We start from the raw sequence: 56,694 nt of genomic DNA on the forward strand, positions 1-56,694 counted from the left end.
CGTTTCTCGGCATCAACAGGGTGCGCAATGCGTTTTGTGGCGGGGCGACAGTTTCGCCGGAAGTGCTGTTGTTTTTCTGGATCCTGGGCGTGCCACTTTACCAGATCTACGGCATGACGGAGAGTGCGGGCGTGTCCCACACGCAGCGGCCCGGCTCCACCACGCTTGGACGATCCGGACCGTTGATTGCAGGCCTGGAACAGAAGGTTGCCGCAGACGGCGAACTTCTGCTGAAAGGCACCAGCGTCTTCAAGGGATACCTTTTCGACGAAGGCGCCAGCGCGCGCGCCTTCACCGATGGTTGGCTCCACACGGGCGACATCGTCGAGATCGAGCCGACCGGTGAAGCCCATGTTCTGGACCGGAAAAAGGACATCCTGATCACTTCGGGTGGCAAAAACATCACGCCATCCCTGATCGAAAACGCGCTCAAGGACTCGCCATTTATTCGCGAAGCCATTCTGCTCGGTGACGGGCGCAATTTCCTTTCGGCGTTGATCCAGATCGACCTCGAAACAACGGGGAAGTGGGCCCAGCTCGCCAATATCCAATACACGACCTACCGGACGCTCGCGCAAAACGATCAGGTCCGCAGCCTGATCGAGGGCGAGGTCAAGCGGGTAAATGACAAGTTCGCCCGGGTCGAGAACGTCCGGAAATTCGTGATCCTGGAAAAGGAACTCGACCACGACGACGGTGAACTCACCGCCACGATGAAAGTGCGCCGCCGCATCATCGAAGACAAATTTCGCACCGAAATCCAGTCGATCTATGGAGATGCAGCCTGATGGATTTCCTGCTTCTCCTGATTTCCACAGGTCTTGTTTCCGGCGCAGCCTACGGGCTCATCGCGATGGGCTTCGCCCTGATCTTCAAGTCGACCGGCGTTGTGAACTTTGCCCAAGGCGAGCTCGTGATGCTGACCGCCTACATCTCCTTCACGATCTACTCGACCTTCGAGCTTTCCTTCTTTCCGTTGATGCTGGTGACGATCCCGATTTCCATGCTGATAGGCCTGGTTCTGGAACGCGTGTTCATCCGGCCGATGCTGGGCGAGCCAGTGTTCGCGATCGTCATGGTCACGGTGGGGCTCGCCGTGATCCTGCGCGGCATCACCATCATGATCTGGGGCCCGGATCCCTTCAACTTCACCGCCGGGCTCAGCACGAATGTCGTTTATCTAGGATCGATCCCCTTTTATCCGGCGCAGCTTTATCTGATTGCGGCGCTCGGGGTCATGACCCTGCTTGGCTGGGCGTTCCTTCGCTTCACCCGCATGGGAATCGCCATGCGCGCGGTTGCCGCCAACGAAACGGCTGCGCTTCTCGTCGGCATCAGTGTCAGCCGCATCCATGCAGTGGCCTGGATGCTTTCGGCCGCCATTGCTTCAGTGGCGGGTGTGCTTTTCGCGGCGAACTACAAGCTGGCACCCGACCTCTGGTTCCAGGGACTGAAATCCTTCCCGGCCGTGATCCTCGGCGGCATGGATTCCGTGATCGGTTCGGCCATGGCAGGGCTCATCATCGGGGTCATCGAGAACCTGTTCCAGGGCTATATCGGGCAGGGCCTGCGTGAGATTTCCGGCTTCATCGTTATCATCATCGTCCTGATGGTCCGGCCCTACGGATTGTTCGGCAGCAAGGACATCGAGCGGGTCTGATGCGGACAGGACATTTCAAGGAAGCCACCGGCCAACTGGTGGCGCTCAGCGACAGCAGAGTGGTCTGGTTCTTCGTTGCCCTGCTTTTGGCAGCATGCGTGGCAGCTCCGTTTCTGCTCGGCAACTATCAGGTGACGCTGATGGTCTCCGCACTGATTGCGGTGATCGGCGCAGTGGGGCTGAATATGCTCACCGGCACCACCGGGCTGATTTCGCTGGGGCAGGCCGGTTTCCTTGCGGTGGGGGCCTACACCAACGCCATCCTGATGATGGACTACGGCTGGCCCGTTTGGCTGTCGTTGCCGGCCGGGGGCTTAGTCGCAGCCTTGATCAGCATTCTGGTGGGCGTCCCCTCCTTGCGGCTGAAGGGCCTCTACCTCGCCATCACGACTCTCGCCTTCGCGTTCATCATCAACCACATCATCCTGTATGCCGAGCCGCTGACGCATGGACCCAACGGCATTTTCGTGTCGGGGGCGAAGGTGCTCGGCGTGGATCTCCAGCGCGGCAAGGCGCTCTATTACCTGACGCTTGGCACGACTGTTCTCGTGGTGCTGGCGGCTCTCAACATCCAGCGCTCGCGGGTCGGCCGCGCCTGGATGGCAATTCGCGATCACGATATTGCGGCGCGTGTGATGGGAGTCGACCTCGTGCGCTACAAGTTGCTTGCCTTCATGGTGAGCTCCTTCATCGTCGGGATCGCCGGTGGCCTGATCTCGTTGCAGATCCGCTTCGTGAACATCGATGTCTTTGCCCTGATCTTGTCCATTGAAGCCTTGGCGATCATCATTCTGGGTGGTTTGGGATCCATTGCAGGGGCCGTGCTCGGCGCCTTGTTCCTGTCGTTCCTGCCGGAAGTGATCAGGCTCTTTTTCGAGACTTTCGCAGACTCAAGCTCGAACTTCTACACGTCCTATGTCTACGAGATCCGCGGCATAGCCTACGGGGTCGTGATCGTTGCCTTCCTGCGGCTGAAGCCTGAGGGCCTCATCGGTCTTTGGCGTGACATCCGCAAGTACTGGAGCAATTGGCCGCTCGCCTATTAACCGGCTGAGAACCGGGGCGAGCTTTTCGGGAGGAGAACCATGAGAAACAAGCTTCTAGCACTGACCGCCTGCTTGCTGGCGTCCACCGCGAGCTATGCCGCGGACCCGGGCGTCAGCGACACTGAGATCAAGATCGGTGACGTCAACATCATGACGGGACCGGCGTCCTTCATCGGACGAGCGGTGGCCGTCGGCTCCAAGATTGCCGCCGCCGAGATCAACGAGGCGGGAGGCGTCAACGGCCGCAAGATCACCATCGTCACGGAAGACGACGGCTATATCCCCGCGCGTTCTTTCCAGGCTTTGACGAAGCTGATCGAGGTCGACGAGATCTTTGCGCTGAACGGGACGTCGGGAACGGCCAACGTTCTCGCAATGATGCCGCTGATCGAGGAAAACAACCTTCCCACTGTTGTAACAACCGCTCCGAACGAGCTGGTTTATGATCCGGTCCGCCCCTCGGTGTTCACGATCGGCGGCAGCTATTCGGATGCCTTCTACGGTCAGCTGAAGTACATCCACGAAAACCTTGAGCCGGAAAACCCCGTCTACGGCTTGATCCGCCAAGACGACGACTTTGGCGGGGCGATCGAGCACGGCTACGAGCGTGCGATCGAGGAGTTCGGTGTCAAGGACGGCTTGCGTGTGCGTTTCAAGAAGGGCACCGCGAACTTCGCAGCCGAAGTGGCGCAGATGAAGCAGGCCGGGGTCAACGTGCTTGCCAACGGCGGCATCATTGCCGGCGCTGCAAACATCCTTGGCGAAGCGCGAAAGCTTTCCATGGACATGCAGGTGGCCAGCGTCTGGAGCGAGGACATGCCACCCTCGGTGAACCTTTCGGCGCCGGCAGGCTACGATTACCTCGTCGCCGACTATGTGGCGCTGAATGGCCCCGACTACGACCGATTCATGGAAAAGGCGCGCAAATACGCGAGCGAAGAGGAAGTGGCGGCCATCAACCGCTATACTCTGGTGACCTATGTCGGCCTGAGTGCCTTGGCCGAAGCGATGAAGCAGTGCGGCCAGGAACTGACCCGCGACTGCACCATCGAAAAGCTGCGCGGCTTGAAGAACTTCGACACGCAGGGCGTCGCAGCGCCGATCAGCTTCGACAATGAGCAACAGCTTTCCGGCACGGCGCTGGCGATCTACCAACTGAACGCTGCTGACAAGAGCTTCAAGCGGCTGACGGATTTCACCGACTATTGACGCAATGGGGCCCGGCCACCGCGGCCGGGCTCCGATCCCAAACTGGAGACGAAATGGCGATCCCTGCCGACTGGCTCGACCGTATCCGCTTGCCAGTCGTGGCAGCTCCCATGTTCCTGATCTCAGGACCCGACCTTGTTGTTGAAACCTGCAATAGCGGCGTCGTGGGTTCGTTCCCAGCGCTCAACCAGCGCACCGCGGCGGGCTTCGCCGACTGGCTGACGCAAATTGAGGAGCGGCTGTCTCCCCAGGCGGCACCGTTTGGCGTCAACCTGGTGGTTCACCGCAGCAATCCGAGATTGGAAGCCGATCTCGCCATCGCGATTGACCACAAGGTGCCGCTCGTAATCACCTCGCTCGGGCTCAACCGTGACCTGATCACAGCGGTGCAGGCCTATGGTGGCCGGGTGTTTCACGATGTCACGAACCTGAAATTCGCCGCCAAGGCAGCTGAAGCGGGTGTAGACGGTTTGATCGCCGTAACATACGGCGCCGGTGGCCATGCGGGCCTGATCAGTCCTTTCGCCGCCCTGCACGAGATCCGGCAGATCTTCAGCGGAACGCTTCTTCTGGGGGGCGCGGTCTCCACGGGCCGCCAGATCGCCGCCGCCCGATTGATGGGCGCCGACATGGTGTACATGGGGACCCGCTTCATGGCGACCGCGGAAAGCCTGGCGGTGGAGCGTCAGCGCCAGATGCTGCTCGACGCGCGCGCGGCAGATATTGTTTACACCCCAGCCGTCAGCGGCATTCCCGGCAACTTCTTGCGGGCGAGCCTTGCCGCGGCAGGTCGTGATCCCGATGACCTGACGCCACCAGGCGAGCTTGATTTCGGAACGGGCGAAGCAAAGGCCTGGCGCGACCTCTGGGCAGCAGGGCAAGGCGTCGGCGCGGTTGACGACTGTCCGCCCGCTGCCGAACTCATCGCACGCTTGCGGAGCGACTACCTTTCCGCGACGAGCGGCGGTTCAAGCCTCGCCGGCTTTTGAGCGTCAGTCTGTCGAAGCGGGCGGGTTCGGCACACCTTCTGTGCCAGCTGGCGCGACCTGCTCGTTGGGCGCGTTGGTGTTCGTATTTTGGTCGTCGCTACGCTGCACCGGCGCCGTGTCAGGGTCTATGGCTGTGTCGAGGCTGCTGTGGATGATCCAAACTGCGCCGATCAATACGATGGCCAATACCAACGCCCACAATTCACGACGACGCATTGAAGATCTCCTTGCCTGGTGTCCTTTAACACGATGCAGGCAAGGAGGTTCCGCGCGGCGAGCCGTGTGATCCGGGGATCAGATGCAGCGGCCGCCGTCGACTTCCATGGCCACGCCGGTGATCATGCTGGCTTCATCCGAACACAGGAAGGCGGCAGCGTTGCCCATGTCTTCCGGCGTCGAGAAACGGCCGAGCGGAATGGTGGACAGGAACTTGGCCCGCACATCGGGTGTGTCCTCGCCCATAAAGGTCTTAAGGAGGGGCGTGTCGCCGGCGACCGGATTGATCGCATTCACCCGGATCCCGAACGGCGCCAGCTCGATTGCCATGCCGCGCGTTGCGGTGATCAGCCAACCCTTGGAAGCATTGTACCACGTGAGGTTCGGCCGCGGGCTCACACCACCGGTGGACGCGACGTTGAGGATTGCACCGTAGCGCTGTTCTTTGAACACCGGCACGATCGCTTTCGCGCCGAAATAGATCGCCTTCATGTTGACACTGGCAACACGGTCGAAAACGTCTTCCTCGACAGTATCGAGCGGCTGGGGAAGGTGCCCCACGCCGGCATTGTTGACAAGGATGTGGATCCCCCCGAAAGCACTGCGCGTCGCTTCCAAGATGGCTTCAAACCCGCCCTGCGTCGCGACATCGGCCTCAAAAGCTTTGGCACTCTCGCCAAAATCGCGGGCGACACGCTCTGCACCCTCTAGATTGCGGTCCGCGATCAGCACTTTCGCGCCTTCGGCAACGAATTTGCGAACGATGCCTTCACCGAAACCAGACCCGCCACCTGTCACCACGGCGACCTTGTTTGCTAACCGCATCTCGAACAACTCCTTGTCTGTCGGCTTGAGCGGAGGCTTAGAAGCGAGGCGCCGGAGCTTGTCAACGGCAGCCGCGGAGGCCGCATCATGGCAGGACGTCCTGAGTCGGCCATGTTGCTGCCGCATTTCATTAATGCAGTGCTAAGGTCCTTTGTGCAGAACAAGGAAGTGCAGTCGCCGCAGAGGGGCGGTTGGGGTCCACGAGCCGGATAACGGCCTGTGTAGCGTACGTGGAGAATGGGGTCTCATGTCATTTGCCGATCGAGGCGTCGGTCGTGTTGTGCGCTTTGCTGCCATCGCTGCTCTAGCCGCTGCACTTGCGTCCTGCGCAGCACCTCAGAAGCAGACTGGTCAAACAAAGAAGCGCTCTAAGGAATATTTCGCTGAGTCCGCTTATGGCGTGAAAGCCAGTCCGCGGGTCAGCAACTTGCGCACCAAGCTGCCACGCGGCGGCGGCCGCGATCAGGTCGGCAAGCCCTACATGGTCAAGGGTCGCTGGTACCACCCCAAGGAAGAGCCGGGCTATACAAAGGTCGGGGAAGCCTCCTGGTACGGGGACGCGTTTCACGGCCGACTGACGGCCAACGGCGAAATCTACGACATGACCCATCTGACGGCCGCACATCCAACGATGCCGCTGCCGAGCTACGCGCGCGTCACGAACATGAAGAACGGCAACTCCGTCATTGTTCGCGTCAATGATCGCGGGCCGTTTGAACGGGGCCGGGTAATCGACCTGTCCCGCAAGGCGGCGGAAATGCTCGATTATGCCCATGCCGGCATGGCCGAGGTGAAGGTCGACTATGTCGGCCGGGCACCGCTGCACGGGAAGGACGACAACTTCCTGATGGCCTCGTACCGCCCAGGTGGCGGCAAGACGATGGACCCCAGCGACGGCCTGCCGACAGGCGTCATGATCGCCATGATGGGTTCGACGCCCACCCAGGCTTCGCCTGCCGCAGCCCGAAGCCTGCCGGCATTTGCGGGTATCGCCACGGCATCCCTGACCCTGCCGGATTTTGGGCCGATGGCGCCAGATCGGCCGGCCTCCATTCAGATGGCCAACACCCCGCTTTCCACTCTGTCCTACGCACAGGAAAGGGTTGAGAAGGCGGCGATCGCCTTCAGGGCCTTCGACACCAAAGCGGTGGCGGCCAAGGTCGTGGCGCAAAGCTGGAAAGAGAACAATGGGGGCGCAGGTTACGTTGCCGTTGGCACCTATGGTACCAAGGCGGAAGCCATTGCCGCCACGAGCGCCCTTGCATCGCTCGGCGAAGTTGCCTTTGATGTGAGCGACGCTGGCGTTGCCGTGAGTTTGAAGCCGAACCGGCAGGACGATCTGGACGATCTTCTTCAGGCCGCTTGGCGGCATGGTGCTTCCGATGCCTTCGTTGTACGAGACTGACGGAGCCCCCGCATTTCTTCGCTAGGCTCGGCTGCAGGTGGAGGAAAAATGAGGTCGATCGGCGGGTGGCGCGGGGCAGGGGTCGGTTGCACGCTGCTTGCCTTGGCGGTGGCGGGCAGTGCCTTTGCAGCAAAGCCGGAACCTGAAGCCGCGGGCTTCGACACGGTGGCACCGCAAGCCTTTATGGTGGATGCCGCGACCGGCACGGTGCTCTTTTCGCGTGATCCCGACAAGCTGATCCCGCCGGCTTCGCTCGTGAAGCTCATGACCATGGAGGTTGTCTTTCACGCCGTGAAAACGGGCCAAGCCAGGCTGGAAGATGTTTACACCGTCAGTGAACATGCTTGGCGCACCGGCGGCGCCCCATCCGGAACTTCAACCATGTTCGCCGCGCTGAAGTCGCAGCTCACGCTGCATGAGCTGATCCAGGGCGTTATCGTCCAGTCTGCCAACGATGGGTGCATCATCATCGCGGAAGGGCTCGCGGGTTCGGAAGCGGCTTTCGTCGAATTGATGAACAAGCGGGCTGCCGAAATCGGGCTGACCCGATCCGTTTTCAAGAATTCCACAGGCTTGCCGGCGGAAGGGCAGGTAGTCACCTTGCGTGAACTCACCCAGCTCGGCGAGCATATCTGGCGCACCTATCCCGACTTCTACAAGATCTACTCACAACCGGATTTCACCTGGAACAAGATCTTTCAGCGAAACCGCAACCCTCTTTTGCGGCTGGAGATCGGCGCGGATGGCATGGGCACCGGCTATACGGAAGCAAGCGGCTACGCCATTCTTGCCTCCGCCGAGCAGAACGGGCAGCGGGTCTTCGCGGCGCTGGGCGGCATGACTAGTGAAGCCGAGCGCGCCGCAGAAGCACGGCGGATCATCGACTATGGGCTGAATGGCTTCGACCAGTCACCCTTGTTTGCCGCGGGCGAGGAAATCGGAAGCGCTCAGGTGTTTGGTGGAACCGTGGCGGAGGTGCCCCTCAAGACGCCGGCTTCCATTAGCGTCTTTGTTCCTCACACGCAGCGGGACGCCGTACAGGTTCGTGTTCTTTACGACGGACCTTTGCAGGCGCCGATTGCGTCCGGCGACGTCGTGGGAAGTCTCGAGGTTCATATCGGCACCACATTGGCCAAGAGTTTTCCCGTTTTGGCTGCGGCCGACGTTCGCAAGGGTACGCTTCAAAGCCGGGCTTCGGATGCCCTGAAGGAGTTAGCCTTCGGCTGGTTGCGTTAAGCGGCGCTGGCGAAGACGCTTGCGCTCTTCTAAGAAGCGCTCAGGCCGATGACGGCCTGAGGTGACGCTTCTTGGCTCAAGGCTTTTTCATCACGTTCGAGGGCGGTGAGGGTGCCGGCAAGTCCACGCAGATCGAGTGGCTCGCTCAGCGCCTGCGCCATCTCGGCCGGGCCGTGGTGGTGACACGCGAACCTGGAGGCTCGCCTGGCGCAGAAGCCGTGCGCCATGTTCTGCTCTCAGGTGCAGCCGAACCGTTTGGGCCGAAAGTGGAAGCCATGCTGTTTGCCGCAGCGCGGGCCGATCACGTGGATACGGTGATCCGACCGGGCGTTGATGCCGGAAAGGTGGTGCTGTGCGACCGCTATCTCGACTCATCCCGTGTGTATCAGGGCATGACCGGAGGCCTCGATGCCGACTTCATGCGCGAACTGGAAACAACAGCCGTTGACGGAATGCTACCGGACCTGACGCTTGTCCTGGATCTCGACCCGAAACTCGGCCTCACGCGCGCCAACCAGCGGCGCGGTAGCAATCAAGCCGACCGGTTTGAAAAGGAAGCACTCGCGATCCACCGCGACCGGCGAAAAGGATTTCTGTCAATCGCCGAAGCTGAACCCGAGCGGTGCGTGGTGATCGACGCCTCCAAGGATGTGGAACTCACGTCGGAACTGATCTGGGGAGCGCTTGAGGAGCGGCTTCCAAGTCTCACGAAGCGCCAGGAGCGACGTTCGGATGTATGAGCGGCTTGCCCCTTTGCAGCATGACTCCCTCGATGACGTGCCTGAGCCTTCGGAAACGATGACGCTTGTGGGCCATCATGAGGCGCGCGCGCTTCTTGATGCGGCGATCGGCGGAAACAAGCTTCATCACGCAATCCTGCTGACGGGCCAGCAAGGCATCGGCAAGGCCACGCTGGCCTTTCATCTCGCTGCCCGGCTCCTCGGAGAAAGCAGTCGCGCGGGGGACTGGTGCCGCGCTGGTGGCTCACCGCTGTTTCGGCAGATCGCAAGCGGTGCGCATCCCGGCGTTCTGCACCTTACGCGGCCCTTCGACGAAAAGGCCAAGAAGTTCAAAACGGTGATCACGGCCGACGAAATCCGACGCGTTAGCCGCTTTCTTTCGCTGCGCACTCATGACGACGGCTATCGGATAGTAATCATCGACCCGGCGGATGACATGAACCGCAGCGCGGCCAACGCCCTTCTGAAGAGCCTTGAGGAGCCACCCGCCAAGGTTCTGTTTCTGCTGATTTCGCACTCTCCCGGCCGGCTTCTTCCGACGATCCGCTCGCGCGCGCAGACCATCAAGCTGCATTCGCTCAGCGACACGGAAGTCTTCGAGGTGCTTGACGCGTTCGGAGCATCCGGAGCGCAGGACCAGGTAGCGCGAAGCGAGATTGCGCGGCGTGCAAAGGGCAGTCCACGCGCGGCCCTGATGTTGACCCTGCATGGCGGTCTGGAAATCGCGGAAGCAACTGAGAAAGTGGTGGCCGGCAATCCGCACGATATCGCCGGCATCCACCGATTGGCCGATGCAGTGAGCGGGCGCGACTCCGGCATGCAGTTTGCCATCTTCAACACCTATGTGCTTGATCGGCTTTCCGAACGCGCCGCGGAACTCGCCCAGCAGGGCATGGGTGAAGCTGCCGCCAAGGTTGCCGACGCTTGGGACAGTGCCAACCGCCAGATCGGCGAACTCGAGGCCTACAATCTCGACAAGAAGGGGCACGTCCTGGCGATGGTAAGGGCGCTTCGGAACCATCAGGCGCGATAGCGCGCTGGCCATCGCGCAAGCGATGGTCTAGACGCTGGCTTTCCCATTTTGGCCGCATCAAGAATGTCCGAAACCTATTACATCACCACCGCGATTTCCTACCCGAACGGCAAGCCGCATATTGGCCACGCCTATGAGCTGATCGCGACCGATGCGATGGCGCGCTTCCAGCGCAAGGACGGCAAGGACGTCTTCTTCCTGACGGGAACGGATGAGCATGGCATCAAGATGCTGCAGACCGCCCGCAAGGAAGGCATCTCGGCGCGCGAACTGGCCGACCGCAATGCGGCTGAGTTCCAGCGCATGGCACAGGTGCTGAACGCCTCCAACGACGATTTCATCCGCACCACTGAGGAGCGGCACATCAGGTCTTCCCAGGCGATCTGGAAGGCCATGGAAGCCAATGGCGACATCTACAAGGGTGGCTACGCCGGCTGGTACTCCGTGCGGGACGAAGCCTATTACGGGGAGGAAGAAACCGAGGTTCGGCCGGACAACGTCCGCTACGGCCCCCAGGGAACGCCGGTGGAATGGGTTGAGGAAGAAAGCTACTTCTTCCGGCTTTCAGCCTATCAGGACCGATTGCTTGCGCTTTACGAGCAGAACCCCGGCTTCATCGGGCCAGCTGAAAAACGCAACGAGATCATGAGCTTTGTGAAGTCGGGGCTGAAAGACCTTTCGGTGTCCCGCACCACCTTCGATTGGGGCATCCCGGTTCCGGGCGACGAGAAGCACGTGATGTATGTGTGGGTGGATGCGCTCACCAACTACATCACGGCAGCAGGCTACCCTGATCTTCAGGCGTCGCGATGGAAATATTGGCCCGCCGACGCCCACATCATCGGCAAGGACATCACCCGCTTCCACACGATCTACTGGCCAGCCTTCCTGATGTCGGCCGTCGTGCCGCTGCCGAAGAGGGTCTTCAGCCACGGCTTCCTGTTCAACCGCGGGGAGAAGATGTCGAAGTCGGTCGGCAACGTGGTCGATCCGTTTTCCCTGGTGGAAGCCTATGGTCTGGACCAGGTCCGCTATTTCTTGTTGCGCGAAGTGCCGTTCGGCCAAGACGGAAACTACAGCCACGAGGCGATCGTCAACCGCACCAATGCGGACCTGGCCAATGACCTTGGAAACCTCGCGCAGCGTTCCTTGTCCATGATCGCTAAGAACTGCGAGGGCAGGGTGCCGACGCCTGGGGACCTAAAGCCCGAAGATCAAGCAATCCTTGCACAGGCTAACGCAGCCTTGGCAACGGCACGACAGGCCATGGCCGAACAGGCGACCCACCATGCGCTAGCGGCCATCTTTGCCGTGGTTGCGGATGCCAACCGCTATTTCGCCGGGCAGGAACCCTGGGCGCTCAAGAAAACGGATCCAGCGCGGATGGAAAGCGTGCTCTACACGACGGCTGAAACCATCCGCCGCGTTGCGATCCTTTGCACCCCATTCATGCCGGATTCCGCCGACAAGCTGCTCGACCTCCTCGATATCCCGGCAGACAAGCGCGTCTTTGCGGAAGTCGGCGACCATGGCTCCTTGCGGGCCGGTACGCCGTTGCCGCAGCCGCAAGGCGTGTTCCCGCGCTATGTGGAGCCGGAGGCGAAGCAGGCCTGATGCTGGTTGATAGCCATTGCCATCTCGACTTCCCCGACTTCGAGGAAGAGCGAGACGCGGTTGTTGCCCGCGCCCGGGCCGCAGGCGTGCGCACACTCGTGACGATCTCCACGCGCGTTCGCCAGTTCGACCGACTCCGCCGGATTGTCGACGCCTACGATGATGTCTGGTGCTCGGTCGGCACGCATCCGCACAACGCCGCGGAAGAAGCGGACATCTCCGTCCAAGAGCTGATCCGGCTTTCGCAGGAGCCGAAGGTCGTGGCAATCGGCGAAGCCGGCCTCGACTATTTCTACGACCGTTCGCCGCGCGAGGTGCAGGCCGCTGGGCTGCGCAACCACATCGCGGCCGCGCGGGAGACCCAGCTCCCGCTGGTGATCCACGCGCGCGATGCGGATGAAGACATGGAAGCCATTCTGCGCGAAGAAACGGGGCAGGGCCCGTTCCCCTTCATCTTGCACTGCTTTTCCTCGGGTGCAGCCTTGGCAAAGGCTGGCGTGGAGCTTGGCGGCTATATTTCTTTTTCCGGCATTCTTACGTTCAAGAAGTCGGATGCCTTGCGAGCAATTGCAGCCGACACCCCGCTCGATCGGCTGCTGGTTGAAACCGACGCACCGTTCCTCTCGCCGCAGCCGTACCGTGGGCAGCGCAACGAGCCATCCTATGTGACAAACACGGCGAAGGTGCTTGCCGACGTTCATGCCCTGTCGCCTGAAGCCATGGCAGACCTGACGACCGAGAATTTCTTCAGGCTTTTCACCAAGTGCCGCAAGCCGGCGCAGGCTTCCTGACCAATGCCGGACCGGCTGCGCCTGACCATTCTTGGCTGTGGTTCCTCGCCGGGCGTTCCGCGCCCCAACGGAGATTGGGGCAATTGCGATCCGAGCAATCCAAAGAACCGCCGACGTCGGTCCGCCGCACTGGTGGAGCGCATAGCTGACGCGGGCATCACCCGCGTGGTGATCGACACAGGCCCTGACTTCCGCGAGCAGATGATCGCCGCAGAAGTGGATGCCATCGACGCGGTGGTCCTGACGCATGCACATGCCGACCACATCCACGGCATCGACGACCTGCGCAGCTTCTTCCTTGATACACGCGAACGCATCGACGTCTATTCTGACGCCTTCACCTTCAGCCGCGTGGAGCAGGCTTTCGGCTACTGCTACGCGACTCCACCGGGTTCAAGTTATCCGCCGATCCTGCGCGACAGGCGCGTCGAACCTTTCGTTGATTTCACCATCGAGGGGAAGGGCGGTCCGATCACCTTCAAGCCCCTGCCGCAGGTGCATGGCGACATCATCTCCTTGGGGCTCAAGGTGGGCCGGCTGGCCTACTGCTCCGATGTCAGCCATTATCCGGATGAAACGGCTGCCGAGCTCCACGAGCTCGACTGCCTCGTGATCGATGCGCTTCAATATCGTAGCCATCCGAGCCATTTGTCCCTTTCCGAGTCGCTTGGCTGGATCGAGCGTCTGAAGCCGAAACAAGCGGTGCTCACGCACATGCACATCCCTTTGGATTACGAGCTCGTGCAACAGGAAACGCCGCCGAATGTGCAACCCGCCTACGATGGCATGATCATCGAGATCGGCGCGGATACGGCTTAAGGTTGCGACTGATCTCATCAATCCGACCTTTGGCGTATTGTCACGCGGGCTTTGGCGGGCCACGGTGCTGATCTCTGCATATCAACCCGCTCTGGGAGGAGCTCCATGAAAAGATTCGCGCTCGCAACCATCACCCTTGCCCTCGCTTGGAGTTCCACGGCGCTTGCCCAGGAACTGAGCGACGACAAGGTGAAGATCGGTATTCTGAACGACCAGTCCGGCGTTTACGCTGATTTTGGCGGCAAGAACTCTGTGGTGGCCGCCCAGATGGCGATCGAGGATTTCGGCGGGACCGTTGCCGGTAAGCCCGTCGAACTCATCAACGCCGACCACCAGAACAAGGCCGACATCGCAGCCAATATTGCGCGCCAATGGTTCGACACGGAACAGGTCGACGCGATCATGGATCTGACCACGTCGTCTGTCGGTTTGGCTGTTCAGGCGCTGGCAGCCGAGAAAAAGAAGATCACGATCAACACCGGCGCTGCCACGGCGGAACTGACAGGCAAGCAGTGCACACCCTACGGTTTCCACTGGGCTTATGACACACATGCGCTCGCCGTCGGCACAGGCGGCCAGCTCGTGAAGGAAGGCGGCGACAGCTGGTTCTTCATCACCGCAGACTACGCTTTCGGTCACTCCCTTGAGCAGCAGACCGGAGACTTCGTAAAGGCCAACGGCGGATCCGTGGTCGGCGCCGTGCGCCATCCGCTGGCAGCGACCGACTATTCGAGCTTCCTGCTTCAGGCTCAAGCGTCGGGCGCAAAGATCGTCGGCCTCGCCAATGCCGGCCAGGATACGGTGAATGCCATCAAGCAGGCGGCAGAATTCGGCATCGTTGAAGGCGGCCAGCGGCTTGCGGGCCTTCTCGTGACGCTTGCCGAAGTGCACGGCCTGGGCCTCGAGTCGGCTCAAGGTCTCGTTTTGACGGAAGGCTTTTACTGGAACCGCACCGACGAAACTCGGGAATGGGCGCAGCGGTTCTTCGAGCGCACGAATGCAATGCCGAACATGGTTCACGCAGGCACTTACTCTGCCGTGCTTTCCTACCTGAAGGCCGTTGATCAGGCGAAATCGGACGACGCCGACACGGTTGCGAAGACCCTCAAGGCAATGTCGATCGACGATGTCTTCGGGCAAGGTGGCAAGGTCGGGCCGAACGGCCGCATGATCCATGACATGTATCTGATGCAGGTGAAGAAGCCCGGCGAAAGCGATACGCCTTGGGACTACTACACGGTGCTCGCCACGATCCCAGGCGACGAGGCTTTCATCAAGCCTGCGGAAAGCGGCTGCCCGCTCGTCAACTGAGGCCAACGACACAAGGACTGGCCGCGCGGATCCGTTCGCGCGGCCTTTTCTATGGCTGGACGGACATTCAGCGATGGCGACAAGTTCCATAATATATCTTATGCGACTTTTACACGGTGTTGTGGATGGCTGATTGCCGAGGCTTGCCCGAACACGCTAGACACGCCGCATGAAGCCCTCTCGTGACATCACCCGCCTTCTTGAGATCATGGCGGCTCTTCGCGAGCCGCAGACCGGATGCCCTTGGGATCTGGAGCAGTCCTTTGAGACCATCGCCCCCTACACGGTCGAAGAGGCCTATGAGGTTGCGGATGCGATTGCCCGCGACGATCTGGATGACCTTCGTGAAGAACTTGGCGATCTGCTGCTGCAGGTCGTTTATCATAGCCAGCTGGCCGCGGAGCTCGGCGCCTTTACCTTCGGCGAGGTGGTGGAAGCCATCACAACCAAGATGATCCGCCGGCATCCGCACGTTTTCGAAGTCGCACGGGCTGCCGACGGGACCATGGCCAAAGGTCAATGGGAGCGGATCAAGGCAGAAGAAAAGGCCGAAAAACGTGCGCGGCGGTTAGCTCGTGGCCTCACCGCCGAGGACAGCGGTTCAGGCTTTCTGGACTCCGTCCCCGTCGGCATGCCGGCCTTGACCAGAGCACTGAAGCTTCAGCAAAAAGCCGCCAAGGTGGGCTTCGACTGGAGCGAGGCTGAGCCGATCCTTGCCAAGATCGAGGAAGAAATTGGAGAGTTTCGCCAGGCCCTATCCGCCAACGACAAGGCGGCTCAAAAGGATGAGTTCGGCGACGTTCTGTTCTCGCTCGCCAATCTCGCGCGCCACCTGGACATTGATCCTGAAGCGGCGCTGCAAGGCACAAACACGAAGTTCCGCAGCCGTTTCCATTTTGTAGAACAGGCGCTGAAGGAAGACGGCCGCTTGCTGGAGGACGCCAGCCTTGACGAGATGGAAGCTCTCTGGAAGCAGGCGAAAACGCGCTAGTCGGGGTCGCGCATCCAGGCTTCAATTTCGTTTTTGCGGTTCTGCGTTGTTCGGAGCGTCAGCGCCACCGATCCGTCCTCACGATCTTCCCGCTCGGTCACTTCGCCGCTGTGATAGATCCCATCGAGCAGCCTGAGTCGGTCGCTGCCCAGCACGAGGTGCATGTCTTCCAGCTTGCCGGAGATACGCGCCTCGATGAGCTCGGTAAGGTGGGAGATCCCCTCGCCCGTGACAGCCGAAACTGCGATTACTGGCCCCTTGCCTTGCTCCAGCAGGCGCTCACGGGTCTGGTCGTCCACAAGGTCCACCTTGTTCCAAACTTCGACGACGTGCTCCTCGTCTTGTGCGTCGATCCCGAGATCACGCAGAATACGCTCTACGTCCTCGGCTTGCGCGGCCGTGTCAGGATCGCTGATGTCGCGCAGATGGATGACGAGATCCGCCTCCACGACTTCTTCCAACGTGGCGCGGAAGGCAGCCACCAAATGGGTTGGCAGGTCCGAAATGAAGCCCACGGTGTCGGACAGGATGATGGTCGTTCCATGCGGCAACTGCACGCGGCGGAGCGTCGGATCGAGCGTGGCGAACAACATGTTTTCTGCCAGCACGCCAGCCCCGGTCAGGCGATTAAACAGCGTCGACTTGCCGGCATTGGTGTAGCCGACGATCGCGACGATCGGGAACGGCACCTTGCGGCGCTTGGCTCGATGCAGATCCCGCGTCCGGCGCACTGTTTCCAACTCGCGCTTCAGCTTCAGGATCTTGTCCTGCAGCAAGCGGCGGTCGGCCTCGATCTGGGTTTCACCGGGACCGCCAAGGAAGCCGGCACCGCCGCGCTGGCGCTCCAAGTGCGTCCAACTGCGCACGAGCCGTCCGCGCTGGTAGTTCAGGTGGGCTAGTTCGACCTGCAGCGACCCTTCCTTGGTGCGGGCACGCCGGCCGAAAATCTCCAGGATCAAGCCGGTGCGGTCGAGCACCTTTGCATTCAGCGCCTTTTCCAGGTTGCGCTGCTGGACGGGCGTGAGCGGATGATCCACGATGGCGAGATCGGCGTTGGCTTCGCGCACCACTTCCGCGAGTTCATCGACCTTGCCGCTACCGAGCAGGGTCGCCGGCCGCGGATCAGCCAGCATGACCACGTCGGTAAATACGGGCTCCAGGTCGATCGCAAGCGCCAGGCCAACGGCTTCTTCCAAGCGAGCATCAGGCGAGCGGCCAAGCCTTGGGCGGCCTTGGAAATCATCTTCGCCGCGCGTCTGTCGCGTCAGCACGGGGACAACCACGATGGCCCGCCCGGTTGATGTTCCCTCACCCGGTCCGGGGGGCGAATAGCCTGATTCAGTCAGCGGCTCGATGTCCTTTAATCAGCTTTTCCGACGCCGTCCTCGCCGTCGAACATCTGGACGGGCTGGCTCGGCATGATGGTGGAGATTGCGTGCTTGTAAACCAGCTGCGAATGACCGTCGCGGCGCAAAAGAACGCAGAAGTTGTCGAAGGAAGTCACGACACCCGTCAGCTTCACACCGTTGATCAAAAAGATGGTCAGCGGGTTCTTGGTCTTGCGAACCGAGTTCAGGAAGAGGTCCTGTAGGTTTTGCGTACGTTCCGCCATTGTTCTTATCTTTCGATCATCCCTCGCTGAGGAGGTGCCGGGTTTTTGTTCTTAACGCGCTCTGCGGGAGCAGTCTTTCGACGACTTCGTTTTCCCGCCAGCAGAGCCGGTATCAGGCCTTTATTTTTTCTGCAATGTCAAAAAATGCATTGCGCAAGGATGCTGCAACGGTGCCCGGGTGACCGTTCGCGACGGGTCGTCCGTCAATCTCCACCACGGGCATCACCAAGGTGGTCGCCGCTGTGATGAAGGCTTCACGCGCAGCCTGGGCTTCTTCCACCGTGAAGGGGCGCTCTTCCACGGTGAGATCAAGCTTTTTGGCCAAATCGATCAGCGTGGTACGGGTCACACCCCGGAGAATGCCCGTTTCGGCGGGACGCGTGACCAGAACACCGTCCCGGGTGATGATCCAGGCGTTGGTCGAGGCGCCCTCCTTCACCGTCCCGTCTGGATCAATGAACCAGGCTTCCTGTGCACCAGCCTCCTTGGCTTTCTGCTTGGCCAGAACGTTGGGCAGGAGGCCAACGGACTTGATGTCGACGCGCTCCCAGCGATTTTCCGGGACCGTGATGACCTTTACCCCCTTCTCCGCCTTGGCGGCACCGAGCCGGGGATCCACGGGCTTGGCGGTGACCACAAGCGCCGACTTGATTCCAGTCGGGAACACGTGGTCCCTGGGTGCGACGCCGCGGGATACCTGGAGATAAACCATGCCGTCGGTAACCAGGTTGCGCCGGATCACCTCCCGCATGACCGAGATCAGGGGCTTTCGTGCCATGGGCTGCGCGATCTGGAGCTCGCGGAGCGATCGGTCCAGTCGGTCCAGGTGCCGCGTGCTGTCAACGATGAACCCGCGTGCCACCTCGCACACTTCGTAAACGCCGTCGGCGAATTGGTAACCTCTGTCCTCGATGTGAACCGCTGCGGCGCGATGGGCGACATAGCGGCCGTTGACGTAAGCAATCCTGGGCATGCTGTCCCCTCAGAAGAATTCCAGGCTGACCCGGAACATTTGTTCGACCTTCTTGACCGCGGAGGCCATCGCAAACATCACGACGCGGTCCTTGGACTTGATCTGCAGGTCACCCGCCGGGCGCAGGACCGCACCGTCACGATAAATCGCGCCGATACGCAGGCCGGCAGGCAGTTGCAGATCGCGCAGGGCAATGCCCACCAATGGCGACGTGTCGAGTGCTTCTGCTTCCGTGACTTCCGCTGCGCCTCGCCCAATGCTGTGCACGGCGCGTATACGGCCGCGTCGGACATGTTGCAGGACGCGCGAAATCGTCACTGATCGCGGGTTGACCTGCGCATCAATCCCGAGCGCATTTGTAAAATCCTGGTAGGTGGGATTGTTGATAAGCGTGAGACTTGAACGGCAGCCAAGCCGCTTGGCCATGACGCTCGACAGAATGTTGACCTGATCGTCATTTGTGAGCGCAACCATCAGGTCGGTATCGCCGATATCAGCCTCGTTCAGGAGCTTGTGGTCGAGCGCGCTGCCGTGAAGCACCACCGTTCGCCGCAACTCATCGGCGATCGCGTTGGCGCGCTCGCGGCCGCTCTCGATGATCTTCACTCGGGTCCGGCTTTGCGCCTTTTCAAGCGTTTGCGCGACGTACAGGCCGATATTGCCGCCCCCGGCGATCACAATGCGGGTAGCCTCCTGTTCGTCATGCCCGAAGAGGCCGAGCGTGCGGCGAACATGCTCCTTTGCGATCACCACATAGGCGAGGTCGCCGGCAAACAGCTGATCCCCCGAACGCGGCACAAACAACCGCCCTTCCCGGCTGACGCCCACGACGGTGGCGATGAGATCGGGGAAGAGGTCGCTCAGCTGTGCCAGCGGCGTGTTGATCACTGGGCATTCGTCCAGGCACTCAATGGCGACCATCGCGATCCGATTGTCGGCAAAGCGAACCACATCAGTGGCACCAGGCAGCGCGATGCGCCGCAACACCATTTCACCGACTTCGCGTTCTGGAGAAATCACCACGTCGATCGGCATGTTTTCGCGAGAAAACAAGTCCTGGTAGCGTGGCAGCATGTAGGATTGCGAACGGATGCGCGCGATTTTGGTAGGTACGTTGAACAAGGAGTGCGCGACCTGGCACGCCACCATGTTCACTTCATCATAAAGCGTGACGCCAACAAGCATGTCCGCGTCCTGCGCGCCGGCACGCGCCAGGACGTCGGGATGTGCCCCGTGCCCGACAAAGCCCTTCACATCTAGCGTGTCGCGGATGTTGCGGATGAGGTCCGCGGACACGTCGATCACCGACACGTCGTTGCGTTCGGCCGCCAGTCGTTCCGCGATGCCGTAGCCGACCTGGCCGGCGCCGCAGATGATGACTTTCATGGAAGATCCGAGCTCAATTAAACGCCAAGCGACTTCAGCTTCCGGTGAAGCGCCGATCGCTCCATACCAATGAACTCGGCCGTACGCGAGATATTGCCGCCGAAACGGTTGATCTGCGCGATCAAATATTCCTTTTCGAAGTGCTCGCGCGCTTCACGCAACGGCAACGCCATGATGTGCTGATCCGACTGGTTTGGCGCACGTGGCATCATGTCCCCGATCTCAGCGGGAAGCAGGTCCGCCGTGATCGGCGCGTTTTCGTCGCCATCGCGGGACAGGATCATCAGGCGCTCGATGTTGTTTCTGAGCTGGCGGACGTTACCCGGCCAGTTATGCGCTTGCAGAACGGCCAGCGCATCGTTGCCGATCCGGCGCGGCCGGATGCCGGCATTCTGGGCGATCTGGCGCATGAAGCCGTCAACCAGGAAAGGGATGTCCTCGCGACGTTCGGCGAGCCCCGGCACATAAACGGGGACAACGGCAAGCCGGTGGTAAAGGTCTTCACGAAAGCGCCCTTGCGCGATCATGCTTTCAAGGTTGTGGGCGGTCGATGAGATGATCCGAACATCGACCTTGACGCGCTTGTTGCCGCCGACCCGCTCGAACTGCTGGTCCACCAGGACGCGGAGGATCTTGTTCTGGGTTTCGCGCGGCATGTCGGCCACTTCGTCGAGGTAAAGAATGCCCCGGTGCGCTTCCTCCAGCGCTCCGACCTTCCGCGCCCCGCCGTCGGACGACTCCGTGCCGAAAAGCTCGATTTCCATTCTGTCCGGCGTAATGGACGCTGCGCTGAGAACCACAAAAGGACCGGCTTTCCGCGCTGACTGGGCGTGAATGGCGCGCGCGGCCATCTCCTTTCCGGACCCCGAAGGTCCCAGGATCATGATGCGGCTGTTGGTGGGTGCGACCCGCTCGATCGTTTGCCGCAGCTGGTTCATCGCAACCGATGTGCCGACGAGATCGAAGTTGTCGCCACTCCGTTTCTTCAGGTCGGAAACCTCTCGCTTCAGCTTGGAGTTTTCCAGCGCCCGTTCTGCAATCAGGATCAGCCGATCGGCCTTGAACGGCTTCTCGATGAAGTCATAAGCGCCGGAGCGGATCGCTGTCACCGCCGTCTCGATATTGCCGTGCCCCGAAATCATCACGACCGGAATGCTGGGATGCAGCCGCTTGATCTCGTTGAGCAGTTCCAACCCATCGAGGCGCGAGCCCTGCATCCAGATGTCGAGAAAGATCAGCCGAGGCGCACGGTCATTGATGGCAGCGAGTGCGCTGTCTGCATCATGCGCAGTGCGAGTCTCGTGCCCTTCGTCGTCCAGGATCCCCGCGACGAGGTCGCGGATGTCGGCTTCGTCATCGACAATGAGAATATCAGAGGCCATTGACCACCTTTTCAGGCTTGGGTTCTTGGGAGATGCCGGCGGCGTCGAGCTCCGGCCGGTTTGCTGCGGGAAGCACGATCCGGATCAAGGCGCCGCATCCGCCGTGGAAATCCGTCGGTGCATCGTGCAGTTCGAGATGCCCGCCATGATCCTCGACGATCTTTTTCACGATCGCGAGACCGAGGCCGGTGCCCTTCTCACGAGTGGTCATGTAGGGCTCGAGCAGCCGCTGACGATTTTCGCGCGGCAAGCCTTTGCCGTTGTCCATGACATCGATCCGGATGGTGCTGCCGGTCTGTTCGGCCTCGACACGAATGACGCCGCCCGCTCGCTCCGCCCCTTCGATCGCTTCCGCGGCATTCTTGATGATGTTGCCGAAGGCCTGGCTGAGAAGGCGGCTGTCAAAGAAGCCGAACAAGGAGCTTGATCCAAACGCCCGTTCGATCTTGATGTCGCTCTTGCTCACTTCTATCAGGAACGATGCTTCGTGCAGCGCTTCGCGCAGGTCGATCAGCTTGAGCTCCGGCTTTGGCATGCGGGCAAAGGCCGAGAATTCGTCGACCATCCGCCCGATATCCCCAACCTGGCGGATGATCGTTTCGGTGCACTGGTCGAAAACCTCGCGATCCTCGGTGATCACCTTGCCGTAGCGCCGGCGAATCCGCTCCGCCGACAACTGGATCGGCGTCAGCGGGTTCTTGATCTCGTGCGCGATACGCCGGGCAACGTCGGCCCAGGCGGAGGATCGCTGCGCTTGAACAAGGTCGGTGATGTCGTCCACCGTCACCACATAGGAGCGCTCGGCTTCCTCTCCGCTTTCCTCGATGGTGACCTGCACATTGAATGTGCGCTCGGCACCGGCCCGGTAAAAGGTCACTTGCTCGCGGTAAACGGCGCGTCCAAGCTGCCGCGCCGTATCGAGAACCTTGCCGACGTGGGGCAAAACATCTGACAGCCGCTTGCCGATTGCCGAAGCCACCGGCAGCGCCAGCATGGTCAGCGCCGAGCGGTTCACGACCCGGATCTCGCCCTTGGGATCAACGCCGATCACGCCAGCGGTCACGCCGGCAAGCACGGCTTCAGAAAAACGGCGTCGATCTTCGGCATCATCGCGCGCCGTCAGGATGTCGTTGCGCTGCGACTTCAACTGCTGCACCATCTTGTTGAAGGTGTCGCCCAGTGACGCCACATCTCCGTCCGATCCGCGCACCTGCACGGCGGCATCGAGGTTGCCGCTCGCGACCTTGTCGGCTGCCCCAATCAACTGCCGGATTGGGCGAACAAGCCGGTCCGCAACCGCGATTCCGGCCCAGATGGCAGAAAGGACGACGATCAGTGTCAGCCCCAGGTAAAGCAGCGCGAAAGCGATCTGCGTGGTGCGCCGATTGTTTTCGAGGCCACGATATTCACTGGTGTTTGCGCGCACGATCTGGCGCGCGCGAATGACCTCTGGGTCCACGAGACGCACGGTGTAGAGGTAAAGGTCCGGTATTTCCTGCAACCGAATGATCGCCCCCACGATGTTGCGGATGCGGGGCTCGATCAGCACGGGCTTCCCGTCTGCAGCCGTTTGCACGGCCTCGATTGGGGGGGGCGGAATCTCGAAGCTTTGCGGGCCATCAACCGACATCTCGAAGGACCCGTCCGCACGGATCAACGCCGCTCCAGCCATTGCCCGGCCAAGCACATGCTGGCTCATCAGTTCACGGAAACCAGTGCGGTCCAGCGTGTAAACGGTGCGCGCGGCGTCGAGGTCGCGCGCCATGGCAAGCGTCGCACCCTGAAGGTTGCGGCCATTTTCCCGCACATAAGCTTCGGCGATCGAAAGCGAGGTGTTGATAATGGTCTTGGTGCGGATCTCGAACCAACGATCGAGCCCCACATCCAACGAGATCGAGGCGACGATCGCAACAAGAAGCGCTGGGATCGCCGCCACAAGGGCAAACATGGTGACGATGCGCACATGCAGGCGAGCCGCGGCACGGCCAGCTGCGCGTGCAGCATAGATGCGATGCACTTCCCGCCCGATCAGCGCGACCAGCGTCGCCACGAAAATCGCGTTGATGCCAATCAAAGCCAGCGTCGCGCTCTCATTCGGCACGATCGGGGTCAGTCCCATCAGGATGACGAACGAAATGGCGGCCGTTACCAAAGCGCCTACCACGGCGATGATGCCGGGCAGAACGTGGAGCCTGCGGCTCTCGGCCCCGCTGCCTTGCCTCAGCAGCGTGCCAGGTGCAGCGGTCGCGTGGGACGTCATCTGCAGCAAATCACCTCATGAGTCCGTTGCATCTATGCAACAGAATGTGGCGAGATTGCAACAAAGATGCCGGTCTGCGCGGCTCGTTACCGCCCGCTGCCGCCGCGATACACGTTGACGCCAAGCTCGCGGATCTTCTTGCGCAGCGTGTTGCGGTTCAGCCCGAGGAGCTCGGCAGCTTTGATCTGATTACCTCGGGTCGCGGTCATCGATGCGAGCACCAGGGGAAACTCCACTTCGGCCAGAAGGCGCTGGTAAAGCCCCGGAGGTGGAAGATCCGCGCCGAACTCTGCAAAATAGCGCTGCAGGTAGGCCTCCACCGCCTGCCCGATAGTGAGGTTTTCCGGCAGTGTTCCGGTGCCGTTTCCGGCTGATACGGCGTCCCGGGTGCGCAACTCCTGTTCGATGATCTCGGCGGTGATTTCATCTTGTGGATAAAGTGCTGCGAGCCGCCGAATGAGGTTCTCCAGTTCGCGCACATTGCCGGGCCAAGGGAAGCGCTTCATCAAGTCGAAGCCGCTCGACGTGATGCGCTTTTGCTGCAGCCCCTCGCCTTCTCCCTGCTTGAAGAAGTGCCGGACGAGATCCGGAATGTCTTCGCTGCGCTCGCGAAGGGGCGGCAAGCGGAGCGGCACGACATTCAAGCGATAAAACAGATCCTCCCGAAACAGCCCCTGATTGATCAGGGTTCGGAGGTCCTTGTTGGTAGCCGCGACGATTCGAACATCGGTCTTAATCGGCGTGCGCCCGCCGACGGTCGTGTATTCGCCCTGTTGCAGAACCCGGAGCAGCCGGGTTTGCGCCTCCATCGGCATGTCGCCGATTTCGTCCAAAAACAGCGTGCCGCCTTCTGCCTGCTCAAAGCGCCCCGTCGAGCGGTTCTGGGCGCCCGTGAACGCGCCTTTCTCGTGCCCGAAGAGTTCCGACTCGATGAGGTCGCGTGGGATAGCGGCCATGTTGATCGCCACGAACGGTCCCTTGCGGCGCCGGCCAAATTCATGGAGCGCCCGCGCCACCAGTTCCTTGCCTGTGCCGGACTCGCCGGAAATCATCACGGTCAGGTCCGTCTGCATCATTCGCGCCAGCATACGGTAGATGTCTTGCATTGCCGGCGACCGGCCAACGAGCGGCATCGAGTCAGGCTGCTCTTCGAGGTCTCGGTCAGCACGCGGGCGCTTCGGTTCGGAAAGCGCACGGTTGACGATGTTCAGGAGTTCAGTGAGGTCGAAGGGCTTGGGTAGATATTCGTAAGCGCCCGTTTCTGATGCGCGGATGGCGGTCATGAACGTGTTCTGTGCGCTCATCACCACAACAGGCAGCTCGGGCCGCGCCTTCTTGATGCGCGGCAGCATGTCGAAGGCATTCTCGTCCGGCATCACCACATCCGTGATCACGAGGTCGCCCTCGCCCGCGGAAACCCATCGCCAAAGCGTGGCTGCATTGGAGGTGACCCGCACCTCGTGGCCAACGCGCGATAAGGCCTGGTTCAGCACGGTTCGGATGGCGGCGTCGTCGTCGGCGACGAGAATGCTGCCCTTTACTGTCATTGAGACTGTTCTCCGTCGGAAGCTGGATTGCCAAAGCCATCTTTCCAGGCTGGCATGAGAATGCGGAAGGACGTGCCGCGAGGAGACGAATCGCACTCGATTACGCCGCCATGTTCGCCGACGAGCTTGGCCACTAGCGCGAGGCCCAGGCCCGAGCCGTTGGTCTTTGTCGTGATGAAGGGATCAAACAGGATCGGCAGGATGTCTTCCGAGACTCCTGGGCCATTGTCGATGACGCAGAACTCCAGCGGAAGCGAAACGCGATCGCGCGATCCAGGCGCCGTAACGCGAATGCCCGGCCGAAAGGCGGTTGTCAGCGTGATCTCGCCGTTCGCCCGGCGCCCGATCGCTTCGGCGGCATTCTTCACGAGGTTAAGGAAGATCTGCACCAACTGGTCGCGGTTGGCATAAACCGGCGGCAGGCTCGGGTCGTAGATCTCCGTGATCTTGATCTTCTTCGCAAACCCGTTGGCGGCGATTGCCTTCACCCGGTCGAGCACGACGTGAATGTTGACGGGCTGACGCTCAATCGGCCGCTCGTCCGAAAAGATCTCCATACGGTCGACAAGGGACACGATACGGTCGGTTTCTTCCGTGATGAGACGGGTCAGCGAGCGATCCTCGTCGGAGACCGCCGTTTCCAGCAGTTGCGCCGCACCTCGTATTCCGGACAACGGGTTCTTGATTTCATGGGCGAGCATTGCAGCCAGGCCCGTTACGGAGCGCGCTGCGCTGCGATGCGTCATTTGCCGGTCGATCTTGTCCGCCATCGATCGCTCCTGGAGCATCACCACGACGGAACCCGGCATTTCAGGCGCTGGCGCCACATAAACATCCACCAGCTTGTCCAAGCCGAGCCGAGGGCTGGAAACATCGACCCGATACTCGTTGACGGGGGCGTTTCGTTCCCGCACCTGCCCCACCAGGGTTAGCAAGGGACTGCCGAACGGCAGAAGCTTCGCCAGGGTTTGCTTTGCCAGTGCCGCCGCGCTTGAACGAAAGAAGTCTTCCGCTTCCGCATTGGCAAAGGTGATGAGGTCTTCGGGGCCGACCATGACGATCGGCCGCCGGATCGTGTTGAGGACGACCGTTGCAGCGTCCGGAGGAATTGGTTCGACCGCGTTCATGCCGCGCGTTCCAGCGCGGGGGAAGACCGTTCAAAGGCGTTCCTGATGGCCTGGATGACGACGGCAGGCTCCCCGCTTGTCATGATCGCTCCACGCACCTCCAGTGACACCGACGACAGGTGGCGATCGAGATACCAACCCAGATGCTTGCGAGCCTGCCGCAACCCGCTCTGCACCCCATAAAGGGACAGCATGTCCTCGTAGTGTTCGACGACGTAGGAAGCGATATCCGTCGGTCCGAGCAGCTTGCCCAGGATCTCGCCGGCAGCCCAAGGCCGCCCGTAATGCCCGCGACCGACCATCACCGCGTCGGCTCCCGAACGCGCCAAAGCCAGTGCCGCGTCCTCCGCCGTCTGGATATCCCCGTTCACGACCACCGGGATGCCCACCGCCGCTTTGACCTCCGCCACGGCGCCCCAATCGGCTGCGCCCTTGTAGAACTGACAGCGGGTGCGGCCGTGGACCGTGACCATGCAGACGCCCGCCTGTTCGGCGCGTGCTGCAAGCAAAGGCGCGTTGCGGCAGTCGTCGTCCCAACCCAAGCGCATCTTGACCGTGACCGGCACCCCTGCGGCACCGACAACCGCTTCGATTAGGCGCAAGGCATGATCGGGATCGCGCATCAGGGCCGAGCCACAATAGCCGCCCGTGACCTTCTTGGCTGGGCAGCCCATGTTGATATCAATGACGTCGGCGCCCTCGCCCGCGGCAATCCTTGCCGCTTCCGCCATGGCCATTGCGTCACGGCCTGCGAGTTGCACCATGTGAACGCCGGCGTCGGCGCGGCGCACTCGCCGTCGTGACTCTTCGTTGCCCTTGATCAGTTCGCCGCTGGCAACCATCTCTGCCACTACCAGCCCGGCGCCATGAGCATAAGCGCGCTCACGCATCGGCAGATCGGTGATACCGGACATCGGCGCCAGGAACACACGGTTGCGGACGCTGACTGTTCCTATACTCAAGGGTCTTAATAGAATCTCGGACCCGCCCATGCTCAAAAACCAAGCACAAATTGCAATTGCTTGTTCAATAAACAGCTTTGGCAGTTGCTGCAATGGCCTCGCAGAGCATTGCTGGAGTTCGAGAGACGAGACCACCGCGCGGGGACAGGCTGTGGCAGACAAAGGCTGCAGCGAATGAAAACCGCGGCAATCATCCTTGCGGCTGGACGAGGCGAGCGCGCTGGGAACGGAAATGGACCCAAGCAGTACCGCAGCTTGGGAAGCAAGTCCGTTTTGCGGCGGTCCGTGGAAGCTTTTGCCGGTCACCCGGCGTTCGGCCCGCTGGTTGTAGCAATCCACGCCGATGATCGGGCGCTTTGTACCGCCGCACTCGGTGACCTGCTTCCCCGCGTCGAGATTGTTGTGGGCGGCGCGACCCGACAGGCATCCACGCAGCGCGCGCTAGATCATCTTCAGGCCGGCGCTCCGGATCTCGTGTTGATCCATGACGCAGCCCGCCCCTTCCTTGAAGGCGACGTGATCGACCGCGTTCTGCAGGCCCTTCACGAGGCCGCCGCCGTGGTTCCTGCGATGCCAGTTTCGGACACAATCAAGCGAATCGGCGAAAACAGCCACGTGCTGGAAACCGTCCATCGCGATGATCTCCATGCAGCACAAACTCCGCAGGGCTTCCGGTTCAGCGAGATCCTGGCCGCGCATCGGAGCGCGGCAGCCTCCGGCGGACAAACCTTCACCGATGATGCTGCGATTGCCGCTTGGGCCGGGATGCGCGTGTGCGTGGTTCGAGGTTCCGCAGAAAACACGAAGCTGACTTGGGCGCGCGACATCGCTCTGGCTGAAGCAAGATATGGATCAAACGCGATGTTCCCTGATGTGCGGACCGGCAATGGTTATGATGTTCACGCTTTCCAAGACGGAGATGCCGTCATCCTTTGCGGGGTGGAAATTGCGCACGACCGCAAGCTGTCCGGACATTCCGACGCGGATGTCGGGCTGCACGCCCTGACAGACGCACTGCTGGCCACCTGCGGGGCCGGCGACATCGGCACGCATTTCCCCCCGAGCGATCCACAATGGCGTGGCGCCGCATCCAGGCGCTTTGTCGAACATGCAGCGCGGCTCGTGCGGGAGAATGGCGGTCGGATCGCAAATGCGGACGTGACATTAATCTGCGAAGCACCCAAGATCGGTCCGCATCGAGAAGCGATGGTGAAGATCATGTCGGAGATGCTGGGCATCGATGCCGGGCGCGTTTCCATCAAGGCGACAACCAATGAGAAACTTGGTTTCGTCGGCCGTGCGGAGGGCATCGCAGCCATCGCAACCACAAGCGTCATCTTTCCCGGGAGCGTGCCCGAATGAATGAACACGAAGAAGTCGCGGTCCAATTCCTCACCGCCTGCTGGGAACGCAAGGTTCTGGCTGCCACTGCAGAATCCTGCACCGGTGGCTTGATCAGCGCCACCCTGACCAGCATTCCGGGATCGTCAGCCGTGGTCGACCGTGGCTTCGTCACCTATTCAAACGAAGCCAAGACCGAGATGCTCGGCGTGGCCGCCGAAACAATTGCGCAATTCGGTGCAGTGTCGGAGCAAACAGCCCGCGAAATGGCAGAAGGTGCCCTGCTTCGGTCAAATGCCGGCATCGCCCTGGCCGTGACCGGAATTGCGGGTCCCGAAGGTGGCACGGAGGACAAGCCAGTAGGCCTGGTGTGGTTCGGCATTGCCGTTTCCGGCCGCAAGCCGCTCGCCATCAAGCGCATCTTCGAAAACAATGGCCGGGACTTCATCCGCGCCGAGACGGTCCGCACAGCGCTGCAATATGGTATCGACGCACTGCGCGGCGCGGGTTAGGCGGCAGGCGTCCCATAAACGGCATCGGCGCGCTTCTCAAAAGCCTCAGAAAACATGCGGAAGGCGCGGTCGAACATGGCGCCCATCATCGCGCCCAGGATGCGGTTCTTGAACTCATAATCGATGAAGAAGTGAATCTCGCTGCCGCCCTCCGGCGTGGGCCGGAACTCCCAGCGATTCGTCAGATAGCGAAACGGTCCGTCGAGATATTTCACGTCGATGACGTTCTCTTCGCGCTTCAGGACAACCTGGCTGGTGAAGGTCTCGCGGATGGCCTTGTAGCCGACGCTCATATCAGCAACGAGCACGGTGAGACCGTCGCGCTCCCGGCGCGAACGAACGGTCAGCGCCTCGCACAGCGGCAGGAACTTCGGATATTGCTCGATGTCCGCGACAAGCGCGAACATCTTGTCCGGTGCATGCCGGACCCTGCGAATGGTCGTGAACTGCGGCATCAGGCAGCTGTAAGGGTCTGTGCTTTCAACTGCGCGGCACGCGCGGCTTGCAGCCGTGCGAAATCCGCACCGGCGTGGTGCGAGGAGCGGGTCAGCGGGCTGGCTGCCACAACAAGAAAACCCTTCGAAAGAGCGATGGTCTCGTAGGATTTGAACTCGTCGGGCGTGACAAACGCCTTCACCGGATGGTGCTTCTTCGTTGGCTGAAGATATTGCCCGATCGTCATGAAATCGACATCCGCACTGCGGAGGTCGTCCATCAGCTGCAGTACCTCGTTCCGTTCCTCGCCCAGTCCCACCATGATGCCGGACTTCGTGAAGATGGATGCGTCGAGTTCCTTCACCCGCTGCAGCAGGCGGATGGAATGGAAGTAGCGTGCGCCGGGGCGAACCGTCAGGTAGTTCGAAGGCACCGTTTCCAGATTGTGATTGAAGACATCTGGACGGGCGGCAACGACGATCTCGAGCGCGCCGTCCTTGCGAAGGAAATCGGGCGTCAGGATCTCAATCGTGGTACCCGGCGCCACGCTGCGTATGGCTCCGATGACCTCGGCGAAGTGCTGTGCTCCGCCATCCGGGAGATCGTCGCGATCCACCGAGGTGATCACCACATGGTTGAGCCCCATCTGGGCCACGGCTTTCGCGACGTTGAGCGGCTCGTCACGGTCAAGCGCGAGCGGCCGACCGGTCGACACGTTGCAGAACGCGCAGGCCCGGGTGCAGATCTCGCCCATGATCATGAAGGTGGCGTGCTTCTTGTCCCAGCATTCTCCGATGTTGGGACAGCCCGCTTCTTCGCACACGGTGACGAGTTTGTGCTCTTTGACGATCGAGCGGGTCTCGGCATAGCCTTTGGATGTCGGCGCCTTCACCCGGATCCAGTCGGGTTTCCGAGCGACCTCCTGGTCAGGGCGATGAGCCTTTTCCGGATGACGCACACGAGCGCGCGAAACGGTGTCGAGAACGGTAACCATCGCATCCTACACGGTGTTTGGCGGCTCATGCGGCGAGCGCCAGTGTTCTCCCGATGTAGGCTCCCGAACAACAAAAGGAAACCCCGCCCGCACCTTGCCGACGCGAGCGGGGGACAGCCTTGCAAATCCTACGGGACTAACGCCGACGGAACAAACGCGCGATGAAGATCAGCAGGCAGGCGCCGATAAAACCGGTGATTAGGTAGGCGATCCAGCCCACGCCCAGAATGCCGACGTCCAACGCGGCAAGGATCGCGTTCAGGATGACCGCGCCGAGAATGCCGAGGATGATGTTCATGAAGACGCCCATGTCGCTCTTCATGACTTTTTCAGCCAGCCATCCTGCGATGCCGCCGATGATGATCGCTGCAAGCCAGCCTACGCCGTTCGTTTCCATTACCCGCTCCTTTTCCCCAACGCGAAATACGCGGCGCGCTTCCGCGGACCGGCACCCTTGCCGTCCAAGGGTCCAACGAAGCAGATGTTATTTCGGTTCCGTGACAGTGCGCTGACACCGACAAGATCAGGCATTTAGCGCCCGGCCATAAGCATCCAGCACGCTTTCCTTCATCATTTCTGACAGGGTCGGATGCGGAAAGATCGTGTGCATGAGCTCTTCCTCGGTGGTTTCGAGGTTCATCGCGACGACGAAGCCCTGGATGAGTTCGGTGACTTCAGCGCCAACCATGTGCGCGCCAAGCAACTCACCCGTCTTGGCGTCGAAGATCGTCTTGATGAACCCCTGATCCTCGCCCAGCGCAATGGCTTTGCCGTTGGCGGCAAAGGAAAAGCGGCCGACGCGGAGGTCACGGCCGATTTCCTTGGCCTTCGCCTCGGTCAAACCGACGGACGCTACCTGCGGCTGGCAATAGGTGCAGCCGGGGATCTTCATCGGGTCGAGCGGATGCACGCCCGTCATTCCGGCGATCTTCTCGACGCAGATCACCCCTTCATGCTCAGCCTTGTGAGCAAGCATCGGCGCACCGGCGACGTCCCCGATTGCGTGAAGTCCCGGCACATTGGTGGAGCCTTTCCCGTCAGTCTTGATGGTGCCGCGGTTCAACTGGACCCCCAGCGCATCCAAACCGAGGTTCTCGATATTGCCTTGCACGCCGACGGCGGAAATTAGCTTCTCGGCTTTTAGTTGCTGGACCTTGCCGTCTTTGGTTTCGACATGCGCCACCACGCCATCAGCCGCTTTCTCGACCTTGGCGACCTTTGCATCGAGCAGGAACTTGATGCCCTGCTTTTCCAGCTGCTTTTGCGCGAACTTGGCGACTTCGGCATCTTCCACCGGCATGACCTGGCTCATCAACTCCACCACGGTCACTTCGGCGCCCATGGCGCGGTAGAAACTGGCGAACTCGATGCCAATGGCCCCGGACCCCATCACGATCAGCGATCGTGGCATGGATGGCGGAACCATGGCCTCGAAATAGGTCCAGATCTTCTCACCATCAGGCTCGATGCCGGGCAGCACGCGCGGCCGCGCGCCGGTCGCCACGATGATGTTCCTGGCCTTGTAGGTGCCCTCGCCCAGAACGCCCTTCGGCTGTGGCGGCTGCGGCTCCATCGGCTTCTTCGTCGACTTGCCGACGACGATCTCTCCCGGCGCTTCACCTTTGGCCGACTTCGTGATCTTGGCTTCGCCCCAAATCACATCGACCTTGTTTTTCTTCATTAAAAATCCGACCCCGCCGTTCAGCCGCAGCGACACGCCGCGCGACCGCTTGACCACGGCGTCGACATCGGCAGAAACCTGGCCGTCGATCTTCAGTCCGTAAGCGTCCGCGTGCTGCGCGTAATGCAGCACCTCGGCGGAACGCAGCAGCGCCTTGGTTGGAATGCAGCCCCAGTTCAGGCAAATGCCGCCAAGGTGCTCGCGCTCGACAATCGCGGTCTTCAGCCCGAGCTGGGCTGCACGAACGGCCGCGACATAGCCGCCCGGGCCGGAGCCGATGATGATCAGGTCATAGGTCGTGTCGCTCATGAAGCGTTCCTTACAGGCCGAGCATCATGCGAGTGATCGGCTCAAGGCCCTTGCCGATGGCCCGTGTGTTCGCTGCGTCGAGATGAATGCCGTCGATCGGCGATGTCGCCGCAACGGAACCGGCATCAAAGAAGCCGCAGCCGGTCTGGTCCGCGAGATCGGCATACAGGCTGGCAAGCATCCGCGACTCGTCGATGCTGCCGGCAAACATCGCTGCATAATCGGGATCCCCCGTCTCACGGATTGCCGGCGGCGCCACGATCAGGACATCCGGCGCATCCGCAGCAGAGGGGTATGCGTGGTAGCGCACGATCTCCACAAGCCGGTCCATGCCTTGCCGGGCGCCGAATGCCTTGCCGCAGATCAACGGCTTCATGTCGTTGGTGCCGAGCATGAAGATGACGAGGTCGAGCGGCGAATGCGTGGACAGCACCGACGGCAGCATCCGCGCACCGTTGCGGTCCGCGGCGGCGAGGTGATCGTCGCGAGCCGTCGTGCGACCGTTCAATCCTTCCGGGATCACCGTAGCGCGCACGCCCAACGCAGCCTGCAAGACGCTCGGCCAACGATCCTCAAAGGCGTGGCGGACTCGACCTTCCGGATCGTATCCCCAGGTCAGCGAATCGCCGTAACACAAAACGCTCTTCATGCTTCAAACCAGCATGCCGAGTGGATGCTCGATGTGCCGCTTGAAGGCACCGATCAGTTCGGCACCAAGCGCGCCATCAACGGCGCGATGATCCGTTGACAGCGTGACGCTCATCACGGTCGCGATCTTGATCTCTCCGCCCTTGACCACAGCGCGCTCTTCACCGGCACCGATCGCCAGGATCGTCGCGTGCGGCGGGTTGATCACCGCGGAAAACTCCTTGATGCCAAACATGCCGAGATTGGAAACGGCCGTGGTGCCGCCCTGATATTCTTCCGGCTTCAGCTTGCGTGACCGGGCTCGCGAAGCCAGGTCCTTCATTTCATTGGAGATGGTGGAAAGGGATTTCTCCTCAGCACGCCGGATGATCGGCGTGATCAATCCGCCAGGGATCGAAACGGCGACGCCGACGTCTGCGTGTTTGTGCATCACCATGTTCGCTTCCGTCCATGAGGCGTTCGCCGCAGGCACGTCGCGCAGCGCCAGAGCCATGGCCTTGATAATCATGTCGTTGACAGACAGCTTGTAGAGCGGCGCTTCCCCCGCATCCGTTTTCTTCATCGGCGATGCGGCGTTGAGTTGCTTGCGTAGAGCAAGCAGCGCGTCGAGTTCGCAATCGAGCGTCAGATAGAAATGCGGGATAGTCGACTTGGCTTCCACAAGACGGCGCGCGATGGTCTTGCGCATACCATCATGCGGCACGAGTTCGTAGGAACCCTTCTCGAACAGCTTCAGGACCGCATCGTCCGTCATCGGCTTGGGTGCTTGCGGCGCGTCCGCCGCTGGTGCAGCGCCTGCCTGAGGCTGCGGAGACGGTTTCTGCGCCTCACCCTTCGGTGCACCTTCAATGTCGGCCTTGACGATGCGTCCGCGCGGACCCGAGCCGGTTACCTGCTTGAGGTCGACGCCTGCTTCCTTGGCCAAACGGCGCGCCAGCGGTGATGCAAAGATGCGCTCGCCCTTGTTGTCCGCTCCCATCGATGTGCTGTTGCCGCTCGGCCTCTCGGCAACCGCCGCTTGCGGCTTCTCCGCGCCATCAACGGGGGTCGCGCTGCCGCCGTAGCCGGACTTTGCGGCGGCGTTTTCTTCCGGCTTCGCGGGTTGTTCTGGCTCCGGCGCCTGCCTTTCAGGCGCGCTGGCGTTTGGCGTATTCGAAGAAGAAGCAGCAGCAGCGCTGGCGTCCTCGCCCTCTGCGGCAAGGATGGCAATTACCGAGTTGACCTTCACACCCTCCGTTCCGGCCGGAACCACGAGCTTCGCAACCGTGCCCTCGTCAACGGCTTCGACTTCCATTGTCGCCTTGTCGGTTTCGATCTCGGCAATGACATCGCCCGATGAAACCTTGTCGCCTTCCTTGACCAGCCATTTGGCAAGGTTGCCTTCTTCCATGGTAGGAGACAGTGCCGGCATGGTGATGGTGATGGGCATCTATCGGTCTCCGGCGTAAAGGGGCGTGGGGTCTTCATGGAAGCCAAGCGGCTTGTCCATCGGCCAGAGATCGGCCAACGAAAAAGCTACGGCGTCAAACGGCGCGGCACGAACCATGTTGTCGGAATTCCAGGCACCGGCGTCGATCCAAGCACCGTCCCGCAGTGAGAGGGCTTCAAGCACCTGCAGGCGCGGATCGATGATCCATAGGTAAGAGACGCCGCCTTCAGCGTAGATTCGCTTCTTGATCGTGCGGTCGCGGCGCTCGGTGAAACCGGAAAGGATCTCGCAAACGAAATCCGGCGCTACTTCGAAATAGTTGCGTTCTGGCACGATGAAACGTTCCTGTCGCCACGCAGCGAGGTCCGGCACAAGGATGTTGTTACCGAACTTGATCTCTGGTTCGGTCACGAACACCCAGCCACCCGGCCCGCCAACCCCTTTCTGGAACGGACCACCAAGCTCCACTCCCAGCGCGCTGGCCGTAAGTCCATGGCGAGGCGACGGACGCGGATGCGTCATCAACTCGCCATTGATGATTTCGGCTACCAGATTCTCTGGCGCCGCCTCGATGTCTGCATAGGTCGCGGGCTGCTTGCCGGCCACGATCCTTAGCTCCGATAGGTGACGGCTTTGACCGCCTCAACCACTTCTGCAACGGTCGGCAGAGCGAGCTTCTCAAGATTGGCAGCATAAGGCATCGGCACATCCTTGCCGCAGATCGTGATCACCGGGGCATCGAGGTGGTCGAAGGCGCGCTGCATCACCTGGCTGGCAATGTGATCGCCAACGGAACTCTGCGGGAATCCTTCTTCGATTGTGACCAGCCGGTTCGTCTTCTTCACCGAAGCCAACACCGTGTCGAAATCAAGCGGGCGAATGGTGCGGAGATCGATAATCTCCGCATCGATGCCCATCTCGCGCAACTGCGCTTCGGCTTTCACGGCATAGGTCATGCCAATCCCGAATGAAACGAGCGTGACATCCCTGCCCTGCTTGTGAATACGCGCCTTGCCGATCGGAAGAACAAAGTCGTCGAGTTTCGGCACATCGAAGGACTGGCCGTAAAGGATCTCGTTTTCGAGGAAGATGACCGGGTTCGGGTCGCGTATCGCTGCCTTGAGGAGGCCCTTGGCATCGGCGGCCGTATAGGGCTGCACCACCTTAAGGCCCGGGATCTGGCTGTACCACGCCGCATAGTCCTGACTGTGCTGGGCCGCCACGCGCGCTGCGGCACCGTTCGGGCCGCGGAAGACGATCGGCGCACCCATCTGTCCGCCGGACATGTAGAGGGTCTTGGCCGCCGAGTTCACGATCTGGTCGATTGCCTGCATGGCGAAGTTGAAGGTCATGAACTCCACGATCGGCTTCAACCCGGCCATTGCCGCACCGACGCCGACGCCGGCGAAGCCATGCTCAGTGATTGGTGTGTCGACGACGCGGCGTGCGCCAAACTCCTGAAGCAGGCCTTGCGTGATCTTGTAGGCGCCCTGATATTCCGCAACTTCCTCGCCCATGATGAAGACGTTGGGGTCGCGCCGCATTTCTTCCGCCATGGCATCACGCAGCGCTTCGCGCACCGTCGTGGACACCATTTCCGTGCCTTGCGGGATGTCTGGGTCAGCCATCGCCTGCGCCTGAGGCGCCGCCGGCGCCTTGACGTTGTCGGCCTTGGCGGTCGGCTCTTCCTGCGAAACGCGCGCTTTTTCGCCGCTGTCACCAGCAGAAGCGACCTTTGCCTTGTCCCCCTCCGCGACCTTCGCCACCGGCGCTGCATCCGCATCATCGGATGCAGTGCTGGACGGCGCCTTCGCCGTGTCCATGTCGGCTGTGCTTTCGCCCTCCTGGAGAAGAAGGGCGATCGGCGTGTTGACCTTCACGCCTTCGCTGCCGGCAGGGATGAGGATCTTCCCAAGCTTGCCTTCGTCGACAGCCTCCACTTCCATCGTCGCCTTGTCGGTTTCGATCTCGGCGATAACGTCGCCCGGCGCAACACTGTCGCCCTCGTTCTTCAGCCATTTGGCGAGGTTGCCCTCTTCCATGGTCGGCGACAGGGCAGGCATCAGGATCTCGATCGGCATGTCCGACGCTCCTCAGATAAGAATGTCGGTATAGAGCTCGGATGCATCCGGCTCCGGATCGGATTGCGCGAAGTCCGCAGCGTCGGCAACGATGTCGCGCACTTCCTTGTCGATCGCCTTCAACTCGTCCTCGCTCGCGGCGCCTGCCTCGATCAGGCGCTGCTTCACCTGCTCGATCGGGTCATGCTCGGAGCGCATCTTCTGCACTTCGTCCTTTGTACGATATTTCGCTGGATCCGACATGGAGTGGCCGCGATAGCGGTAAGTCTGCATTTCCAGGATGATGGGGCCGGCGCCTGAACGGCAATGCTCAAGGGCCATCTCGGCAGCCGCTTTCACGGCACGCACATCCATGCCGTCTACCTGCATGCCGGGGATCCGGAAAGAAACGCCGCGCTGCGAGAAATCGGTTTCAGCCGAAGACCGCGTCACTGACGTACCCATGGCATAACGATTGTTTTCAACCACATAGATGACCGGCAGCTTCCACAAGGAAGCCATGTTGAAGCTTTCGTAGACCTGGCCCTGGTTCGCCGCGCCGTCGCCGAAATAGGTCACGGAAACATTCTTGTTGTCGCGATACCGGTTGGCGAAGGCCAGCCCGGTTCCGAGCGAAACCTGGGCGCCAACGATGCCATGGCCGCCATAGAAGTTTTTTTCCTTGGAGAACATATGCATAGAGCCGCCCTTCCCCTTGGAATAGCCACCCCGGCGCCCCGTCAGTTCCGCCATGACGCCCCGCGGGCTCATGTCCATGGCCAGCATATGGCCGTGGTCACGGTAGGCGGTGATCATCTGGTCGCCCTCGGCCATGGCCATCTTCATGCCGGTGACCACCGCTTCCTGCCCGATATAAAGATGGCAGAAGCCGCCAATATAGCCCATGCCGTAAAGTTGGCCGGCCTTTTCCTCGAAGCGGCGGATCAGAAGCATGCCGCGATAAGCCGCCATTTCTTCCTCCTTGGAGAAGGATGAAGGCGCGGGAGCCGTCAGCTTGGCGACCGACGGCGCGGCGAGAGCCCCGTCTTCAGCCTTCTTTTTCGGCGGCGATTTCTTTGCGGCAGTGGCCATGCTCGACTCCCTGGCGGCTGTCTCTTGGCGGACATGGGCTAGGCTTGTCGTGTTGCAAGCCCTGATCGAACGGACGCTAGCATGTGCGCCGTGCTTGGGCCATGTGCAAAATGCATAGGCTCTATGCGCGTAAGTCGTTGAAAAGGGTGTGGGAAACCGGATCAGCCGCTCGGGTTCACTGTTGTTGCGCCGGGGCGCGCAGGATCACCAATTCGTCGGCATGCGCGAGGTTGAGCGCGCGCCGCGCCTGCTCATCCAATATATCACGATGAAGCGTGCCGTCCTGCAGGAGCCGCACGCGGGTTTCAAGCGCCACCCGCTGCTGATGGACGGTCGAGAGTTGTTTTTGCAGCTCCGCCGTTCGCTCTTCCAGAGTGTACTTGGAATAGATCCCGTACTCACCATGCCAGGCATGGAAGCCGAAATAGGATAGAAAGAGGGCCGTCACGCTTGGCAGGATAAGCCTGCCCAAATTGCGGCTACGATGCTGACGGGTCCACACTGGCACGCTCCGGATACTCTCGTGCCAATGTGCCTCAACGTGCTTAACGCCGGGTTACGCGGACCGCCCCCGCAGGATAGTTTTACCCGCATAGCGGGCCTGGATTCCGAGTTCCTGCTCGATGCGGATCAGTTGGTTGTACTTGGCGAGCCGGTCGGAGCGGGCAAGCGAACCGGTTTTGATCTGGCCGCAATTGGTTGCAACCGCGAGATCGGCAATCGTCGCGTCTTCGGTTTCGCCGGAGCGGTGGGACATAACGGACGTGTAGGCCGCCTTGTGGGCGGTTTCCACCGCGTCCAACGTTTCGCTGAGGGAGCCGATCTGGTTGACCTTCACCAGGATTGAATTGCCGACGCCCCTGGAGATGCCTTCCCGAAGCCGTGCGGTGTTTGTGACGAAGAGATCGTCGCCAACCAACTGCACGTTCTTTCCAGCAAGATCTGTGAGCGCTTTCCATCCATCCCAATCATCTTCGGACATGCCGTCTTCGATGGAGATGATGGGAAAATCGGCAGCGAGCTTGGCGAGGTACTCGGCCTGCTCCTGTGGCGAGCGGGTTTTCCCTTCGCCCTCGTAGACGTAATTGCCATCCTTGAAGAACTCGGTGGCCGCGCAGTCGAGCGCGATGAACATGTCTTCGCCGGGGCGATATCCGGCCTTCTCGATCGAGGCCATGACGAAGTCGAGCGCATCCACCGCGCTTTTCAGGTTCGGCGCAAAGCCGCCTTCATCGCCCACATTGGTGTTGTGGCCGGCGTCCTTCAGGCGCTTCTTCAGCGTGTGAAACACTTCCGCGCCCATGCGCACCGCATCGCGCAGCGTTTCTGCGCCGACGGGCATGATCATGAACTCCTGGAAGTCGATCGGATTGTCCGCATGCGCGCCGCCGTTGATGATGTTCATCATCGGCACAGGGAGAAGATGGGCGTTGGCGCCGCCGACATACCGGTACAGCGGCAGACCTGCCGATTGTGCGGCCGCCTTGGCGACGGCGAGCGACACGCCCAGGATCGCATTGGCGCCCAGCCGCGCCTTGTTTGGCGTGCCGTCGAGGTCGATCATGGTGCGGTCGATCTGAAGCTGATTTTCAGCGTCCAAGCCGCCGATGGCCTCGAAGATCTCGCCGTTTACGGCAGAGACGGCTTTTTCAACACCCTTGCCAAGGTAACGGTCGCCGCCGTCACGCAACTCCACGGCTTCATGAGCACCGGTTGAAGCGCCAGAGGGAACGGCGGCACGGCCGATTGCGCCATCCTCGAGGTGAACATCCACTTCCACCGTCGGGTTTCCGCGGCTGTCGAGGATTTCACGCGCAATGATGTCGATGATGGCCGTCATGGTTTCGCCTCCGCCGTATGTTCTGGATGTTGCGGAAGTCCTTAGCGGTTGGGGCTGGAAACGCAACCAAGACTCAGCGCAGTGACAACATCCAGTTCAGCGTTTCGCGCCAGTCCACCATGCGGATCGGTGTTCCGTGGGATCCACTTTCGAAACGCACGAAACGAGCTGGATAGCCCGGCTGGGCGTTGCGAATGCTGCGGAAGAAGGCTTCCTGCTTTTCCACCGGGAAAACGCGATCACGGCTGCCATGCCCAAAGAACAGCGGCACCTTCGCCTTGAAGGCTGCACTCCCGAGGAATGCGTCATCCCAGTGGGATCCAAGCAGAAGGAGCCCGCCAAGCAGCGGCGCCACTTCGGGATTTTGCGCGAGATTCCAGCACAAGGCTCCGCCCATCGACCCGCACGCGACGAACACAGGCGCCCCTGGCGAAGTCGCGCTGTAGTGTCGAATGAGCGCAGCCACATGCGCTGCCCCGGTGTCGCCGAAGCCCGGAAAGTCTGGCACGAGATAAAGCCCGTTGTTGGCAACAGCCAGATTCTTGATGCGGTTGAAGTTCCCACCGAACGTCAGGTCGTCGACACCCTGCTTGCGGCTGCCGCCTTGTCCGTGAAGGTAGATCACGATCAGCCGCGCATCGTCGCGCTTGCCAACGGCGAAATGGGTGATCTTTGTGCCGTCCGGGCCATTCAAGACGAGATCACGTTGTTGCGCGCGAACCCCAGTGGCGATGTAGTCGGACTTTACGCGTCTCTCGGGTACGGCGTCGCGCCCGTTGATGTCGCGCATCTCCTGGTAGTCCACCGTGATGTGGGCGCCATCGTCTGACCGCTGGAGGATCTGCGGATAAGCAAAAAGGCTGTCCTTGAAGCCTTTCAAGGGCGCATCGGCACGAGCCGGGACAATGCTCAGGACAGCCGCTGCAACGGCCAGAACAACAAGCGTGCGCTTCATGTCAGTCTTTCCGATCCGCGGACGAACACGCCGCCAGCCGCTCGCATGGCCTCCTGCGTATCCACGTCGAGACTCGCAGCTTCACCGATCTCGACATCCACCACGTCATAGGCACCGCTTTCAACGATGCTTCTTGCCCCGACATCGCCTTCCAGCGCCGCGACTTCGGCAAAAGTGGCGCGGGGCAGAAGAACCGGATTGCCCCGCTTGCCACCATGTGTCGCCCGGATGATTGCCGAAAACCCGCTCTGCGCGAACGCCGTTGTCATTGCTTCAAGATCCGCCGCGGTCAGCCTAGGCATGTCTGCCAATACCACCAGAACGCCAAGGGTGTTTGCGGATATGGCAGCAATCCCAGCCTTAAGCGATGCCGACAGCCCCTCGCCCACATTGCTGTTCTCAACGAAGCGCACCGGCATCCCTGACAAAGCGCGGCGGATCGCATCGCTTTGGTGACCCACCACAACGACTGTCTCATTGCAGGGTGAACGGCAGACTTCTCCGACCGAACGGCGCACCAGGGGAACCCCGTCGAACTCTGCCAGCAGCTTGTTCAGATCGTCACCCATGCGGCTCGACCTTCCCGCAGCAAGCACGATCGCAGAAATGGGGCGTGCTTCACTTGAAGAGCCTCCATCATCACGGGCCGATGCGGAGTCTCTCGGTGCAGGCCGGCTGCTGATTTCGGCCAGCAAGCCGCCCACACCCAGCTCTGCTATGTCATTGCTGGTGATGGTCATTTTCGCCGTCAAACGGTCCAGAACCCAGTCGAAGCCGTTTTCCTTGGGGCTCCGCGCACAACCCGGTGCGCCGACAACCGGTTTGCCTTCGACGTCGCCCAACACCAGGAGGTTACCGGGATCTACAGGCATGCCAACGCGCTCCACACTGCCGCCTGCGCGTCGAATGGCAGCGGGGATGACGTCTTCCGGATCACTCACTGCGGATGCACCGAAAACGAACACCATTTCGCATTGCTCGAGCAGGGAGCGCAGAGCACCTTCGAGGGCCTGCTGGTCATGAGCAACCCGCATTTCTTCGACCAAGCTGCTGCCGGAACGAGCCAAGCGGCGCCTCGTGACCGCCGCAGTTTTGTCGAGCATCTTGATGCTGGTGCTTGGCAAAGTGGTTTGGATCAACCCGACACGAAGTGGGTGAAACGCCTCAACGCCGATGATGGCGCCTTCGCCCACAATGGACACGGCAGCCTCCAGGCTGCCACGCGGGACCGCAAAAGGAATAATCTTTACGGTTGCAACGAGTTGGCCTGCTTGCACAGCAACGCCTTCGCGCAGGGTTGCGAAGGTGATGGCCGGGTCTACCGCGTTCAAGCGGGACACGAGGTTGCGGTCCGCTTGAAAGACGCCTGCCCGCTCCGCATAAAGGTTGACTCTGCCGGTCATTGCCGCACGTTGCGCCACGTTCCAGGTGTTCAAATGGTTGGCAAGCTCAGCGGCCGCGGCGTTCTCCAGCACGTCGTCGCTTCCAAGCCGCGCGACCACCAGGGTGGTGATTCCCACTCCCGTAGCAGCGTCCACATCGGCCTGGCTGAGGATCCGCCCCTTCTTCCAGGCGCGGCCGTCGACCTCGCGTGAATGCGCGAGCACAGCGCCCGCCGCATCCTGCAAAGGCGCAGGACCAAACTTCACGTTGAGGCCCCTGCGCGCTCGGGAGACCGCCAAGCGGCGATGATCTCTGCCAAAACAGCGACCGCGATCTCCGCGGGGCTGCTTGCCCGGATTGGGAGGCCGATCGGCGCGCGGATTCGCTCCAGATGGTCGTCCGTCAGTCCGGCGCTTCGCAGACGCTCCAGCCTCTTGCCATGCGTTTTCCGGCTCCCCAGAGCGCCAACATAGAAGCATTCTGCCCGCAGGGCGGCTTCAATCGGCCAGTCATCGATTTTGGGATCATGGGTCAGCGCGGCAACCGCACAATAGCGGTCGAGCGGTTCCTCTTGGAGCACCGCTTCCGGCCAATCCGGATAAAGGCGCACCGTCGAAAAGCGGTCAGGCGTGGCAAAGGCCGTTCGTGGATCGATGATCTCCACGGAAAAGCCGGCCAGCGCTGCCATGGGTGCGAGCGCCTGGCTGATATGCACCGCACCGATCACCACGATGCGGAGCGGCGGCAGGTATGGGTTCAGGAAGAGCGAGCGTCCCTCCTGCTCAACGTTCACCGGCGCACCGGACTGCAGCGCCTTGCTCAACGGCTCGGACAAGGGATGTCCCGCCCGGTCCGCATCGCGCACGAGCTCAGCCAAGCCGGTTGCAAGATCCGTGACGAGAACGGCAGCGCGCCGCGCTTGCCGCTCCGCTTGAAGCTGTTGAAGGATCGCAGGGTGCATGGTGGCTAGGCAACCGGTTCCAAGAACACGGCGATGCGGCCACCACAGGACAGGCCGACACGCCACGCGGTTTCGTCGGCTACCCCGAATTCCAAAAGACGCGGCATTCCGGACTGGAGAACATCTATTGCTTCCGCGATTACGGCGCCCTCGACACACCCACCAGACACCGATCCTTCGAAGTGGCCGTCACCGTCTATGACAAGGTGGCTGCCAGCCGGTCGTGGCGCAGAACCCCATGTTTCGATAACAGTCGCGAGCGCCACCTGCCGGCCTTCGGAGATCCAACGGGCGGCTACCTCCAGCGGGTCTGCCATTGCGATTGCAGCTTCTGACATCGTGCTGCTCCGCTCCTAGTCCAGGCCGTGATAACCACGTGCATGGTAGATCAACGGGTTGGCCGTGTCGCCGATCCGCAGCCCCACCACTTCCCCGAACAAGACGCGATGCGTGGCGACGTCTTTCGCCTCGATCAATCGACAATCGAAGACGGCCAAGGCATTGCGCAAGGTGGGCGCTCCACTTTGCATCACATCCCATGCCGCGGTGGCAAAGCGCTCGTCTTGTGACAAGCCAGTGAGGCCGGAGAAAGCATGCGCGACATCGATCTGATCAAAGGCGAGCGTGTTGAGAGAAAAGTTGCCGTTTGCGACGAACAGATCGTTTCCGGCGCTGGCGCGGTTGAGACACACCAAGATCGTCGGCGGGCTGTCGGATACCGAACAGGCGGCGATCACGGTTGTGCCCCGCTTTCCGGCTTCACCCATCGTGGCAACCACATGCACGGCGCCGGCGAACCGACTCATGGCTTCGCGATAATCGCCCGCCTCCACCTGGTTCTGCTTCAGCACGTTCACTCCGCCTCTTGAACGCGGGATATAGGCGCTGCCGCTATCCACGCAAGCGCCCATAACCGAGTTGCGCCCGGGCACGCCAGGCTTTACCTCAGACGGATCAACATCTCTTGGATTTTCCATTGCTTTTCAGCCGCCGCTTCTTTCCCGCTATGCTCGCCGTCACAGGTGCAGGTCTGCTTGCAACCGTGGCCCACGCGCAGGTGATCGGTTTGGCGGCGCCCTTGTCGGGTCCGACCGCCCTTTTGGGTGAACAGATGCGTGCCGGCGCAAACGCGGCGCTCGCCATAGTCCCGAACGACGACTTGACCCTGAAGGTCGAGGATGACCTTTGCACGGCTGCAGGCGGCCAAGCCGCAGCACAGGCTTTTGTGGAAGCGCGCGTTGCCATGGTTGTCGGCTTTCTGTGCACGGAAGCCCTGACGGCAGCCCTGCCTGCTCTTGCTGCTGCAAACATCCCCGTGGTCACGCCCGGCGTGCGCACGAACAGCCTCACGGACGATCGGGAAAGAACCGGCTGGCCCATCTACCGCCTCGCGCCGCGAGACGATGCGGAGCGGGAAGCCATCAATGATCGTCTTCTTCCGCTTTGGCGATCGTCCTTGTTCGCAATCGTCGATGACGGCACGATCTATGGCCGCGAGTTGGCGGAAAGCTTTCGCGAAGCCGCCGAAGCCACGGGTTTGAAGCCCGTGTTCATCGACAACTACCGGCCACAGCTCGAAAACCAGGTGGGTCTCGTTGGGCGGCTGCGTCGCGCAGGGGCGACTCACGCCTTTGTTGGAGGCGATCGAGAAGATGTTGCCATCATCGGGCGCGACGCCGCGCAAATCGACTATTCCTTGCAATTGGCAGGTGGCGAAGCCTTGCGCGCCGCAACGCTGACCACCGATCCCGTTGAAGGAACGCTGATGGTGGCGCCGCCTGACTGGTCGCAGGCTGCACAACCGGAAACGCTGCAACAGCTGAGCGCGGCGGGTATCGAGCCGGAAGGCTACGTCGTCCCGAGCTTTGCCGCGATTGAGATTGCCGCAGGCGCACTGCGCGACCGTGAGCGTTCCGACCAGCCCCTTGCTCAGATCTTGGACGACCGAACCTTTTCCACAGCAATGGGTGAGATACAGTTCGACGAAAAGGGAGACCTGACGGTGAACCCTTACCGGCTCTATCGATTCGAAGCCGGTGAGTTCGTGGAGGTCCTGCCATGACGTTGATAGCCGGACCGCGAAACCTCCTTACCGACGTTGCGGGCTTGCGGGTGGGCCATGCTGGCGACCTTCAACTCAATTCCGGCACAACCGTGGTCATTTGCGACCGTCCAACGGTGGCCGCGGTTCAGGTGCTAGGCGGCGCGCCGGGAACGCGCGAAACCGATCTTCTCGAGCCGCACAACTCCGTTGAAACAGTGAACGCGCTGGTGCTTTCCGGCGGTTCCGCCTTCGGCCTCGACGCTGCCTCAGGTGCGCAGGCGGCGTTGCGCGAACAGGGGCGTGGTTTCGCGGTACGCGGCGCCGTCGTGCCAATCGTTCCGGCTGCGATTCTTTTTGATCTCGTCAATGGCGGCAACAAGGACTGGGGTCGATACCCGCCCTATCGGGAGTTCGGCTACGAGGCAGCCAATGCGGCAAGCGAAGATTTCCCGATCGGCACGGTCGGGGCCGGCATCGGCGGCCTGACGGCGGGGCTAAAGGGTGGTCTCGGGTCGGCATCATCGGTGACGCCGAGCGGGCACACAGTGGCAGCGCTCGTGGCCGTCAACGCGACCGGCGGCGTGACCGTGGGAGGAACAAGCGCTTTTTGGGCAGCACCATTCGAGCTTGGAGATGAGTTCGGCCGCGTGCCCCATCCTCACCCACTGCCGCCCGACGCCGCAAGCGTTCGCCTGAAGTTCCGGGATCCGCAACCGCTCGAAGCAACCACCATTGCTATCATCGCCACCGATGCCGCCTTGCCAAAGGCCGGCGCCAAGCGCCTGGCGATTGCAGCGCATGATGGGTTTTCGCGCGCGATCTGGCCGGCGCACACGCCCGTTGATGGCGATCTCGTCTTCGGCCTTTCCACGGGGATGCTTTCGGCTCCTTGCGCTCCGGAGGGCTTGATCGATCTTTACGCCGCAGCAGCTTCAACCATGGCTCGCGCCATTGCACGTGGCGTTTACGCAGCACGTGCCGCTCCCGGCGACCTAATGCCTGCCTGGCACGATCTCTACGGCTGACCCTTCCCGTTGAGCCCGGCGCTGCGCTCTGTTAGAGCGCATCTTTCCCAAAGAAAGGCTCGCCATGATCCCGCGTTATTCCCGTCCAGAAATGGTTTCGATCTGGTCTGCGGAGACCAAGTTCCGGATCTGGTTCGAGATTGAAGCCCATGCCTGTGACGCGCTTGCCGAACTGGGCGTGATCCCGAAGGAAGCGGCGCAAACCATCTGGGAAAAGGGCAACGCTGCGACCTTCGACGTCGAGCGCATCGACGCCATCGAACGGGAAACGAAGCACGATGTGATCGCCTTCCTGACGCATCTGGCGGAAATCGTCGGACCGGATGCGCGTTTCGTGCATCAGGGGATGACATCGTCGGATGTTTTGGACACCACCCTTTCGGTGCAGCTTGTTCGGGCAAGCGACCTGCTGATTGCCGATCTCGACGCCCTTTTGGCTGCGTTGAAGACACGCGCCTACGAGCACAAGGACACGGTGACCATCGGCCGGAGCCACGGCATCCATGCCGAGCCGACAACCTTTGGCGTGAAGCTCGCCCAGGCTTATGCAGAGTTCCAGCGCTGCCGCGCCCGCATGATGGCAGCGCGCGCGGAGATCGCCACCTGCGCGATCTCCGGCGCCGTCGGCACTTTCGCGAACATCGATCCGCGCGTCGAGGAGCATGTGGCCGAGAAGCTCGGGCTGACGCCGGAGCCCGTTTCAACCCAAGTCATTCCGCGCGATCGCCACGCAATGTTTTTTGCGGTTCTGGGTGTCGTTGCGTCGTCCGTCGAGCGGCTCGCAACGGAGATTCGCCACCTTCAGCGCACGGAAGTTCTGGAAGCGGAGGAGTACTTCTCCCCCGGCCAGAAAGGCTCGTCAGCGATGCCCCACAAGCGCAATCCCGTGCTGACGGAAAACCTCACCGGCCTAGCTCGGATCGTGCGCTCGGCGGTCACGCCGGCCATGGAGAATGTGGTGCTCTGGCATGAGCGCGACATTTCCCACTCCTCTGTGGAACGGATGATCGGGCCGGATGCAACTGTGACGCTGGATTTCGCACTGGCAAGGCTGACGGGCGTGATCGAGAAGCTCGTGGTTTATCCTGAGAATATGATGAAGAACCTCGACCGCTTCAAAGGTCTGGTGCACTCGCAGCGTGTTCTTCTCGCGTTGACGCAGGCTGGCGTCAGCCGGGAGGATGCCTACCGCCTCGTGCAGCGCAACGCGATGAAGACGTGGGACCGAGGTGCCGATTTCCTGGAAGAACTGCTCGGCGATACCGAGGTCCGAAACGCGCTTTCGGAAGACCAGATCCGCGAGAAATTCGACCTGGGCTACCATACCAAACAGGTCGACACGATCTTCAAGCGCGTGTTCGGCGACAGCTGAGCGTAGCCACAAGAAGCGGGCTGAAGCCCGCTTCTCTTACTTGGTGCCCTTGGTCAGCAGATCCTGCGCCATCAGGATGGCGTTGCGCCGATCCTTTTCGCCGGCCAGCGCGAACGCCTCTTCCTGCATGCCTCTGATCCACGGCTGGTCGCTTGGCTTCGCGCGCTCGAGCGCAGCCGTCATCATGGCGAGACCCCGCACGGCCTTGCCGCTGTGGAACAGGAGGTTGCCGAGCGTCGCCTGTGCGCCCGCGTGGCCCTTTTCAGCAGCGAGCTGAAGCCAGCGGCCCGCCTGGCGGACATTGGCCCTTACGCCTTCGCCCCGCAGATACATCTTGCCAACTTCGAACTGCGCGTCCGGATTGCGGTAGGTCGCAGCCGCGCGCATGTAGTAATCGCTTGCCGCTGCCGGATCGGCGGTTACCGGACTGCCCGGGATCCCGGTGCGCAGATAGCGCGCCAGGGCTACGAGCGCATCCGACACATAGGTGTCTTCAGGGCTGCCGGGCTCGATCTCCTGCCGTGCAATTTCGGCGAAGAAGCGGAACGCCTGATAATCGTCGCGGCCGACGCCGTCACCTTCGGCATACATGCGCGCCAGCTTCCACTGCGCGCCAATCTGGCCCTTTTCGGCCGCATACCGGTAGGCCTCGACAGCCTGATCCTTGTGACCGCTCTTGTAAGCGGAAAAGCCGAACTTGAAGACGTCCCATGGGCTGGAGCCGGGCTCCACCACCTTCTTCTCGTCAAGCGCCCTGGCGCTGCCGACAAAGCCGGTGAAGCCACAGCTCAACGCCAGCGTGAAAAGAACCAGGCGGCTGACCTGGCTCAGGCTCCCGCGCGGCTGGCTCATAGATGATGTGGCCAAACCGGGCATCGACCATCCACTTGCAAAGGTGGAGCCGAGCGCGACACGCGACCCTGAAGTTACTCTTGCGTCCATTCTCACCCCGGCCGCAAAGTGCGGCGTGCCGCGATCGAGCCAAGCCCCCTTTGCACGATCGAAGTACCCTTCGGGTGCGCCGGGTTTATGGCAGGATGTGGGCGCCTGTTCCCCGCGCCAACTATAGCTGAAAGGTCCTGAAAGGAGTGTTGCGGAATCGCAACGAGTTGCTTCGCGCGAGGTAAGCGCTGAAAAGCAAAGAAGGCGCCGAAGCGCCTTCTTCTTCCATTTGGCTGATCGCCGGCTTAGTCTTCCGGAACGACCCGCACGGCGCCGCGTGCCGCACTTGTTGTGTGAGCCGCATAGGCACGAAGCGCGGTGGTGATGTTGCGCTTGCGCTTCTGGCTCGGCTTCCAGCCAAGCTTGTCCTGGTCAAGCCGCCGCTGCGCCAGTTCGGCGTCTTCTACCAGCAAGCTGATCTGTCGGTTGGGAATATCAATGGCAATCAAGTCGCCGTTGCGAACCAGGCCGATCGTGCCGCCTTCTGCGGCTTCCGGTGAAACGTGGCCGATCGACAGACCGGACGTGCCGCCCGAAAAACGGCCATCGGTCAACAAGGCGCACGACTTCCCCAGCCCCTTCGATTTCAGGTAGCTTGTGGGGTAAAGCATCTCCTGCATGCCCGGGCCGCCACGCGGGCCCTCGTAGGTGATCACCACGACGTCGCCTGCCACGACCTCGTTGCCGAGGATGGCTTTCACGGCCGCATCCTGGCTCTCGTAAACCTTGGCAGGCCCAGTGAACGTCAGGATCGACTCGTCGACGCCCGCCGTCTTCACCACGCAACCATCCAGCGCGATGTTGCCCTTCAGAACGGCGAGGCCGCCATCTTTCGAGAAAGGCGTCTTTGCACTGCGGATGACCCCATTTTCCCGGTCGAGATCAAGGTCTTCCCACCGGCTCGCCTGGCTGAACGCGACCTGCGTGGGCACGCCGCCCGGTGCTGCCTTGAAGAACTGGCGCACATTCTCCTGCGTGCTGCGGGAAATATCCCACCGCTCGATGGCCTCGCCGATCGTGCCGCTATGGACGGTCGGGCTATCGCGGTGGATCAGCCCCGCGGCTTCCAACTGTCCGAGAATCGCCATGATGCCGCCAGCCCGGTGCACGTCTTCCATGTGCACGTCGTTTTTTGCAGGAGCCACCTTGCACAAAACGGGCACCCGACGGGAAAGAGCGTCAATGTCATCCATGGTGAAGTCGATCCCGCCTTCGTAAGCGGCGGCCAGGATGTGCAGCACCGTATTGGTCGATCCGCCCATGGCGATGTCGAGCGTCATGGCGTTTTCGAAGGCATGCCGGTTGGCGACGTTGCGCGGCAGAACACTAGCATCGTCCTGCTCGTAGTAGCGCTGGCAAAGGTCCACCACGAGGTGGCCTGCTTCCACAAACAGGCGCTTGCGGTCAGCGTGAGTCGCGAGCGTCGAGCCATTGCCCGGCAGCGAAAGACCCAGCGCTTCGGTCAGGCAGTTCATGGAGTTGGCCGTAAACATGCCGGAGCACGAGCCGCAGGTCGGGCAGGCGGAACGTTCGATGACCTTGACGTCCTCGTCGGACACCTTCTCGTCGGCAGCCGCAACCATCGCATCAACGAGGTCGAGCGCGTGCTGCTTGCCGTTCAGCACCACCTTGCCCGCTTCCATAGGGCCGCCGGACACGAACACGGCCGGGATGTTCAGCCGCATCGCCGCCATCAGCATTCCAGGCGTGATCTTGTCGCAGTTGGAGATGCAGACCATGGCGTCCGCGCAGTGCGCATTGACCATGTACTCCACGCTGTCGGCGATCAACTCCCGTGACGGCAGCGAGTACAGCATTCCGTCATGGCCCATCGCAATGCCGTCGTCGACGGCGATCGTGTTGAACTCCTTCGCGACACCGCCAGCCGCCTCGATTTCGCGCGCCACAAGCTGTCCGAGGTCCTTCAGATGCACGTGGCCGGGCACGAACTGGGTGAAGGAGTTCACCACGGCAATGATGGGCTTGCCGAAGTCGCTGTCCTTCATTCCGGTTGCGCGCCAAAGGCCGCGGGCACCCGCCATGTTGCGGCCGTGCGTTGTTGTGCGGGAGCGGTAAGCAGGCATGGTTCCATCCCGGGTTTGTTGACACGACCCAGATGGTGGTTGGGTCATGGATTAAAAGGGCAGAGGCGGTTGCGACCTCGCCTTGTGGGGCGAGGTCGCGTCGCTTCCTAGCTGTTTTGGACCCGGCGGAGGGCTGCGGTCAACTTTTCCAGTTCCTGCGCCAGCAGAGCTTTCTTGTCGCGTTCAGCTTCCACCACGTCTTCGCGCGCATTGGCAACGAACTTCTCATTGGAAAGCTTCTTGTCGATCCGCTCAATGTCGGCCGACACCTTGTCGATCTCCTTGTTCAACCGAGCGCTTTCGGCGCCCACATCGATTAAGGAGCCCAGCGGCAGGCAGATGGTCGCTTCTCCCAGCACGATCTGCGCCGACTGGCCAGGAGCATGATCGGCGAACGCGATGTCTCCCACCCGCGCCAGTCGCTTGATCGCACTTTCATGGCGCGCGAACCGGGCCCTGCTTTCTGCCGAAGCGTCCACCACGACAATCGGGGCAACCGCCCCGGCCGGCACGTTCATTTCGGAACGAACCGAGCGCACCCCGCTAACGAGGTCAACGAGCCAATTGATGTCCGCCGCGGCTTCCGCATCCTCGAAGGACGGCGCTGGCCAGCCGGCATGGCAGAGCAAAGAGCTGCGCGCAGTTTCACCGGCCGTATGATCCCAAAGCTCTTCCGTCATGAACGGCATGAACGGATGCATCAGCTTGTAGATCTCGTCCAGCACGAAGGCCGCCACTGCCTGGCTTTCTGCCTTGGCGGCTTCGTCCTCGCCCATGAACACGGGCTTCAGAAGTTCGAGGTACCAGTCGCAGAACTGGTTCCAAACAAAACGGTAAGCTGAAGCCGCGGCTTCGTTGAAGCGGTAGGTCTCGATGCCGGTCGTGATCTCGCGTGCCGTGCGTGCGAGCTCGGTCAGGATCCAGCGGTTGACCGGAAGCTTCGCGTCAGCGAGCCAGAGCGCGTCATTGCGCTTGGCCCCGTTCATCTCGGCAAAACGCGTGGCGTTCCAAAGCTTGGTGCCGAAATTGCGGTAGCCGGCGATGCGGGCCGGGTCGAGCTTCACGTCGCGCCCTTGCGCCGCCATGATCGCGAGCGTGAAGCGCAAGGCATCGGCGCCGTACTCGTCGATCAGTTCAAGGGGATCGATGACATTGCCCTTGGACTTTGACATCTTGGCGCCGTTCTTATCGCGAACGAGCGCATGGACATAAACCGTGTGGAACGGCTCCTCGTCCATGAAATGGAGACCCATCATCATCATCCGGGCCACCCAGAAGAAGATGATGTCGAAGCCGGTCACCAGAACATCGGTCTGGTAGTGGGTCGCGAGTTCCTGTGTTTCGTCCGGCCAACCCAAAGTCGAGAACGGCCACAGCGCCGACGAGAACCAGGTGTCGAGCACGTCTTCGTCACGCGTCAGGATCGATCCCGGCTCAAAGGTCTCCAGCCGCTCCTGCACCCAGGCCTTCCACGGACCCTCATGCGAAAGATAATGCTGGACGGCAGCATCAAGCGCTGTCTCTTCGTCCTTCTCGACGAACACGGAGCCATCCGGTCCGTACCAGGCCGGGATCTGGTGCCCCCACCACAACTGGCGCGAAATGCACCACGGCTGGATGTTGTCCATCCACTCGAAATAGGTCTTTTCCCAAGTCTTCGGCACGAAGTTGGTACGGCCCTCGCGCACGCTGGCAATCGCGGGCTCCGCCAGCGTCTTGGCATCGGCGAACCACTGGTCGGTCAGCATAGGCTCGATCACGACGCCCGAGCGATCGCCAAACGGCTGCATGATCTTCTTGGATTCGACGTAAGGGACGTCGTTGCCTTCGTCGTCCTTGCGCGTGACCGCTAGGCCTTCCGCATTGATCGCCTGGACGATCCGCTCGCGCGCAGTAAACCGGTCGAGCCCCCGATACTCCTCGGGAACCAGGTTGATACCGTCCACTTCGTTTTCGCTCGGCAACTCGCCCGATTTGGCAAGTTCAAGCGCTTGCGCCGCGCAGACCGCATAGGGCTCGCCATCGCTGCGCATGGAAGCGGTGGCGTCCATCAGCCGGTACAACGGGATATTGTTGCGCCGAGCGACCTGGTAGTCATTGAAGTCGTGAGCGCCGGTGATCTTCACTGCACCGGAGCCGAAATCAGGATCCGGATATTCGTCCGTGATAATGGGAATGAGGCGACGGTGCTCTCTCGGCCCCACTGGAATTTCGCAGAGCTTTCCAACGATCGGCGCATAGCGCTCGTCCGAAGGATGAACGGCAACAGCACCATCCCCCAGCATGGTTTCCGGACGGGTTGTGGCGATGGAGATGTAGTTTCGTTCTTCTGAAAGGATGACGTTTCCGTCGGCGTCCTTCTCGACATAGGTGTAGGTTTCACCGCCAGCGAGCGGGTACTTGAAGTGCCACATGTGGCCGTCGACTTCGCGACTTTCGACCTCAAGGTCGGAGATGGCCGTTTCGAACTTCGGATCCCAGTTGACCAGCCGCTTGCCGCGGTAGATCAGCCCTTCGTTGTAAAGCGAAACAAAAACCTCGATGACGGCTCGGGACAGCCCCTCGTCCATGGTGAACCGCTCACGCGACCAATCACAGGAAGCACCGAGGCGCTTCAACTGGTTGAAGATCGTGCCGCCCGACTCGTTCTTCCATTCCCAGACTTTGTCGATAAAGGCTTCGCGCCCCATCTGGCGACGGGTCGGCTGCTGCCGCTCAGCCAGCTGACGTTCGACCACCATCTGCGTGGCGATACCGGCGTGATCCATGCCCGGCTGCCAAAGCACGTTCTTGCCACGCATGCGCTCGAAACGGACGAGGATGTCCTGAAGCGTGTTGTTGAGCGCGTGACCCATATGAAGCGAGCCCGTCACATTCGGTGGCGGGATCACGATGGTGAACGGCTCTGCCCCTTCTTCCGCACCGGCGCCGGCCCTGAAAGCATCGGCGTCTGCCCACTTCTGCGCAATGCGCGGCTCGACGGTTTTCGAGTCGTAGGTCTTCTCAAGCATGTAATCTGAACCTGCTGGCTTGCAAGAATGGCTGCCCGCGGCAGCGAGTGGTGCCGCGGTTAAAGCGCCAAGCTTTTCGTCAAGTCAACAGATGGAGGCGTCTCCGGAGCGGCCGGGCGGCAATCAGGCAGCCGGTCCGCGGGCGATGCGTTCGATTTCCTCGCGGACGAGGCGCTCCACCAGAGTGGGCAGGTTGTTGTCCAGCCACTCCGACAGCATCGGGCGAATCATCGCTTCCGCCATTTCGTCGAACGACTTCTGACGCGTGGCTGCGAATGCCTCCGACAATTCGCCGAAGGCGGCAGCGACCTGCCGGCCTGTGCGATCCGAAACGATCGATGGGGCTGATTTCGCTCCGCTGAATTCCGGCATTTGCTTCAACTCGCTGTCCAGCAGGTCCTGAAAGCCGAGCATGGCTTCGTCGTAGTCGGCTGATGTGTCGGCGTCTGCTTCTAGGGCGACAGCGGACTGGGTCAGCCCGTAATCCTCAGCCGGTTGTCCATGTTCGGCGGCAGTGGTGCCTTCGGCTTCGGTCGCTCGGTCGCGCGAACGGAGCTCTTCGGAAGTGAAGCTGGGGCGCAGCTCATCCATGATTGCGTGAAACGACGACGCCGTCGGCGAAGTGGGTTCTTCTGAGCTTTCCGCCTCGCCCCTGGGGCCGGTGTCTTCCTCAGCGGCTGTGTCGACCGGAGCCTGAATGCCTGCCCGAAACGCATCGAAGTGGCGAATGTCTGCGCTGTTGAGACGCGAAACCGGCATGCCGGGGGAATCCTGCTGCTCGCCGCTCGGACGCACCGTGTCGCTGTCTTCAATGATCCTGCGAATGGAAGCGAGAATCTCTTCCATGGAAGGTTCCCGCTGAACACTGTTGGACTGCGCCATCGTCATACCGCCGCTTCATGACTCTCGGCCGCTTCCAAGCAGCCGAATCAACATCTTGAGCTTAAACGAGGCGGCAGCACACGAGAATCCGGAAAGCGGGATGCATCGACTTGCGCACAAGATTCACGCAAGTCGATGCGATCAGCGGCCGTCTGGCGTTCGCAAGCCGTACCACTTGTCCTTGACGGCGTTGTAGTGCTCCTTCGGCTCATACTTCGTGACCCGTAGGTTCAGGCGCTCCGCGCTGAGTGCGCCCACCGCCGAAAGGATGGCGTAGCTCGCAACAACCGCATCGCGTTCGGAGTTCGCGAGGTTGACCTGCGCGGTGATCACATCCGCTTGCGCGTCCAGAACGTCCAGCGTGGTGCGCTGCCCGACATTCAACTCTTCCTGAACGCCGTTCAAGGCCAGTTGAGCCGCTGAAACCAACTCACGGTTGGCGGCGATGGATTGCTGGGCCGCGATATATTGCGTCCAGGCTGATGTCACAGCCGCACGGACCTGGTCGCGACTGACATCGACGTCGATACGCGCCTGGCCAAGCTGTTCCTTGTTCCGACGTACCGTGGCTGTGGTGCGCCCGCCATTGTAGATCGGGATGTTGAGCTGCAAGCCGATGCTGGCTGAGTCGCTCGTGCCATCTTGCTGGGAGTTGAGGCTCGATTCGCGGAAACTGCGCTGGACACCCGCTTCCGCCGACAACTGGGGAAGAAGTGCGCCTTCGGCCGATTTCACGCTGAACGCCTGCGCATCCACCACATGAAGATTCGACTTGATGGCGGGATGCTGGGAGAGCGCCACGTCAACCGAGCGGTCGAGGGTCGCCGGCAGGAGCTTCGTCACCGGCGAAGCGGCTTGAAGTCCGTTCGGCTCGTCACCGACCACCTGGCGATAGGTTGCCGCACTGGCAAGCGCCTGCGCCCGTGCTGCAGCAAGCTGTGCCACGGCTGAAGCGCGGGTCGCATCGGCCTGCGCCACATCGGTGCGGGTGCCCTCACCCACTTCGAAGCGCGAGTTAGCCGCCCTCACCTGTTCTTCCAGGAAGGCCAGGTTCTGCTGCAGGAGACTGGCGATGCGGCGGTCCCGGATCACGTCCATGTAGGCGGACGCCGCGTTGAACAGGATGTTCTGTTCCGTATTGCGAAGAGCTTCACGCTGCGCAAAGACCTGCGATTCAGCGGCCCTCACGTTGTTCAACGTCTGGAAGCCGTCGAACAGGTTCTGGGACAAGGAGACCCCGAAGCCGCCCGTTTGCAGGCGAACGCCGGCTTGTCTGCTCAAGGTGTAGTTGGAAAAACCCGCAATAACCGGGCGATATCCTGATTTTGCAATGGCAACGCCTTCGTCCGTAACGCGAACGCCGGCGCGGGCGGAATTCAATTGGGAGTTAAATTCATAGGCTTTGGACAGCGCTCCGAGGATGCTTTCGCTCCAGGCCGAAGTAGAAAATACGACGCTGGACGAGAGAAGCGCCACAAACAAGCTTCGTGACAAAATAGACAACGCGAACCCTCGCTGATTGACGACCAAGGCTGGAAGCCAGACAGGGCCGACCATCGAATCCGGATCTAGGATCCGTTCGAGCGCAACCGCTACACCGTTCCTGCTGCATTGCGCAACAATATCAGCGGCATTGAAGAGCCCAGCGAGCAAGCGGATCGCGCGATGTTGCAGCGAAGGCACGGTAAAAGAAATTGTTAAGATAAGCCGGCTGATCGCCAACCGAGCGGCTACCGAGCGCTATCGAAGCAGTCCGTTCAGAAAACGAAGGAAGCCGGTTTGCTGAAGCCGGGCAATGGCTTAACGGCTGCGTTAAACACGGTCCGACCGGCAACAGTGTCGCCATCGCGCACGTAGAGCCGGGCGCTTCCGGTGCTGCCACGACCCACGATCGCAACCAGCCGTCCATAATTCTTCAACTGGTCGAGCAGGGCCTGGGGCACCTCGTCCACGCAGCCTTCAAGAACGATAACGTCATAAGGACCTTGCGCCTTGTAGCCCTCTGGCAAGGCGCCGGTCACAACAGCAACGTTGTCATAGCCCAGCCGCTGAAGGCTCTGTGTGGCGGCGCTGGCCAGAGTCGGATCCGATTCCAGGGCAACCACGCTGCTCGCCAAACGGGACACGACGGCAGCGCCATAGCCAGTGCCGGTGCCGACGTCGAGAACATAGTCGCCGGGCTGGATGTCGGCGAGTTGAATGAGCTTGGCGAAGGGTGACGGCTCCATCAGGTAGCGGGCTTCGCTGCTGCTGGTTGCCGGAGCAATCTCGAGATCTTCGTCGATATAGGCGAGCGCACGGCGGCGTGAGGGCACGAACTCCTCACGCGGCACAGCCAGCATTGCGTCGATCACTTCCACGCTGGTCACGTCGGTGGTTCGCACCTGACCATCCACCATCTTCAAACGCTGGGTGGCGAAATCGATGCTCATCGCAAACCTTGCAGACACTAGGTGGCTGGAAGGCAGCCACGTTTTCCGGCTGTGCGAGCCGCGGATGGAGGCCTCGCCCGGAATCGAACCGGGGTGCAAGGATTTGCAGTCCTCTGCGTAACCACTCC

At 61.4% G+C, this 56,694-nt stretch carries 52 protein-coding genes and 1 tRNA gene (2 of these 53 running past the window's edge); 19 read left to right on the forward strand and 34 right to left on the reverse strand.

Annotation, left to right across the window (positions count from 1 at the left end):
* The 5 genes in view from J5Y06_RS16310 to J5Y06_RS16330 are tightly spaced (at most 53 nt apart) and all read left to right on the forward strand, a layout consistent with a single transcriptional unit that may run on beyond the window.
* Nucleotides 1-788, forward strand: partial view of an AMP-dependent synthetase/ligase gene (locus J5Y06_RS16310; protein ID WP_209336244.1) — the 3' end only. 1,057 nt of this gene lie to the left of the window's left edge; only the last 788 of its 1,845 coding nucleotides appear in the window; the start codon falls outside the window, past its left edge; it ends in the stop codon at nucleotides 786-788.
* On the forward strand, nucleotides 788-1,660 hold the full coding sequence (locus J5Y06_RS16315) for a branched-chain amino acid ABC transporter permease (RefSeq protein WP_209336245.1): 873 nt from the start codon (nucleotides 788-790) through the stop codon (nucleotides 1,658-1,660). The genes J5Y06_RS16310 and J5Y06_RS16315 overlap by 1 nt, the downstream gene beginning before the upstream one ends.
* Nucleotides 1,660-2,706, forward strand: a complete 1,047-nt coding sequence (locus J5Y06_RS16320) for a branched-chain amino acid ABC transporter permease (protein WP_209336246.1) — start codon at nucleotides 1,660-1,662, stop codon at nucleotides 2,704-2,706. Before J5Y06_RS16315 ends, J5Y06_RS16320 begins: the two co-directional genes overlap by 1 nt.
* A 39-nt stretch (nucleotides 2,707-2,745) precedes the next feature.
* Entirely contained in the window at nucleotides 2,746-3,915 is a 1,170-nt protein-coding gene (locus J5Y06_RS16325) for an ABC transporter substrate-binding protein (protein ID WP_209336247.1), read from the forward strand.
* 53 nt (nucleotides 3,916-3,968) lie between these two features.
* Nucleotides 3,969-4,904 carry an NAD(P)H-dependent flavin oxidoreductase gene (locus J5Y06_RS16330; RefSeq protein WP_209336248.1) on the forward strand — a complete coding sequence of 312 codons (936 nt, stop codon included), beginning with the start codon at nucleotides 3,969-3,971 and terminating at the stop codon, nucleotides 4,902-4,904.
* A 3-nt stretch (nucleotides 4,905-4,907) separates the two neighbouring features.
* Here J5Y06_RS16330 and J5Y06_RS16335 read toward each other — a convergent pair whose 3' ends face one another.
* Nucleotides 4,908-5,120, reverse strand: coding sequence for a hypothetical protein (locus J5Y06_RS16335; protein WP_209336249.1), 213 nt, complete (start codon nucleotides 5,118-5,120; stop codon nucleotides 4,908-4,910).
* A 78-nt stretch (nucleotides 5,121-5,198) separates the two neighbouring features.
* On the reverse strand, nucleotides 5,199-5,945 hold the full coding sequence (locus J5Y06_RS16340; RefSeq protein ID WP_209336250.1) for a glucose 1-dehydrogenase: 747 nt from the start codon (nucleotides 5,943-5,945) through the stop codon (nucleotides 5,199-5,201).
* 247 nt (nucleotides 5,946-6,192) lie between these two features.
* Here J5Y06_RS16340 and J5Y06_RS16345 point away from each other — a divergent pair, with 247 nt between their 5' ends.
* The 9 genes from J5Y06_RS16345 (at nucleotide 6,193) to mazG (ending at nucleotide 15,885) form a co-directional block, all read left to right on the forward strand.
* Complete coding sequence (locus tag J5Y06_RS16345; protein ID WP_209336251.1) at nucleotides 6,193-7,350, forward strand: septal ring lytic transglycosylase RlpA family protein; 1,158 nt, start codon at nucleotides 6,193-6,195, stop codon at nucleotides 7,348-7,350.
* A gap of 48 nt (nucleotides 7,351-7,398) precedes the next feature.
* Nucleotides 7,399-8,586 (forward strand): D-alanyl-D-alanine carboxypeptidase family protein, encoded by a 1,188-nt coding sequence (locus tag J5Y06_RS16350; protein WP_209336252.1) that lies wholly within the window; start codon nucleotides 7,399-7,401, stop codon nucleotides 8,584-8,586.
* A gap of 71 nt (nucleotides 8,587-8,657) precedes the next feature.
* Nucleotides 8,658-9,326: a dTMP kinase gene (gene tmk, locus J5Y06_RS16355; protein ID WP_209336253.1), complete on the forward strand. Its 669-nt coding sequence runs from the start codon at nucleotides 8,658-8,660 to the stop codon at nucleotides 9,324-9,326.
* Nucleotides 9,319-10,359: a DNA polymerase III subunit delta' gene (locus J5Y06_RS16360; RefSeq protein WP_209336254.1), complete on the forward strand. Its 1,041-nt coding sequence runs from the start codon at nucleotides 9,319-9,321 to the stop codon at nucleotides 10,357-10,359. Before tmk ends, J5Y06_RS16360 begins: the two co-directional genes overlap by 8 nt.
* Before the next feature lie 63 nt (nucleotides 10,360-10,422).
* On the forward strand, nucleotides 10,423-11,973 hold the full coding sequence (metG, locus tag J5Y06_RS16365; protein ID WP_209336255.1) for a methionine--tRNA ligase: 1,551 nt from the start codon (nucleotides 10,423-10,425) through the stop codon (nucleotides 11,971-11,973).
* Nucleotides 11,973-12,764, forward strand: coding sequence for a TatD family hydrolase (locus tag J5Y06_RS16370; protein ID WP_209336256.1), 792 nt, complete (start codon nucleotides 11,973-11,975; stop codon nucleotides 12,762-12,764). Before metG ends, J5Y06_RS16370 begins: the two co-directional genes overlap by 1 nt.
* Before the next feature lie 3 nt (nucleotides 12,765-12,767).
* A complete protein-coding gene (locus tag J5Y06_RS16375; RefSeq protein ID WP_209336257.1) occupies nucleotides 12,768-13,583 on the forward strand; it encodes an MBL fold metallo-hydrolase in 816 nt (271 codons plus the stop codon).
* A 105-nt stretch (nucleotides 13,584-13,688) separates the two neighbouring features.
* Nucleotides 13,689-14,894 carry an ABC transporter substrate-binding protein gene (locus J5Y06_RS16380; protein ID WP_209336258.1) on the forward strand — a complete coding sequence of 402 codons (1,206 nt, stop codon included), beginning with the start codon at nucleotides 13,689-13,691 and terminating at the stop codon, nucleotides 14,892-14,894.
* Nucleotides 14,895-15,063: 169 nt separating this feature from the next.
* Complete coding sequence (gene mazG, locus J5Y06_RS16385) at nucleotides 15,064-15,885, forward strand: nucleoside triphosphate pyrophosphohydrolase (RefSeq protein ID WP_209336259.1); 822 nt, start codon at nucleotides 15,064-15,066, stop codon at nucleotides 15,883-15,885.
* Here the strand turns inward: mazG and hflX are convergent.
* The 9 genes from hflX to dusB all read right to left on the reverse strand — a co-directional run bounded on the left by hflX (nucleotide 15,882) and on the right by dusB (nucleotide 27,164).
* On the reverse strand, nucleotides 15,882-17,231 hold the full coding sequence (gene hflX, locus J5Y06_RS16390; protein ID WP_385932317.1) for a GTPase HflX: 1,350 nt from the start codon (nucleotides 17,229-17,231) through the stop codon (nucleotides 15,882-15,884). The two genes, mazG and hflX, sit on opposite strands and share 4 nt — an antisense overlap.
* 14 nt (nucleotides 17,232-17,245) lie before the next feature.
* Nucleotides 17,246-17,497 carry an RNA chaperone Hfq gene (hfq, locus tag J5Y06_RS16395; RefSeq protein ID WP_209336260.1) on the reverse strand — a complete coding sequence of 84 codons (252 nt, stop codon included), beginning with the start codon at nucleotides 17,495-17,497 and terminating at the stop codon, nucleotides 17,246-17,248.
* Nucleotides 17,498-17,609: 112 nt separating this feature from the next.
* On the reverse strand, nucleotides 17,610-18,470 hold the full coding sequence (locus J5Y06_RS16400) for a D-amino-acid transaminase (protein ID WP_209336261.1): 861 nt from the start codon (nucleotides 18,468-18,470) through the stop codon (nucleotides 17,610-17,612).
* 9 nt (nucleotides 18,471-18,479) lie between these two features.
* Nucleotides 18,480-19,856, reverse strand: coding sequence for a Trk system potassium transporter TrkA (trkA, locus tag J5Y06_RS16405; RefSeq protein ID WP_209336262.1), 1,377 nt, complete (start codon nucleotides 19,854-19,856; stop codon nucleotides 18,480-18,482).
* Between the two features lie 17 nt (nucleotides 19,857-19,873).
* Complete coding sequence (gene ntrX, locus J5Y06_RS16410) at nucleotides 19,874-21,238, reverse strand: nitrogen assimilation response regulator NtrX (protein WP_209336263.1); 1,365 nt, start codon at nucleotides 21,236-21,238, stop codon at nucleotides 19,874-19,876.
* A complete protein-coding gene (locus J5Y06_RS16415) occupies nucleotides 21,228-23,498 on the reverse strand; it encodes a sensor histidine kinase NtrY-like (RefSeq protein ID WP_209336264.1) in 2,271 nt (756 codons plus the stop codon). Before J5Y06_RS16415 ends, ntrX begins: the two co-directional genes overlap by 11 nt.
* An 86-nt stretch (nucleotides 23,499-23,584) precedes the next feature.
* Complete coding sequence (gene ntrC / locus J5Y06_RS16420) at nucleotides 23,585-25,045, reverse strand: nitrogen regulation protein NR(I) (protein ID WP_209336265.1); 1,461 nt, start codon at nucleotides 25,043-25,045, stop codon at nucleotides 23,585-23,587.
* Nucleotides 25,042-26,172 carry a two-component system sensor histidine kinase NtrB gene (locus J5Y06_RS16425; protein ID WP_209336266.1) on the reverse strand — a complete coding sequence of 377 codons (1,131 nt, stop codon included), beginning with the start codon at nucleotides 26,170-26,172 and terminating at the stop codon, nucleotides 25,042-25,044. Before J5Y06_RS16425 ends, ntrC begins: the two co-directional genes overlap by 4 nt.
* Entirely contained in the window at nucleotides 26,169-27,164 is a 996-nt protein-coding gene (dusB, locus tag J5Y06_RS16430; RefSeq protein ID WP_209336267.1) for a tRNA dihydrouridine synthase DusB, read from the reverse strand. The genes J5Y06_RS16425 and dusB overlap by 4 nt, the downstream gene beginning before the upstream one ends.
* Before the next feature lie 144 nt (nucleotides 27,165-27,308).
* Between dusB and J5Y06_RS16435 the strand changes: the two genes are divergently transcribed.
* Together J5Y06_RS16435 and J5Y06_RS16440 are read left to right on the forward strand one after the other, a co-directional pair.
* A complete protein-coding gene (locus J5Y06_RS16435) occupies nucleotides 27,309-28,496 on the forward strand; it encodes a bifunctional 2-C-methyl-D-erythritol 4-phosphate cytidylyltransferase/2-C-methyl-D-erythritol 2,4-cyclodiphosphate synthase (RefSeq protein ID WP_209336268.1) in 1,188 nt (395 codons plus the stop codon).
* Nucleotides 28,493-28,987: a CinA family protein gene (locus J5Y06_RS16440; protein WP_209336269.1), complete on the forward strand. Its 495-nt coding sequence runs from the start codon at nucleotides 28,493-28,495 to the stop codon at nucleotides 28,985-28,987. Before J5Y06_RS16435 ends, J5Y06_RS16440 begins: the two co-directional genes overlap by 4 nt.
* Here J5Y06_RS16440 and J5Y06_RS16445 read toward each other — a convergent pair.
* The 16 genes from J5Y06_RS16445 to J5Y06_RS16520 form a co-directional block, all read right to left on the reverse strand.
* Nucleotides 28,984-29,442: a type II toxin-antitoxin system RatA family toxin gene (locus tag J5Y06_RS16445; protein ID WP_209336270.1), complete on the reverse strand. Its 459-nt coding sequence runs from the start codon at nucleotides 29,440-29,442 to the stop codon at nucleotides 28,984-28,986. The genes J5Y06_RS16440 and J5Y06_RS16445 overlap by 4 nt on opposite strands.
* The gene (gene lipA, locus J5Y06_RS16450) at nucleotides 29,442-30,416 is read right to left on the reverse strand and encodes a lipoyl synthase (RefSeq protein ID WP_209336271.1); all 975 of its coding nucleotides are present in this window, start codon (nucleotides 30,414-30,416) and stop codon (nucleotides 29,442-29,444) included. Before lipA ends, J5Y06_RS16445 begins: the two co-directional genes overlap by 1 nt.
* 136 nt (nucleotides 30,417-30,552) lie before the next feature.
* Nucleotides 30,553-30,813, reverse strand: a complete 261-nt coding sequence (locus tag J5Y06_RS16455; RefSeq protein ID WP_209336272.1) for a GlsB/YeaQ/YmgE family stress response membrane protein — start codon at nucleotides 30,811-30,813, stop codon at nucleotides 30,553-30,555.
* A gap of 126 nt (nucleotides 30,814-30,939) precedes the next feature.
* Nucleotides 30,940-32,406, reverse strand: coding sequence for a dihydrolipoyl dehydrogenase (gene lpdA / locus J5Y06_RS16460; protein ID WP_209336273.1), 1,467 nt, complete (start codon nucleotides 32,404-32,406; stop codon nucleotides 30,940-30,942).
* 10 nt (nucleotides 32,407-32,416) lie between these two features.
* Nucleotides 32,417-33,055 carry an SGNH/GDSL hydrolase family protein gene (locus tag J5Y06_RS16465; RefSeq protein ID WP_209336274.1) on the reverse strand — a complete coding sequence of 213 codons (639 nt, stop codon included), beginning with the start codon at nucleotides 33,053-33,055 and terminating at the stop codon, nucleotides 32,417-32,419.
* Between the two features lie 3 nt (nucleotides 33,056-33,058).
* A complete protein-coding gene (locus tag J5Y06_RS16470) occupies nucleotides 33,059-34,483 on the reverse strand; it encodes a pyruvate dehydrogenase complex dihydrolipoamide acetyltransferase (RefSeq protein WP_209336275.1) in 1,425 nt (474 codons plus the stop codon).
* Nucleotides 34,484-35,089 carry a Uma2 family endonuclease gene (locus J5Y06_RS16475; protein ID WP_342453443.1) on the reverse strand — a complete coding sequence of 202 codons (606 nt, stop codon included), beginning with the start codon at nucleotides 35,087-35,089 and terminating at the stop codon, nucleotides 34,484-34,486.
* Between the two features lie 5 nt (nucleotides 35,090-35,094).
* Nucleotides 35,095-36,564 carry a pyruvate dehydrogenase complex E1 component subunit beta gene (locus tag J5Y06_RS16480; protein ID WP_209336276.1) on the reverse strand — a complete coding sequence of 490 codons (1,470 nt, stop codon included), beginning with the start codon at nucleotides 36,562-36,564 and terminating at the stop codon, nucleotides 35,095-35,097.
* Nucleotides 36,565-36,576: 12 nt separating this feature from the next.
* Complete coding sequence (pdhA, locus tag J5Y06_RS16485; RefSeq protein ID WP_209336277.1) at nucleotides 36,577-37,635, reverse strand: pyruvate dehydrogenase (acetyl-transferring) E1 component subunit alpha; 1,059 nt, start codon at nucleotides 37,633-37,635, stop codon at nucleotides 36,577-36,579.
* A gap of 175 nt (nucleotides 37,636-37,810) precedes the next feature.
* On the reverse strand, nucleotides 37,811-38,137 hold the full coding sequence (locus tag J5Y06_RS16490) for an FtsB family cell division protein (RefSeq protein WP_209336278.1): 327 nt from the start codon (nucleotides 38,135-38,137) through the stop codon (nucleotides 37,811-37,813).
* A gap of 54 nt (nucleotides 38,138-38,191) precedes the next feature.
* Nucleotides 38,192-39,475, reverse strand: coding sequence for a phosphopyruvate hydratase (eno, locus tag J5Y06_RS16495; RefSeq protein WP_209336279.1), 1,284 nt, complete (start codon nucleotides 39,473-39,475; stop codon nucleotides 38,192-38,194).
* 73 nt (nucleotides 39,476-39,548) lie between these two features.
* Nucleotides 39,549-40,430, reverse strand: coding sequence for an alpha/beta fold hydrolase (locus tag J5Y06_RS16500; protein ID WP_209336280.1), 882 nt, complete (start codon nucleotides 40,428-40,430; stop codon nucleotides 39,549-39,551).
* Nucleotides 40,427-42,079 carry an NTP transferase domain-containing protein gene (locus tag J5Y06_RS16505; protein WP_209336281.1) on the reverse strand — a complete coding sequence of 551 codons (1,653 nt, stop codon included), beginning with the start codon at nucleotides 42,077-42,079 and terminating at the stop codon, nucleotides 40,427-40,429. The genes J5Y06_RS16500 and J5Y06_RS16505 overlap by 4 nt, the downstream gene beginning before the upstream one ends.
* Entirely contained in the window at nucleotides 42,076-42,774 is a 699-nt protein-coding gene (locus J5Y06_RS16510) for an XdhC family protein (RefSeq protein WP_209336282.1), read from the reverse strand. Before J5Y06_RS16510 ends, J5Y06_RS16505 begins: the two co-directional genes overlap by 4 nt.
* Nucleotides 42,775-42,779: 5 nt before the next feature.
* Nucleotides 42,780-43,112 (reverse strand): XdhC family protein, encoded by a 333-nt coding sequence (locus J5Y06_RS16515; protein WP_209336283.1) that lies wholly within the window; start codon nucleotides 43,110-43,112, stop codon nucleotides 42,780-42,782.
* Nucleotides 43,113-43,127: 15 nt separating this feature from the next.
* The gene (locus tag J5Y06_RS16520; protein ID WP_209336344.1) at nucleotides 43,128-43,625 is read right to left on the reverse strand and encodes a flavin reductase; all 498 of its coding nucleotides are present in this window, start codon (nucleotides 43,623-43,625) and stop codon (nucleotides 43,128-43,130) included.
* 125 nt (nucleotides 43,626-43,750) lie between these two features.
* On the opposite strand from J5Y06_RS16520, the gene J5Y06_RS16525 reads away from it, so the two are divergent.
* The 3 genes from J5Y06_RS16525 to purB all read left to right on the forward strand — a co-directional run bounded on the left by J5Y06_RS16525 (nucleotide 43,751) and on the right by purB (nucleotide 47,215).
* Nucleotides 43,751-44,836, forward strand: coding sequence for a branched-chain amino acid ABC transporter substrate-binding protein (locus J5Y06_RS16525; RefSeq protein WP_245247966.1), 1,086 nt, complete (start codon nucleotides 43,751-43,753; stop codon nucleotides 44,834-44,836).
* The gene (locus J5Y06_RS16530; protein ID WP_209336284.1) at nucleotides 44,833-45,843 is read left to right on the forward strand and encodes a P1 family peptidase; all 1,011 of its coding nucleotides are present in this window, start codon (nucleotides 44,833-44,835) and stop codon (nucleotides 45,841-45,843) included. The genes J5Y06_RS16525 and J5Y06_RS16530 overlap by 4 nt, the downstream gene beginning before the upstream one ends.
* Nucleotides 45,844-45,907: 64 nt before the next feature.
* The gene (purB, locus tag J5Y06_RS16535) at nucleotides 45,908-47,215 is read left to right on the forward strand and encodes an adenylosuccinate lyase (protein WP_209336285.1); all 1,308 of its coding nucleotides are present in this window, start codon (nucleotides 45,908-45,910) and stop codon (nucleotides 47,213-47,215) included.
* A 36-nt stretch (nucleotides 47,216-47,251) separates the two neighbouring features.
* Here purB and J5Y06_RS16540 read toward each other — a convergent pair whose 3' ends face one another.
* The 7 genes from J5Y06_RS16540 to J5Y06_RS16570 form a co-directional block, all read right to left on the reverse strand.
* Nucleotides 47,252-48,091, reverse strand: coding sequence for a tetratricopeptide repeat protein (locus J5Y06_RS16540; RefSeq protein ID WP_245247968.1), 840 nt, complete (start codon nucleotides 48,089-48,091; stop codon nucleotides 47,252-47,254).
* A gap of 311 nt (nucleotides 48,092-48,402) precedes the next feature.
* The gene (gene ilvD, locus J5Y06_RS16545) at nucleotides 48,403-50,241 is read right to left on the reverse strand and encodes a dihydroxy-acid dehydratase (RefSeq protein ID WP_209336286.1); all 1,839 of its coding nucleotides are present in this window, start codon (nucleotides 50,239-50,241) and stop codon (nucleotides 48,403-48,405) included.
* Between the two features lie 107 nt (nucleotides 50,242-50,348).
* Nucleotides 50,349-53,252, reverse strand: a complete 2,904-nt coding sequence (locus tag J5Y06_RS16550; RefSeq protein ID WP_209336287.1) for a valine--tRNA ligase — start codon at nucleotides 53,250-53,252, stop codon at nucleotides 50,349-50,351.
* Nucleotides 53,253-53,375: 123 nt separating this feature from the next.
* Complete coding sequence (locus J5Y06_RS16555) at nucleotides 53,376-54,098, reverse strand: PopZ family protein (RefSeq protein ID WP_245247970.1); 723 nt, start codon at nucleotides 54,096-54,098, stop codon at nucleotides 53,376-53,378.
* A 177-nt stretch (nucleotides 54,099-54,275) separates the two neighbouring features.
* Nucleotides 54,276-55,637, reverse strand: coding sequence for a TolC family outer membrane protein (locus tag J5Y06_RS16560; RefSeq protein WP_245247972.1), 1,362 nt, complete (start codon nucleotides 55,635-55,637; stop codon nucleotides 54,276-54,278).
* Between the two features lie 254 nt (nucleotides 55,638-55,891).
* On the reverse strand, nucleotides 55,892-56,566 hold the full coding sequence (locus tag J5Y06_RS16565; protein WP_209336290.1) for a protein-L-isoaspartate O-methyltransferase family protein: 675 nt from the start codon (nucleotides 56,564-56,566) through the stop codon (nucleotides 55,892-55,894).
* Between the two features lie 65 nt (nucleotides 56,567-56,631).
* A tRNA-Cys gene (locus J5Y06_RS16570) sits at nucleotides 56,632-56,694 on the reverse strand; it runs 11 nt beyond the window's last position.

Origin of the sequence: Tianweitania sediminis (assembly GCF_017813335.1) — a bacterium.
Lineage (GTDB): Bacteria > Pseudomonadota > Alphaproteobacteria > Rhizobiales > Rhizobiaceae > Tianweitania > Tianweitania sediminis.

Excerpts from the sequence above, each read along its gene's own strand:
- J5Y06_RS16465 (WP_209336274.1), bottom strand. The coding sequence starts at position 33,055 with ATGAAGAGCGTTTTGTGTTACGGCGATTCGCTGACCTGGGGATACGAT.
- J5Y06_RS16470 (WP_209336275.1), bottom strand. The coding sequence starts at position 34,483 with ATGCCCATCACCATCACCATGCCGGCACTGTCTCCTACCATGGAAGAA.
- J5Y06_RS16425 (WP_209336266.1), bottom strand. The coding sequence starts at position 26,172 with ATGAACGCGGTCGAACCAATTCCTCCGGACGCTGCAACGGTCGTCCTC.
- pdhA (WP_209336277.1), bottom strand. The coding sequence starts at position 37,635 with ATGGCCACTGCCGCAAAGAAATCGCCGCCGAAAAAGAAGGCTGAAGAC.
- lpdA (WP_209336273.1), bottom strand. The coding sequence starts at position 32,406 with ATGAGCGACACGACCTATGACCTGATCATCATCGGCTCCGGCCCGGGC.
- J5Y06_RS16360 (WP_209336254.1), top strand. The coding sequence starts at position 9,319 with ATGTATGAGCGGCTTGCCCCTTTGCAGCATGACTCCCTCGATGACGTG.
- trkA (WP_209336262.1), bottom strand. The coding sequence starts at position 19,856 with ATGAAAGTCATCATCTGCGGCGCCGGCCAGGTCGGCTACGGCATCGCG.
- J5Y06_RS16530 (WP_209336284.1), top strand. The coding sequence starts at position 44,833 with ATGACGTTGATAGCCGGACCGCGAAACCTCCTTACCGACGTTGCGGGC.
- mazG (WP_209336259.1), top strand. The coding sequence starts at position 15,064 with ATGAAGCCCTCTCGTGACATCACCCGCCTTCTTGAGATCATGGCGGCT.
- J5Y06_RS16380 (WP_209336258.1), top strand. The coding sequence starts at position 13,689 with ATGAAAAGATTCGCGCTCGCAACCATCACCCTTGCCCTCGCTTGGAGT.
- J5Y06_RS16455 (WP_209336272.1), bottom strand. The coding sequence starts at position 30,813 with ATGGAAACGAACGGCGTAGGCTGGCTTGCAGCGATCATCATCGGCGGC.
- J5Y06_RS16440 (WP_209336269.1), top strand. The coding sequence starts at position 28,493 with ATGAATGAACACGAAGAAGTCGCGGTCCAATTCCTCACCGCCTGCTGG.
- J5Y06_RS16555 (WP_245247970.1), bottom strand. The coding sequence starts at position 54,098 with ATGGAAGAGATTCTCGCTTCCATTCGCAGGATCATTGAAGACAGCGAC.
- metG (WP_209336255.1), top strand. The coding sequence starts at position 10,423 with ATGTCCGAAACCTATTACATCACCACCGCGATTTCCTACCCGAACGGC.
- hfq (WP_209336260.1), bottom strand. The coding sequence starts at position 17,497 with ATGGCGGAACGTACGCAAAACCTACAGGACCTCTTCCTGAACTCGGTT.
- J5Y06_RS16350 (WP_209336252.1), top strand. The coding sequence starts at position 7,399 with ATGAGGTCGATCGGCGGGTGGCGCGGGGCAGGGGTCGGTTGCACGCTG.
- J5Y06_RS16330 (WP_209336248.1), top strand. The coding sequence starts at position 3,969 with ATGGCGATCCCTGCCGACTGGCTCGACCGTATCCGCTTGCCAGTCGTG.
- J5Y06_RS16500 (WP_209336280.1), bottom strand. The coding sequence starts at position 40,430 with ATGAAGCGCACGCTTGTTGTTCTGGCCGTTGCAGCGGCTGTCCTGAGC.
- J5Y06_RS16515 (WP_209336283.1), bottom strand. The coding sequence starts at position 43,112 with ATGTCAGAAGCTGCAATCGCAATGGCAGACCCGCTGGAGGTAGCCGCC.
- lipA (WP_209336271.1), bottom strand. The coding sequence starts at position 30,416 with ATGGTTACCGTTCTCGACACCGTTTCGCGCGCTCGTGTGCGTCATCCG.
- J5Y06_RS16480 (WP_209336276.1), bottom strand. The coding sequence starts at position 36,564 with ATGCCGATCGAGATCCTGATGCCTGCCCTGTCGCCGACCATGGAAGAG.
- J5Y06_RS16340 (WP_209336250.1), bottom strand. The coding sequence starts at position 5,945 with ATGCGGTTAGCAAACAAGGTCGCCGTGGTGACAGGTGGCGGGTCTGGT.
- J5Y06_RS16335 (WP_209336249.1), bottom strand. The coding sequence starts at position 5,120 with ATGCGTCGTCGTGAATTGTGGGCGTTGGTATTGGCCATCGTATTGATC.
- J5Y06_RS16510 (WP_209336282.1), bottom strand. The coding sequence starts at position 42,774 with ATGCACCCTGCGATCCTTCAACAGCTTCAAGCGGAGCGGCAAGCGCGG.
- J5Y06_RS16550 (WP_209336287.1), bottom strand. The coding sequence starts at position 53,252 with ATGCTTGAGAAGACCTACGACTCGAAAACCGTCGAGCCGCGCATTGCG.
- J5Y06_RS16370 (WP_209336256.1), top strand. The coding sequence starts at position 11,973 with ATGCTGGTTGATAGCCATTGCCATCTCGACTTCCCCGACTTCGAGGAA.
- J5Y06_RS16435 (WP_209336268.1), top strand. The coding sequence starts at position 27,309 with ATGAAAACCGCGGCAATCATCCTTGCGGCTGGACGAGGCGAGCGCGCT.
- J5Y06_RS16445 (WP_209336270.1), bottom strand. The coding sequence starts at position 29,442 with ATGCCGCAGTTCACGACCATTCGCAGGGTCCGGCATGCACCGGACAAG.
- J5Y06_RS16320 (WP_209336246.1), top strand. The coding sequence starts at position 1,660 with ATGCGGACAGGACATTTCAAGGAAGCCACCGGCCAACTGGTGGCGCTC.
- J5Y06_RS16415 (WP_209336264.1), bottom strand. The coding sequence starts at position 23,498 with ATGACGTCCCACGCGACCGCTGCACCTGGCACGCTGCTGAGGCAAGGC.
- J5Y06_RS16400 (WP_209336261.1), bottom strand. The coding sequence starts at position 18,470 with ATGCCCAGGATTGCTTACGTCAACGGCCGCTATGTCGCCCATCGCGCC.
- J5Y06_RS16375 (WP_209336257.1), top strand. The coding sequence starts at position 12,768 with ATGCCGGACCGGCTGCGCCTGACCATTCTTGGCTGTGGTTCCTCGCCG.
- J5Y06_RS16325 (WP_209336247.1), top strand. The coding sequence starts at position 2,746 with ATGAGAAACAAGCTTCTAGCACTGACCGCCTGCTTGCTGGCGTCCACC.
- dusB (WP_209336267.1), bottom strand. The coding sequence starts at position 27,164 with ATGGGCGGGTCCGAGATTCTATTAAGACCCTTGAGTATAGGAACAGTC.
- J5Y06_RS16540 (WP_245247968.1), bottom strand. The coding sequence starts at position 48,091 with ATGCCCGGTTTGGCCACATCATCTATGAGCCAGCCGCGCGGGAGCCTG.
- J5Y06_RS16315 (WP_209336245.1), top strand. The coding sequence starts at position 788 with ATGGATTTCCTGCTTCTCCTGATTTCCACAGGTCTTGTTTCCGGCGCA.
- ntrC (WP_209336265.1), bottom strand. The coding sequence starts at position 25,045 with ATGACAGTAAAGGGCAGCATTCTCGTCGCCGACGACGACGCCGCCATC.
- J5Y06_RS16345 (WP_209336251.1), top strand. The coding sequence starts at position 6,193 with ATGTCATTTGCCGATCGAGGCGTCGGTCGTGTTGTGCGCTTTGCTGCC.
- ilvD (WP_209336286.1), bottom strand. The coding sequence starts at position 50,241 with ATGCCTGCTTACCGCTCCCGCACAACAACGCACGGCCGCAACATGGCG.
- eno (WP_209336279.1), bottom strand. The coding sequence starts at position 39,475 with ATGACGGCCATCATCGACATCATTGCGCGTGAAATCCTCGACAGCCGC.
- ntrX (WP_209336263.1), bottom strand. The coding sequence starts at position 21,238 with ATGGCCTCTGATATTCTCATTGTCGATGACGAAGCCGACATCCGCGAC.
- J5Y06_RS16565 (WP_209336290.1), bottom strand. The coding sequence starts at position 56,566 with ATGAGCATCGATTTCGCCACCCAGCGTTTGAAGATGGTGGATGGTCAG.
- purB (WP_209336285.1), top strand. The coding sequence starts at position 45,908 with ATGATCCCGCGTTATTCCCGTCCAGAAATGGTTTCGATCTGGTCTGCG.